54 protein-coding genes and 1 riboswitch (2 of these 55 running past the window's edge) are annotated in these 55540 nt (G+C 72.4%); of the genes, 34 read left to right on the top strand and 20 right to left on the bottom strand.

Going from position 1 to position 55540, the window contains the following annotated elements; genetic code table 11:
• Window positions 1–1201: the 3' portion of an alpha-2,8-polysialyltransferase family protein gene (locus ACFYUV_RS18510; RefSeq protein WP_387669832.1), read on the top strand. 47 nt of this gene lie to the left of the window's left edge; the window shows 1201 of its 1248 coding nt (coding positions 48–1248); its start codon lies beyond the left edge, outside the window; its stop codon occupies window positions 1199–1201.
• On the opposite strand, the gene ACFYUV_RS18515 is transcribed toward ACFYUV_RS18510, so the two are convergent.
• Together ACFYUV_RS18515 and ACFYUV_RS18520 are read right to left on the bottom strand one after the other, a co-directional pair.
• Complete coding sequence (locus ACFYUV_RS18515) at window positions 1185–2363, bottom strand: DUF6716 putative glycosyltransferase (RefSeq protein WP_358293008.1); 1179 nt, start codon at window positions 2361–2363, stop codon at window positions 1185–1187. The genes ACFYUV_RS18510 and ACFYUV_RS18515 overlap by 17 nt on opposite strands.
• Window positions 2360–3304 (bottom strand): hypothetical protein, encoded by a 945-nt coding sequence (locus ACFYUV_RS18520; protein WP_358293011.1) that lies wholly within the window; start codon window positions 3302–3304, stop codon window positions 2360–2362. The genes ACFYUV_RS18515 and ACFYUV_RS18520 overlap by 4 nt, the downstream gene beginning before the upstream one ends.
• Window positions 3305–3401: 97 nt before the next feature.
• On the opposite strand from ACFYUV_RS18520, the gene ACFYUV_RS18525 reads away from it, so the two are divergent.
• From ACFYUV_RS18525 to ACFYUV_RS18535, 3 genes are all read left to right on the top strand, one after another.
• Window positions 3402–4223, top strand: a complete 822-nt coding sequence (locus ACFYUV_RS18525) for an aldo/keto reductase (protein ID WP_387669834.1) — start codon at window positions 3402–3404, stop codon at window positions 4221–4223.
• Window positions 4224–4242: 19 nt separating this feature from the next.
• Window positions 4243–5196, top strand: a complete 954-nt coding sequence (locus ACFYUV_RS18530; protein ID WP_387669836.1) for a Gfo/Idh/MocA family protein — start codon at window positions 4243–4245, stop codon at window positions 5194–5196.
• A gap of 117 nt (window positions 5197–5313) precedes the next feature.
• A riboswitch (cyclic di-AMP (ydaO/yuaA leader) is annotated at window positions 5314–5451 on the top strand.
• A 13-nt stretch (window positions 5452–5464) separates the two neighbouring features.
• A complete protein-coding gene (locus tag ACFYUV_RS18535) occupies window positions 5465–6160 on the top strand; it encodes a CHAP domain-containing protein (RefSeq protein WP_387669838.1) in 696 nt (231 codons plus the stop codon).
• A gap of 54 nt (window positions 6161–6214) precedes the next feature.
• Here ACFYUV_RS18535 and ACFYUV_RS18540 read toward each other — a convergent pair whose 3' ends face one another.
• On the bottom strand, window positions 6215–7033 hold the full coding sequence (locus tag ACFYUV_RS18540) for a class I SAM-dependent methyltransferase (RefSeq protein WP_387669840.1): 819 nt from the start codon (window positions 7031–7033) through the stop codon (window positions 6215–6217).
• A gap of 156 nt (window positions 7034–7189) precedes the next feature.
• Between ACFYUV_RS18540 and ACFYUV_RS18545 the strand changes: the two genes are divergently transcribed.
• The 9 genes from ACFYUV_RS18545 to ACFYUV_RS18585 all read left to right on the top strand — a co-directional run bounded on the left by ACFYUV_RS18545 (window position 7190) and on the right by ACFYUV_RS18585 (window position 16845).
• A complete protein-coding gene (locus tag ACFYUV_RS18545; RefSeq protein WP_387669841.1) occupies window positions 7190–7627 on the top strand; it encodes a YciI family protein in 438 nt (145 codons plus the stop codon).
• A 45-nt stretch (window positions 7628–7672) separates the two neighbouring features.
• Window positions 7673–9013, top strand: coding sequence for an RNA polymerase sigma factor (locus ACFYUV_RS18550; protein WP_387669842.1), 1341 nt, complete (start codon window positions 7673–7675; stop codon window positions 9011–9013).
• A gap of 372 nt (window positions 9014–9385) precedes the next feature.
• Complete coding sequence (locus ACFYUV_RS18555; protein ID WP_358293029.1) at window positions 9386–10726, top strand: extracellular solute-binding protein; 1341 nt, start codon at window positions 9386–9388, stop codon at window positions 10724–10726.
• Between the two features lie 56 nt (window positions 10727–10782).
• On the top strand, window positions 10783–11739 hold the full coding sequence (locus tag ACFYUV_RS18560) for a carbohydrate ABC transporter permease (RefSeq protein ID WP_387669843.1): 957 nt from the start codon (window positions 10783–10785) through the stop codon (window positions 11737–11739).
• Window positions 11736–12566, top strand: coding sequence for a carbohydrate ABC transporter permease (locus tag ACFYUV_RS18565; RefSeq protein ID WP_358293033.1), 831 nt, complete (start codon window positions 11736–11738; stop codon window positions 12564–12566). The genes ACFYUV_RS18560 and ACFYUV_RS18565 overlap by 4 nt, the downstream gene beginning before the upstream one ends.
• Window positions 12563–13972 (top strand): GH1 family beta-glucosidase, encoded by a 1410-nt coding sequence (locus ACFYUV_RS18570; RefSeq protein ID WP_387669845.1) that lies wholly within the window; start codon window positions 12563–12565, stop codon window positions 13970–13972. Before ACFYUV_RS18565 ends, ACFYUV_RS18570 begins: the two co-directional genes overlap by 4 nt.
• Complete coding sequence (locus ACFYUV_RS18575; protein WP_352351719.1) at window positions 13953–14951, top strand: LacI family DNA-binding transcriptional regulator; 999 nt, start codon at window positions 13953–13955, stop codon at window positions 14949–14951. The genes ACFYUV_RS18570 and ACFYUV_RS18575 overlap by 20 nt, the downstream gene beginning before the upstream one ends.
• Window positions 14952–15006: 55 nt before the next feature.
• On the top strand, window positions 15007–15834 hold the full coding sequence (locus ACFYUV_RS18580; protein WP_387669847.1) for an aldose 1-epimerase family protein: 828 nt from the start codon (window positions 15007–15009) through the stop codon (window positions 15832–15834).
• An 18-nt stretch (window positions 15835–15852) separates the two neighbouring features.
• Window positions 15853–16845, top strand: coding sequence for a phosphotransferase family protein (locus tag ACFYUV_RS18585; RefSeq protein ID WP_387669848.1), 993 nt, complete (start codon window positions 15853–15855; stop codon window positions 16843–16845).
• Here the strand turns inward: ACFYUV_RS18585 and ACFYUV_RS18590 are convergent.
• Window positions 16792–19035 carry a M64 family metallopeptidase gene (locus ACFYUV_RS18590; RefSeq protein ID WP_387669850.1) on the bottom strand — a complete coding sequence of 748 codons (2244 nt, stop codon included), beginning with the start codon at window positions 19033–19035 and terminating at the stop codon, window positions 16792–16794. The genes ACFYUV_RS18585 and ACFYUV_RS18590 overlap by 54 nt on opposite strands.
• A gap of 77 nt (window positions 19036–19112) precedes the next feature.
• On the opposite strand from ACFYUV_RS18590, the gene ACFYUV_RS18595 reads away from it, so the two are divergent.
• From ACFYUV_RS18595 to ACFYUV_RS18610, 4 genes are all read left to right on the top strand, one after another.
• Window positions 19113–20060 carry a LysR substrate-binding domain-containing protein gene (locus tag ACFYUV_RS18595; RefSeq protein WP_387645042.1) on the top strand — a complete coding sequence of 316 codons (948 nt, stop codon included), beginning with the start codon at window positions 19113–19115 and terminating at the stop codon, window positions 20058–20060.
• A 95-nt stretch (window positions 20061–20155) separates the two neighbouring features.
• Entirely contained in the window at window positions 20156–21352 is a 1197-nt protein-coding gene (locus ACFYUV_RS18600) for an FAD-dependent oxidoreductase (protein ID WP_387669852.1), read from the top strand.
• 68 nt (window positions 21353–21420) lie between these two features.
• On the top strand, window positions 21421–22758 hold the full coding sequence (locus ACFYUV_RS18605) for a class II 3-deoxy-7-phosphoheptulonate synthase (protein ID WP_352351730.1): 1338 nt from the start codon (window positions 21421–21423) through the stop codon (window positions 22756–22758).
• Window positions 22759–22878: 120 nt separating this feature from the next.
• Window positions 22879–23646 (top strand): SAM-dependent methyltransferase, encoded by a 768-nt coding sequence (locus ACFYUV_RS18610; RefSeq protein WP_387669854.1) that lies wholly within the window; start codon window positions 22879–22881, stop codon window positions 23644–23646.
• A 73-nt stretch (window positions 23647–23719) separates the two neighbouring features.
• Here ACFYUV_RS18610 and ACFYUV_RS18615 read toward each other — a convergent pair whose 3' ends face one another.
• Complete coding sequence (locus ACFYUV_RS18615; protein WP_387669856.1) at window positions 23720–24571, bottom strand: LysR family transcriptional regulator; 852 nt, start codon at window positions 24569–24571, stop codon at window positions 23720–23722.
• A 26-nt stretch (window positions 24572–24597) separates the two neighbouring features.
• On the opposite strand from ACFYUV_RS18615, the gene ACFYUV_RS18620 reads away from it, so the two are divergent.
• Window positions 24598–26040, top strand: a complete 1443-nt coding sequence (locus tag ACFYUV_RS18620; RefSeq protein ID WP_387669857.1) for an MFS transporter — start codon at window positions 24598–24600, stop codon at window positions 26038–26040.
• Here ACFYUV_RS18620 and ACFYUV_RS18625 read toward each other — a convergent pair.
• Entirely contained in the window at window positions 26006–26380 is a 375-nt protein-coding gene (locus ACFYUV_RS18625; protein WP_352351738.1) for a thioredoxin family protein, read from the bottom strand. The genes ACFYUV_RS18620 and ACFYUV_RS18625 overlap by 35 nt on opposite strands.
• Window positions 26381–26540: 160 nt before the next feature.
• Window positions 26541–28238: an ExeM/NucH family extracellular endonuclease gene (locus ACFYUV_RS18630; RefSeq protein ID WP_387669859.1), complete on the bottom strand. Its 1698-nt coding sequence runs from the start codon at window positions 28236–28238 to the stop codon at window positions 26541–26543.
• 106 nt (window positions 28239–28344) lie between these two features.
• On the opposite strand from ACFYUV_RS18630, the gene ACFYUV_RS18635 reads away from it, so the two are divergent.
• The 3 genes from ACFYUV_RS18635 (at window position 28345) to ACFYUV_RS18645 (ending at window position 31459) form a co-directional block, all read left to right on the top strand.
• Window positions 28345–29715, top strand: coding sequence for a pentapeptide repeat-containing protein (locus ACFYUV_RS18635; RefSeq protein WP_358293061.1), 1371 nt, complete (start codon window positions 28345–28347; stop codon window positions 29713–29715).
• Between the two features lie 91 nt (window positions 29716–29806).
• Window positions 29807–30949 carry a hypothetical protein gene (locus tag ACFYUV_RS18640; protein ID WP_387669860.1) on the top strand — a complete coding sequence of 381 codons (1143 nt, stop codon included), beginning with the start codon at window positions 29807–29809 and terminating at the stop codon, window positions 30947–30949.
• A gap of 75 nt (window positions 30950–31024) precedes the next feature.
• Complete coding sequence (locus ACFYUV_RS18645; RefSeq protein WP_387669861.1) at window positions 31025–31459, top strand: calmodulin-binding protein; 435 nt, start codon at window positions 31025–31027, stop codon at window positions 31457–31459.
• An 8-nt stretch (window positions 31460–31467) separates the two neighbouring features.
• On the opposite strand, the gene ACFYUV_RS18650 is transcribed toward ACFYUV_RS18645, so the two are convergent.
• Genes ACFYUV_RS18650 through ACFYUV_RS18660 form a run of 3 tightly spaced genes read right to left on the bottom strand, consistent with a single transcriptional unit; the run spans window position 31468 to window position 32568 of the window.
• A complete protein-coding gene (locus ACFYUV_RS18650; protein WP_387669862.1) occupies window positions 31468–31899 on the bottom strand; it encodes an SRPBCC domain-containing protein in 432 nt (143 codons plus the stop codon).
• The gene (locus ACFYUV_RS18655; RefSeq protein ID WP_358293072.1) at window positions 31892–32218 is read right to left on the bottom strand and encodes a metalloregulator ArsR/SmtB family transcription factor; all 327 of its coding nucleotides are present in this window, start codon (window positions 32216–32218) and stop codon (window positions 31892–31894) included. Before ACFYUV_RS18655 ends, ACFYUV_RS18650 begins: the two co-directional genes overlap by 8 nt.
• Window positions 32215–32568 (bottom strand): VOC family protein, encoded by a 354-nt coding sequence (locus tag ACFYUV_RS18660; RefSeq protein WP_387669864.1) that lies wholly within the window; start codon window positions 32566–32568, stop codon window positions 32215–32217. Before ACFYUV_RS18660 ends, ACFYUV_RS18655 begins: the two co-directional genes overlap by 4 nt.
• 104 nt (window positions 32569–32672) lie before the next feature.
• Here ACFYUV_RS18660 and ACFYUV_RS18665 point away from each other — a divergent pair, with 104 nt between their 5' ends.
• Window positions 32673–33356: a permease prefix domain 1-containing protein gene (locus ACFYUV_RS18665; RefSeq protein ID WP_387669866.1), complete on the top strand. Its 684-nt coding sequence runs from the start codon at window positions 32673–32675 to the stop codon at window positions 33354–33356.
• Here ACFYUV_RS18665 and ACFYUV_RS18670 read toward each other — a convergent pair.
• Window positions 33348–33707, bottom strand: coding sequence for a helix-turn-helix transcriptional regulator (locus ACFYUV_RS18670; RefSeq protein ID WP_387669867.1), 360 nt, complete (start codon window positions 33705–33707; stop codon window positions 33348–33350). The two genes, ACFYUV_RS18665 and ACFYUV_RS18670, sit on opposite strands and share 9 nt — an antisense overlap.
• 89 nt (window positions 33708–33796) lie before the next feature.
• Between ACFYUV_RS18670 and ACFYUV_RS18675 the strand changes: the two genes are divergently transcribed.
• The 8 genes from ACFYUV_RS18675 to ACFYUV_RS18710 all read left to right on the top strand — a co-directional run bounded on the left by ACFYUV_RS18675 (window position 33797) and on the right by ACFYUV_RS18710 (window position 41797).
• A complete protein-coding gene (locus ACFYUV_RS18675; RefSeq protein WP_387669868.1) occupies window positions 33797–34966 on the top strand; it encodes a cytochrome ubiquinol oxidase subunit I in 1170 nt (389 codons plus the stop codon).
• 10 nt (window positions 34967–34976) lie between these two features.
• Entirely contained in the window at window positions 34977–35741 is a 765-nt protein-coding gene (locus ACFYUV_RS18680; RefSeq protein WP_364333798.1) for a cytochrome d ubiquinol oxidase subunit II, read from the top strand.
• Window positions 35742–35748: 7 nt separating this feature from the next.
• Window positions 35749–37476, top strand: coding sequence for a thiol reductant ABC exporter subunit CydD (cydD, locus tag ACFYUV_RS18685; protein ID WP_387669869.1), 1728 nt, complete (start codon window positions 35749–35751; stop codon window positions 37474–37476).
• Window positions 37473–39152, top strand: coding sequence for a thiol reductant ABC exporter subunit CydC (cydC, locus tag ACFYUV_RS18690; protein WP_387669871.1), 1680 nt, complete (start codon window positions 37473–37475; stop codon window positions 39150–39152). Before cydD ends, cydC begins: the two co-directional genes overlap by 4 nt.
• 81 nt (window positions 39153–39233) lie before the next feature.
• The gene (locus ACFYUV_RS18695) at window positions 39234–39854 is read left to right on the top strand and encodes a hypothetical protein (RefSeq protein ID WP_387669872.1); all 621 of its coding nucleotides are present in this window, start codon (window positions 39234–39236) and stop codon (window positions 39852–39854) included.
• Window positions 39851–40174: a transcriptional regulator gene (locus ACFYUV_RS18700; RefSeq protein WP_352328377.1), complete on the top strand. Its 324-nt coding sequence runs from the start codon at window positions 39851–39853 to the stop codon at window positions 40172–40174. The genes ACFYUV_RS18695 and ACFYUV_RS18700 overlap by 4 nt, the downstream gene beginning before the upstream one ends.
• Entirely contained in the window at window positions 40171–41064 is an 894-nt protein-coding gene (locus ACFYUV_RS18705) for an ABC transporter ATP-binding protein (protein ID WP_387669873.1), read from the top strand. The genes ACFYUV_RS18700 and ACFYUV_RS18705 overlap by 4 nt, the downstream gene beginning before the upstream one ends.
• Window positions 41057–41797, top strand: a complete 741-nt coding sequence (locus ACFYUV_RS18710; protein WP_364333811.1) for an ABC transporter permease — start codon at window positions 41057–41059, stop codon at window positions 41795–41797. Before ACFYUV_RS18705 ends, ACFYUV_RS18710 begins: the two co-directional genes overlap by 8 nt.
• A gap of 70 nt (window positions 41798–41867) precedes the next feature.
• On the opposite strand, the gene ACFYUV_RS18715 is transcribed toward ACFYUV_RS18710, so the two are convergent.
• The 8 genes from ACFYUV_RS18715 to ACFYUV_RS18750 all read right to left on the bottom strand — a co-directional run bounded on the left by ACFYUV_RS18715 (window position 41868) and on the right by ACFYUV_RS18750 (window position 49737).
• Window positions 41868–43103: a S1C family serine protease gene (locus ACFYUV_RS18715; protein WP_387669874.1), complete on the bottom strand. Its 1236-nt coding sequence runs from the start codon at window positions 43101–43103 to the stop codon at window positions 41868–41870.
• A 486-nt stretch (window positions 43104–43589) separates the two neighbouring features.
• Window positions 43590–43856 (bottom strand): hypothetical protein, encoded by a 267-nt coding sequence (locus tag ACFYUV_RS18720; RefSeq protein WP_387669875.1) that lies wholly within the window; start codon window positions 43854–43856, stop codon window positions 43590–43592.
• Between the two features lie 93 nt (window positions 43857–43949).
• Window positions 43950–44438 (bottom strand): DUF5946 family protein, encoded by a 489-nt coding sequence (locus ACFYUV_RS18725; RefSeq protein WP_387669876.1) that lies wholly within the window; start codon window positions 44436–44438, stop codon window positions 43950–43952.
• 69 nt (window positions 44439–44507) lie between these two features.
• Window positions 44508–46043: an AMP-binding protein gene (locus ACFYUV_RS18730; protein WP_387669878.1), complete on the bottom strand. Its 1536-nt coding sequence runs from the start codon at window positions 46041–46043 to the stop codon at window positions 44508–44510.
• 129 nt (window positions 46044–46172) lie between these two features.
• Entirely contained in the window at window positions 46173–47000 is an 828-nt protein-coding gene (locus tag ACFYUV_RS18735; protein WP_387669880.1) for a MetQ/NlpA family ABC transporter substrate-binding protein, read from the bottom strand.
• A gap of 10 nt (window positions 47001–47010) precedes the next feature.
• Entirely contained in the window at window positions 47011–47667 is a 657-nt protein-coding gene (locus ACFYUV_RS18740; RefSeq protein ID WP_352329100.1) for a methionine ABC transporter permease, read from the bottom strand.
• Complete coding sequence (locus tag ACFYUV_RS18745; RefSeq protein WP_387669882.1) at window positions 47664–48626, bottom strand: methionine ABC transporter ATP-binding protein; 963 nt, start codon at window positions 48624–48626, stop codon at window positions 47664–47666. The genes ACFYUV_RS18740 and ACFYUV_RS18745 overlap by 4 nt, the downstream gene beginning before the upstream one ends.
• Before the next feature lie 298 nt (window positions 48627–48924).
• A complete protein-coding gene (locus tag ACFYUV_RS18750) occupies window positions 48925–49737 on the bottom strand; it encodes an SAM-dependent methyltransferase (protein ID WP_387669884.1) in 813 nt (270 codons plus the stop codon).
• A 39-nt stretch (window positions 49738–49776) separates the two neighbouring features.
• On the opposite strand from ACFYUV_RS18750, the gene ACFYUV_RS18755 reads away from it, so the two are divergent.
• Window positions 49777–50196 carry a MarR family winged helix-turn-helix transcriptional regulator gene (locus ACFYUV_RS18755; protein ID WP_387669886.1) on the top strand — a complete coding sequence of 140 codons (420 nt, stop codon included), beginning with the start codon at window positions 49777–49779 and terminating at the stop codon, window positions 50194–50196.
• Window positions 50197–50325: 129 nt separating this feature from the next.
• Here ACFYUV_RS18755 and lon read toward each other — a convergent pair whose 3' ends face one another.
• Window positions 50326–52686, bottom strand: a complete 2361-nt coding sequence (gene lon / locus ACFYUV_RS18760) for an endopeptidase La (protein WP_358293121.1) — start codon at window positions 52684–52686, stop codon at window positions 50326–50328.
• Between the two features lie 176 nt (window positions 52687–52862).
• On the opposite strand from lon, the gene ACFYUV_RS18765 reads away from it, so the two are divergent.
• From ACFYUV_RS18765 to ACFYUV_RS18775, 3 genes are all read left to right on the top strand, one after another.
• Window positions 52863–54323: a sensor histidine kinase gene (locus tag ACFYUV_RS18765; RefSeq protein ID WP_387669887.1), complete on the top strand. Its 1461-nt coding sequence runs from the start codon at window positions 52863–52865 to the stop codon at window positions 54321–54323.
• Window positions 54320–54976, top strand: coding sequence for a response regulator transcription factor (locus tag ACFYUV_RS18770; RefSeq protein ID WP_358293127.1), 657 nt, complete (start codon window positions 54320–54322; stop codon window positions 54974–54976). The genes ACFYUV_RS18765 and ACFYUV_RS18770 overlap by 4 nt, the downstream gene beginning before the upstream one ends.
• A 272-nt stretch (window positions 54977–55248) precedes the next feature.
• On the top strand, window positions 55249–55540 hold the 5' portion of the coding sequence (locus ACFYUV_RS18775) for a CHAT domain-containing protein (RefSeq protein ID WP_387670377.1). The gene runs 14 nt beyond the window's last position; only the first 292 of its 306 coding nucleotides appear in the window; the start codon lies at window positions 55249–55251; its stop codon lies beyond the right edge, outside the window.

The raw sequence follows: 55540 nt of genomic DNA on the forward strand, positions 1-55540 counted from the left end.
CGCGGCCATCGACGACGGCCGCTTCGGCGCCGGCCGGCGCGTGCTGATCGTGTCGAACAACGCGGCGATCCCCGAGGTGTCGGTGCCGCTCGACGGCACGCCCGGCTTCGCCGCCCTGCGCTCGCGCTTCGACGAGGTGCACTCCTGGAACGAGCTGATCGCCCCGCTGCACCCCTCCGACTGGCGGGCGCGGATCATCGAGGTGCCGATGTTCGAGCGGCTGATCCGCTCCCACCTGGCGCTGGAGGACGTCGAGGAGCTGGTGCTGGAGTCGATCGCGGTGCCGCCCGCGCGCACGATCGCCGGCCTGGTGCGCGACTGCCCGATCACCGTCTACTCCGACGGCCTGATGAGCTACGGGCCGACCCGTGACCCGCTGCCCGCGGAGATCTCCCGCCGCATCGAGCGGCTGCTCCACCTGGACCTGGTGCCCGGCCTGACCCCGCTGCTGCTCAGCGAGTACGGCGTGCCGCCCGTGGTGCTGCCCGAGGAGCGCTTCCTCGCGGTCGTGGACGAGGTGGCCGCCACCGCCCCGGACCTGCGCGCCGGGCAGGCGGTCGTCCTCGGCCAGTACCTGTCGGCGCTGGAGATCGTCACGCCGGAGGAGGAGGCCGGGCTGCACGCCTCGATGCTGCGCGCGCTGGCCGCCCGCGGCTGCACCGACGTGGTGTTCAAGCCGCACCCGGCCGCCGGACGCCGGCACGCGCAACTGCTGCGCGCGGCGGCCGGGCCGCTGGGGGTGCGGCTGACGGTGGCCGGGGAGAGCGTGCCGGCCGAGGTGTGCTTCGCGACGCAGCGGCCCGAGCTGGTCGTGGGCTGCTTCTCCACCGGCCTGGTGACCGCCCGGCGCTACTTCGGCCTGCCGGTCGCCTCCTTCGGCACCGGCCTGGTGCTGGACCGGCTGACGCCGTACGAGAACAGCAACCGGGTGCCGGCCACGATCGTGGACGCGCTGCTGCCCCGGCTGAACGCCGACGGCGTGATCGACGAGCCGCCGCGCACGGACCTGCCCGCGCTGGTGCGCGCGGTCGGCTACTGCATGCAGGCCGACGCCTATCCCGAGCTGCGCCCGTCGGGCCCGGGGTTCGACGGGGCGTTCGACGGGCGCTACTTCAAGCGCAAGCGCCTGGAGACGCTGGGGCTGGCCGAGCCGCCCTCGGCGCTGTCCAGGCTGCGCAGGAAGATCAGGTCAGCGATCTGAGGTAGCGGCGCACCCGCCGCTTGGCCCGGTAGCCCGCCCGCAGCATCGTGGGCGGCACCTCCACCCGCAACCTGGCCCGGCGGCGGGCCGCGGCGTGCTCGGGGCCGTCCAGCAGCGAGCGGGCGGGCGGGCGGGCCCCGTCCGCGGCCAGGCCGGTCAGCAGGGCCGCCCAGTCGTCGCGGCCGGCCGGGTGGAAGTAGTTGGCCTCGCACCAGCGCGGCTCGGCCGTGCGGAAGTCGCCCAGGGCCAGGTCGTCGAGCGTGCCGAGCAGGCCGCTGCCCTCGAACACCAGGTTGATCATCTCGGCGCTGACGCCGAAGTCGCTCAGCACCAGCGACGGCACGCCCATGGCGACGGCCTCCAGCGCGGCCGTCGAGCTGACCGTGACGAACCCGGCCGCCCGCGACAGCTGCTCGTGCATCGACCCGGCCGCGAACGTCAGCCTGCCCGGCTCGCCCATCTCGCGCCACAGCCGCTGGTAGTGGTGGCGTTCGTTGTGGGTCTGGCGTTCGTGCTCCAGGGCGCGCAGCTTGACCACGACCTCCAGGCCGGGGCGGCGGGCGGCCAGCTCGGCCAGCGCCGTCAGCACCCGTTCGCGCTCCTCCCGCGCCCGCGGCACCTTGGCCTGGGTGGCGAACACGACGCGGTCGCCGCCGCCGGACACCGCGCCGGGCCGCAGGAACGGCAGCCTGGCCAGTCCGACCGCCCCTCCCCCGCCGAGCCGGCCGGCGATCTCGGAGAACTCGGCCACCTCCCGCTCGCTGTGCACCACGAACAGGTCGCAGCCGCTGCGGAACAGCCACGCCTTCTCCGTGGCCGGCACCGAGATGCCGGGCAGCCCGCTGACGAACACCGGCCGTGCCCGGCCCGCCGGCCGCAGCCCGGCCAGCACGTCGGCCACCAGGACGTCCACCACCGGGCCCGTGCAGCCCACCAGGATCGCGTCGGGGCGGGTGCGCTCGGCCAGGCGGCGCAGCGAGCGCGCCGACAACACCGGGGGCGCCGCGCGCCCGCCCACCGCCGCCGCGATCTGCTCCGGCGAGGGCGCGATCGGGGTGCGCACCACCACCAGCTCGCTCTCGCAGCCCGCGGGCAGGTCGTCGAGCAGGCAGGCCGCCCACTTCAGATACGAGTCGGAGTCGGCTATCGCCAGCACCCTCACCTGGAAGCTCCTGTCAAATGCGATCGCAGGCCGGGGGCCGCCCTGCTCGTCCACCAGTCGTCGGGAACGTCCACCGGCTCGACCTCGACGCCGCGCGGGCCGAGCAGCACCCGCAGCGAGGTGATCGCGGTCGAGGGCAGGCTGAGCACCCGCTGCCCGGCGTCGAGGCCGCGCAGCGTCAGCTCGGCCGGCACGCCCGCGTCGTGCACGGTGATGCCGGGACGTTCGCCGATCAGCGCCAGGTCGACGGGGTCCTCGCGGCGGTGCGGGTAGTAGGCCAGCGGCTCGCGTCCGGCCAGGTCGGTCAGCCAGCGCAGGTAGTGGTCGCGGTGGACCAGCCCGTTGCGGACCAGGGACGTGCCGAGGACGACCGTGCGCTCGGCGGGCCCCTGGGCGCTCGGCGGCTGGGCGCGCAGCCAGGCGAAGTCGTGGCGGACGAGGTCCACGCCCGCCCCCCGGACGGCGGCGGCCAGCTCGTCGGGGACGGGCAGGGCGGTGAAGACCGACACCCGGCTCATCCGCAGCCGCAGCGCGGCGGCCAGGCCGAGCAGGGCGCGCGCCCGCGAGGGGGTCGCCCGGGCCCGCAGCAGCGGCCGGAACGGCCCGGCGGCCAGCAGTTCGAGCAGCCTGAGCGTGGCCAGGCCGTCGTCCACGACGACGATGCGGCCGGGGTCGGAGGTCAGCCAGCGCATCTGGACCTTGCCGGAGAACGCGTCGCCCACGGCCTGGACGCGGCGCGGCATGCGCTCGCGCGGCTCGTCCAGCACCAGGCCGGCGGGCAGGTCGAGGCGGCGCAGCTCCTTGCGGGTGGCGCGCAGCGGACGCAGGCCGGCGCGCGGCACGACCACGGTGTCCGGGCCGAGCAGCCCGGCATGGTGGGCCTCGACGGCGCACAGCATCTGGAGCGGAGACTCCACCCAGGCCGACGCCTGTCTGACCACTCTGTTTCCCCCAGCCGGTGGATGGCCTTGCACGACCCGCCTCAAGGTAGCCCGGCCTGCTTAAGCCGCAAGAAACGACACGTGAACAATGGAGGGTATGAACTCGCTGATGCTCAACACCGACGGTGTGCAGATACCACAGCTCGGCTTCGGCGTCTGGCAGGTCTCTGCCGACGACGCCGAGCACGCGGTGACGGCCGCGCTGCGCGCCGGATACCGGCACGTCGACACCGCCGCCGCCTACGAGAACGAGGAGGGCGTCGGCCGGGCCGTGCGCGCCGCCGGGGTGCCACGGGAGAAGGTGTTCGTCACCACCAAGCTGTGGAACGGCGACCACGGGCGCGCCGAGCAGGCCTTCGACGAGAGCCTGGCCCGCCTGGGCCTCGACTACGTAGATCTTTTCCTGATCCACTGGCCGGTCCCGGAGCAGGACAGGTACGTGCAGGCCTGGCGGGGGCTGGAGAAGATCTACCGGGACGGCCGGGCCAAGGCCATCGGGGTCTCCAACTTCACGGTCGCCACCCTGACCCGGCTGATGGAGGAGACCGACATCACGCCGTCGATCAACCAGATCGAGCTCCACCCGTACTTCCAGCAGCGCGAGATGCGGGCCTTCCACGAGGCCAACGGCATCCTGACCGAGGCGTGGAGCCCGCTCGGGCAGGGCAAGGGGCTGCTGGCCGACCCGGCGCTGCGCGTGCTGTCGGAGAAGTACGGCAAGACGCCCGCCCAGATCGTGCTCCGCTGGCACCTGCAGCTCGGCAACGTGGTGATCCCCAAGTCGGTCACGCCGTCGCGGATCGAGGAGAACATCGACGTGTTCGACTTCATCCTCGACACCGAGGACATGGCGGCCATCGGCGCGATGAACGCGGGGCGGCGGATCGGGCCCGACCCCGACTCGTTCAACCTGACCTGAGCGCTCTACGATCTCGGTCGTGCGAGATTTCACCTGGGGAATAGCGGCGACCGGCGGCATCGCGCGTACCGTGGGGGCGGCCATCGTGGCCGAGCCCGGCATGCGGGTGGCCGCCGTCGGCTCGCGGAGCCCGCTCAGGGCGCGGGCGCTGGCCGACGAGCTGGGCGCGGAGTCGGCCTACGGCTCCTACGAGGCCCTGTGCGCCGATCCGGCCGTCGACGCGATCTACGTCGCCACGCCGCACGCCCAGCACCTGGAGGTGGCCGAGGCGGCCATCGCGGCGGGCAAGTCGGTGCTGTGCGAGAAGCCGCTGGCGGCCGACGTGGCCGACGCCGGGCGCATGGTGGCGCTGGCCCGCGCGGCCGGGGTCTTCCTCATGGAGGCCATGTGGATGCGCTTCAACCCGCTCATCCAGCGGGTGGCGGCCGATCCGCGCTTCGGTGAGATCCGGTCGGTGCGGGCCTCGTTCGGCTTCGCGCTGCCCTACGACCCCGCCCATCGGCTGTGGGCGCCGGAGCTGGGCGGCGGGGCGCTGCTCGACCTGGGGATCTACCCGTTCGGGCTGGCCCAGCTGCTGCTCGGCATGCCCGCGGAGCTGCGGATGGCCGGCTCGCTGGCGCCCAGCGGGGTCGACGCCGAGGCCGGCGGGCTGCTGCTGTACCCCGACGGTCGGCGGGCCCTGGTGGACGTGTCGCTGCTGGCGCATCACGCCAACGACGCGAGCGTGGTGGGCACGTCGATGCGGGCCGACATCCTGGCGCCGTTCTGGGCGCCGCGGCGGGTGCTGCTGTCGGGGCCGTCGATGGAGACGGAGGAGCTGGTGCTCGACCCGGCCGACAACGGTTACGCGGGCGAGCTGCGCGAGGTGCGCGCGGCCACGATCGAGGGCCGCACGGAGAGCGAGATCATGCCGCTTGACGAATCCCTTGCCATGATGGGGCTTCTGGCCGAAGCACGGGCCCAACTCTCCTAGCTGGACCTTTAGCCACTTGCCTGGCTCTTGCCCGATGTATTACCTTGTGGGGCATCTCGCGGCAGATGTCCGGTTTATCCGGCTTTGTCCAACCATCGCAAGACATTTCACAGGATCGTCCTGTGACCGCTGAATCCGCCTCCGGGCGGAACCGGGGACCCACGTCCTTTGGGGTGAATCGGCACTTCGGTGCCGTAGGGCAGCTTCCACGTCCGAACCCGTCAGCTAACCCGGTAAGCGGCATGGAAGCAAGGAGTCAATGCCCTCGATGGCCACGCACCGTCCCATCCGTGCCCCGAAGATCACCTACGCCCACGCCGCGCTCGGCGCGGCCATCCTCGCCTCCGCCATCGGCGCTCACGCCACCACCGCCGCCGCCGACAGCGCCGGCCCGGCCGCCGCGGCCGGCCACTCGGCCGCCGCGCCGCAGGCCGCCGCCCAGACCCGCAAGGCGGAGGAGACCCAGGTCAACGTCACCGCCCAGCAGGTCCTGGCGATGGCCAAGGCCCAGGTCGGCACCTCCGAGAACGCCTATGGCGGCGGCACCAAGTTCCAGAAGTGGTACGCCGACTCCAAGCGCGCCGCCGAGACCATCGCCCGCGACGGCGGCACCCGCGCCATGTACCTGAACGCCCCCTGGTGCTCGATCTTCGTCTCCTGGGTCGGCGAGCAGACCGGCGCCCGCCCGCAGGTCGGCTGGGACGCCTGGACCGTGGCCCACGCCAAGTGGTTCGCCGCCAACGACCGCTGGGGCGCCGAGGCCAGGCCCGGCGCGGTGGTCTTCTTCTCCTGGGGCGGCAGCAAGAGCCTGGACGCCATCCAGCACGTCGGCTTCGTCGTCAAGGACAACGGCGATGGCACGATCTCCACGATCGAGGGCAACACCGGCAACGGCAAGGTCGAGGAGCGCGTCCGTCCGAAGTCGCAGGTCGTCGGCTACGGATACCCGCAGTACGCGAGCTGACCTCCGCCCGCTCCGAGCGCGCGTCCCGCACGAGGGACGCGCGCTCGCCGCGTCTCAGGGCCGGACCGCCGCCAGCGAGTAGAGGATCGGCAGGTGCGAGTCCCCGAACGGGAACCGGTACCGGCCGTCCGCGCCCTCCGGCAGCAGGCCGCGCGGGTCGAGGTCGGTCTCGACGTGCTCGCCCAGCTCGGCCACCGTGAACCCGGCCCGCGCCGCCGCCGTGACGATCTCGCCCACCGAGTACGGGTACTCGACCGCCTCGTGGGTCCCGGTCACCACCGCGGCGTCGGCGTACGTGCCGGTCACCGTCTCCCGGTGGGCCTGGCCGCCGCCGTAGGGCCAGTCGGCCACCAGCGGGTCGAGCGAGGCCACCGTCTGGTAGGCCGGATGCAGGTCGACCAGCACCAGCCGGCCGCCGGGCCGCAGCGCCATGGCCGCGCCGCGCATCCAGGCGTCCAGGTCGCCGATCCAGCACAACACGCCGTACGTGGCCACCGCCACGTCGAAGCCGCCGGCCAGCTCCGCCGGCAGCCGCTGCGTGTCCGCCTCCACGAACGTGGCCGCCAGCCCTGCCCTGGCCGCCAGCTCGCGGGCGCGCGCGACCGCCACCGGGGAGAAGTCGACGCCGGTCACCCGCGCTCCGAGACGTGCCCAGCTCAGCGTGTCCAGGCCGAAGTGGCACTGCAGGTGGAGCAGGTCCCGGCCGGCGACGTCGCCGGCCAGGCGGCGTTCGAGCGGGTAGAGGGTCTGCCGGCCGGCGAGGAAGGCGTCGACGTCGTAGAACCGGTCGGCCGAGGTGGAGCCGTGGACGCGGGCGCGCTCGTCCCACAGGGCCCGGTTGGGCACGGGGGCGTCTGGTGCGGGTTGGGGCATGGGGCGAGGATGGCACATCGGCCACCCCGCCGCACGACCGGTACGGTGCCCTGGAAGCGGACGGTCCGCGCCCGCGTGTCGATCCGGCCGGCGCCCGTTCGACGCTTCGGCGAGGCCGGCTCCGCCCCGGGGGCCGCGGACGGAAGGGACGGCAGGATGAAATTCATGATCGTCGGCAAGGCCAACGAGGAGACCGAGGCCGGGGCGCTGCCCAGCCAGGAGCTCGTCGACAACATGCACGCCTACAACGAGGCGCTGGCCAAGGCCGGGGTGCTGCTGGCCGCCGAAGGGCTCTACCCGAGCTCGCAGGGCGCGCAGATCGCCTACAGCGGCGGCCGGGCCACAGTGATCGACGGCCCGTTCGCCGAGGCCAAGGAGCTGATCGCGGGGTTCTGGCTGATCCAGGTGAAGTCCAGGGAGGAGGCTCTGGAATGGGCGATGCGCGTGCCCGTCCCCGAGGGCTATGACGGGATCGGCCTGGACGTGTGGCGGGTGTACGACGCCTCCGACGCGCCCGACGCGGCCTCGTCCGACCCGGCGGAGGTCGAGCGGGAGAGGGCCATGCGCCGGCGTCTGGGCGGGCGGGAGAGCTGACCTCGGCTTGCGGACCCCGGACGGTGCTGGTGTCATGAGCCGGTGATGGCTTCCGACACCCACCGGGCGATCGAGGCGGTCTGGCGGATCGAGGCGCCCCGGCTCATCGCCGGTCTGGCCGGGCTGGTCCGCGACGTCGGCCTGGCCGAGGAACTGGCCCAGGACGCGCTGGTCGCGGCCCTGGAGCAGTGGCCGGAATCGGGCGTGCCACGCAACCCGGGCGCCTGGCTGATGACGGTGTCCAAGCGCCGCGCCGTCGACCTGATCCGCAGGAACGAGCGGATGTCCCGCAACCTGGCCGAGCTGGGCCACCGGCTGGAGACCGCCGCTGAGCCGCCCGAGCCCGACGAGATCGAGGACGACCTGCTGCGGCTGGTCTTCACCGCCTGCCATCCGGCGCTGTCGATGGAGGCGCGGGTGGCCCTGACGCTGCGGGTGCTCGGCGGCCTGAGCACCGACGAGATCGCCCGCGCGTTCCTGGTGCCCGAAGCGACCGCCGCCCAGCGGATCGTGCGGGCCAAGCGCACCCTGGCCGACCGGAAGGTCCCGTTCGAGGTGCCGCAGGGCGCCGAGCTGGCCGGACGCCTGTCGTCCGTGCTGGAGGTCATCTACCTGATCTTCAACGAGGGGTACTCGGCGACCGCGGGCGACGACTGGATGCGGCCCGGCCTGTGCGAGGACGCGCTGCGGCTGGGCCGGGTGCTGGCCGGGCTGATGCCCGCCGAACCCGAGGTGCACGGGCTGGTCGCGCTCATGGAGATCCAGGCGTCCAGGGCGGCGGCCCGGGTGGGGCCGTCCGGGGAGCCGGTGCTGCTGCTGGAGCAGGACCGCACCCGGTGGGACCGGCTGCTCATCGGCCGCGGACTGGCGGCCCTGACCCGAGCCGAGAGCCTGGCCGAGGAACGGGCCCGGAGCCTGGCCGAGGAACGGGCCCGGAGCCTGGCCGAGGAACGGGCCCGGAGCCTGGCCGAGGAGCGTGTGGAGAGCCTGGCCGAGGAGCGGGCGGGCGTGGTGGGGCCGTACACGTTGCAGGCCGCGATCGCGGCCTGCCACGCCCGCGCGTTCGACCCCGGCGACACCGACTGGGTGCGCATCGCGAGCCTGTACGAGTCGCTGGCCCGGCTGGCCCGCTCCCCCGTCGTCGAGCTCAACCGCGCGGTGGCGCTGTCGATGGCCTACGGCCCGGCGGTGGGCCTCGACCTGCTCGACCAGATCATGGACGAGCCGGCGCTCAAGGGTTACCACCTGCTGCCGAGCGTCCGCGGCGACCTGCTGTTCCGGCTGGGCCGGCGCGGCGAGGCGCGGGCCGAGTTCGAACGGGCGGCCTCGATGACCCGCAACTCCCGCGAGCGCGCCCTGCTCCGCGAACGCGCCGCCGCCTGCTGAGCCCCGCCTCCCCAGAAGCCGGGCGCGGGCCGAGCGGCGGGTAACGTTGGACCGTTCCAGAAGATCGTCACGCTGCGTGACAGCAACACCTGACCGGGAGCAAGCCTGGAGGGTCCGGGCGACATGCCCTTGATGCGGCACGAAAGATGTCTCTTGAGGTGGGAGCGCTCCCAAACAGCCCTTCACACCCTTCATCCCCTTAAATCCTGATTCTGGGTGGCAAAACGCACGATTGGTAACGGTTCCGTTTCGGCGGATTGACGGACACAGCCGGTAAGTGCACCCTTTGTGGGAGCGCTCCCAAACACTCCCACCGCGGCGGAGCGCGTGCCGCGGTGCACCTCCCATCAGTCACCCGAGAAGGGGTCCCCCATGATGATCAGCAAGCGTCGCGGTCTGGCCGCGGCCTCAGCCCTGGCCGCGGCGGCGCTGACCGTCGCGTCGTGCGGCAGCGGCGACACGCCGGCCGCCGGCAACAGCCCCGCCTCCTCCGCGGCGGCGGCCGAGCCCGTCACCATCCGGGTGCAGACCTTCGGCGGCGGCTCCAACTTCGGCTACAAGAACGCCATCGAGAAGTGGAACGCCGAGCACAAGGACATCCAGATCAAGGAAGAGCACCTGACCGACCAGTTCGAGCAGCAGTACTGGCCCCAGATGATCCAGTGGCTGCAGTCCGGCAACGGCGCGGGCGACGTCGTCGGCATCGACGAGGGCGGCATGGGCCTGGCCAAGGCGCACCCCGAGTGGTGGGCCGACCTGAAGGAGTACGGCCTTGAGGGCCGCAAGGCCGACTACCCCGCCTGGAAGTGGGAGAACGGCGTGACGGCCGACGGCAAGATCTTCGGCCTCGGCACCGACATCGGCGGCATGAGCCTGTGCTACCGCACGGACCTGTTCAAGAAGGCCGGGCTGCCCACGGACCGCGAGAAGGTCGCCGCCCTGTGGCCGACGTGGGACGACTTCATGAAGGTCGGCCAGCAGTTCCAGGCGAAGGTGAAGGACACCAAGTTCACCGACGGCACCAACACGCTCTACAACGTGGTGCTGTACCAGGAGGCGGCCAAGAACGGCAACGTCGCCTACTTCGACAAGGACAACAACCTCATCGTCGACAAGAACCCGGCGGTGAAGGCGGGCTTCGACTTCGCCTCCAAGCTCAGCCAGTCCGGCCTGACGGCCAAGCTGCGCAACTTCACCGACGAGTGGGCGGCGGGCACCCAGAAGGGCGCCTTCGCCACGGTCGGCTGCCCGTCCTGGATGCTCGGCGTGGTCTCGGGCAACGCCGGCGACGGCATGAAGGGCAAATGGGACGTCGCCTCGGTGCCCGGCGGCGGCGGCAACTGGGGCGGCTCGTGGGTGGCCGTGCCCAAGCAGTCCAAGCACCCGAAGGAGGCCGCGCAGGTCGCCGACTACCTGACCAGCGCGCAGACCGAGGCGAGCATCTTCACCGACTTCGGCAACATGCCGAGCAACAGCAAGGCCCAGGCCGACGCCGCCGTGCAGGGCGCGAAGAACGAGTTCTTCAGCGACGCCCCGATCGGTGAGATCTTCGCCAAGTCCGCGGAGAGCCTGCAGCCGGTCTTCCTCGGGGTGAAGCACGCGCAGGTCAAGAACGCGGTCGAGTCGGTCATCCAGGGCATGGACGACGGTTCGGTGGCCTACGACAAGGCCTGGCAGCAGCTGGTCGACGACGCGGTGAAGGCCGCGGGCTGATCTTCCCCCGCCCGGCCCGCCGCTAGCGGGCCGGGCTTGCCGCTGAAAGGTCTGTTATGAGCCTCGACACCCTTCCGCGGGCGGCGCGGAACCACCATCGCCGCGACCGCCCGCCCGGCCGCCTCTGGCGTTCTCGACTCGACGTCAAGGCCATGCCGTACGCCCTGGTGTCCCCGTACTTCCTGCTGTTCGCCGCCTTCGGGCTGTTCCCGCTGGCCTTCACGCTCTACTACTCGCTCTACGACTACGACCTGGCCGGCGACACCAAGTGGGCCGGGCTGGGCAACTACGCCGCGCTGCTGGCCGACGAGGACTTCTGGAACGCCGTCACCAACACCGTCGGCATCTTCCTGCTGGCCACGATCCCGCAGATGCTGATGGCCCTGTTCCTGGCCAACGCGCTGAACAAGAAGCTGCGCTGGCGCCTGCCGATCCGCATGAGCGTGCTGCTGCCGCTGGTCACCTCGGTGGTCGCGGTCGCGGTGGTGTTCACCCAGCTGTTCGCGCGTGACTGGGGCCTGGTCAACTGGGTCCTGGGCTGGTTCGGCGGAGACAAGATCAACTGGCGGGCCGAGCGCTTCCCGTCCTGGCTGGCCATCGCCGCGATGGTCGACTGGCGCTGGACGGGCTACAACGCCGTCATCTTCCTGGCCGGCATGCAGACGATCCCCAAGGACCTGTACGAGGCCGCCGCCATCGACGGCGCGTCCCGGCGGCGCCAGTTCTGGCAGATCACGCTGCCGATGCTGCGCCCGACCATGATCTTCGTGGTGCTCAACTCCACGATCGGCGGCCTGACGCTGTTCTCCGAGCCGACCACCTTCTACAACGGCAACGTGGACGGCGGCTCGCAGGGCCAGTTCCAGACGGTGGCGATGTTCGTCGTCAAGCAGGGCTTCCGCGAGTTCGACTACGGCTACGCCGCGGCGGCCGCCTGGCTGCTGTTCCTGCTGATCCTCATCGGCGCGGCCGTCAACTTCCTGTTCGTCCGGCGGATCGGAGGCGCCAAGTGACCGGCTGGAAACCGACCGTCATGACGCGGGTCATGCTCGGGGTGGCCATCTTCCTGTCGGCGTTCCCGCTGTACTGGATGCTCGTCATCGCCTCGCGCACGAACTCCGACGCCGTCTCGGTGCCGCCGAAGTTCCTGCCCGGCGGCAACCTCGGCGAGAACATCGTCGCGGTGCTGGAGAACGAGGACGCGCACTTCCTGCTCGGCCTGACCAACTCCTTCTTCAGCGCGGCGATCGTCACCGTGTCCGTGGTGATCATCTCGACCCTGGCCGGGTTCGCCTTCGCCAGCCTGCAGTTCAAGGGCCGCAACATCCTGCTGCTGCTCGTGCTGCTGACGATGGCGGTGCCGCTGCAGCAGATGGGCGTGGTCCCGCTCTACCGCATGATGGTGAGCCTGGAGTGGACCGGCACCCTGAAGGCCATCATCCTGCCGTACCTGCTCAACGGGTTCGGCGTGTTCCTGATGACCCAGTACACGCGCCAGGCCGTGCCGAACGAACTGGTCGAGGCGGCCAGGGTGGACGGCGCGGCGACGCTGCGGATCTGGTGGAACGTCGTGCTGCCGGCCGTGCGTCCGGGCATGGCGGTGCTCGGCATCAACACCTTCATGCTCATGTGGAACGACTACATGTGGCCGCTGATCGTGCTGACGCCGGACAACCCGACCGTGCAGATCGCCATCAACTCGCTCAACGCGCGCTACTCGACCAGCTACTCGCTGATCTTCGCGGGTACCGCGCTGTCCATCATTCCGCTCATCGCGGTATTCGTCGCATTCGGCCGCCAGATCGTCGGCGGACTCATGGAAGGTGCGGTCAAGGCGTGACGACACAAGAGGAACAGATTCGTCCCGGGCTGCGCTTCCCTCCCGGTTTCGCGTTCGGCGCGGCCACCTCGGCGTACCAGATCGAGGGCGCGGTCACCGAGGACGGACGCGGCCCGTCCATCTGGGACACCTTCACCAAGACCCCGGGGCGGGTGCTCAACGGGCACCACGGGGACGTGGCCATGGACCATTACCACCGCTACCGCCAGGACGTCGCCATCATGGCGGACCTCGGCCTGACGGCCTACCGCTTCTCGGTGTCGTGGCCGCGGATCCAGCCGACCGGCTCCGGCGCGGTCAACCAGAAGGGCCTGGACTTCTACAGGCGGCTCACGGACGAGCTCCGGAACAACGGCATCGACCCGTGGCTGACCCTCTACCACTGGGACCTGCCGCAGGAGCTGGAGGACAAGGGCGGCTGGCCCAACCGCGACACGGCCTACCGCTTCGCCGAGTACGCCGCGATCGTGCACGAGGCGCTGAAGGACCACGTCCACACCTTCAGCACGGTCAACGAGCCGTGGTGCGCCGCGTTCCTCGGCTACGCCTCGGGCGAGCACGCCCCTGGCCGGCGTGAGCCGCGCAACGCGATCAGGGGCGCGCATCACCTCAACCTGGCCCACGGCCTGGCCGTCCAGGCGATGGACGCGCGCCGCGCCGGCGGCTGCGTCAACCTGTACGCGATCTCCCCCGAGACCGGCAGCGAGGCCGACCTGGACGCGGCCCGCCGCATCGACGGCCTGCAGAACCGGTTCTTCCTGGACGCGCTGCTGACCGGCCGCTACCCCGAGGACGTCCTGAACGACATCCCGATCGACGACGACCTCGTGCGGCCGGGCGACATGAAGACCATCAACGCGCCGATCGACGTGCTGCTGGTCAACTACTACAGCCGCTTCACGGTCTCCGGCGCGCCCGGCGGCAGGGCGTCGGCGGCGGCGGCCCCCACGGACACGGCCTCGCCGTGGGTGGGCAGCGAGCACGTCTCGTTCGTCAACGGCGGCCGGCCGGTCACCGCGATGGGCTGGGAGATCGACGAGGACGGCCTGGTGGAGGTGCTCACCCGGGTGGCGCGGGACTACCCGCCGATCCCGATGGTGGTCTCCGAGAACGGCGCCGCCTTCGACGACGTGCTGGCCGACGGCCGCATCCACGACGCGCAGCGGCAGGCGTACGTGGAGGCGCACCTCGGCGCGTGCCGGCAGGCGATCGACGCCGGCGTGCCCCTGCAGGGCTATTTCGCCTGGTCGCTGATGGACAACTTCGAATGGGCCTGGGGCTACGGCAAGCGTTTCGGCCTGGTCCACGTCGACTTCGACACCCAGGAGCGGCTGCTGAAGGACAGCGCGCACTGGTACTCGGAGATCATCCGGCAGAATAGGCGACATGAACCGACCGACTCTTGAGGCAGTCGCGGCTCGGGCCGGTGTGGGCCGGGGCACGGTGTCGAGAGTCATCAACGGCTCGCCGAACGTCAGCGCCAAGGCCCGCGAGGCCGTCGAGCTGGCCATCCGCGAGCTGGGCTACGTGCCCAACAGGGCGGCGCGTGCCCTCGTCACGCGCCGCACGGACACGGTCGCCCTGGTGGTGTCGGAGTCCCAGTTCCGGGTCTTCGACGAGCCGTACTTCGCCGGCACCATCCGCGGCATCGGCTCGGCGCTGGCCGAGACCGGGCTGCAGCTGATACTGGCGATGGCGCGCTCCCCCGAGGAGCACGAACGGCTGGAGACCTACCTGACGGGGCAGCACGTCGACGGCGTGCTGCTGCTGTCGCTGCACGGCGCCGACCCGCTGCCGGGCAGGCTGGAGGAGATGGGCGTGCCGACCGTGCTCGGCGGCAGGCCCGTCGGCCTCGACCCCTACAGCTTCGTGGACATGGACAACCGGGCGGGGGCCAGGCAGGCGGTCAAACACCTGCTGGGCCTCGGCCGGGGCGCGATCGCCACGATCGCCGGCCCCCAGGACATGGGCGTGGGCGTCGACCGTCTGGCCGGCTACCGCGACGCGCTGCTGCCCTCGGGGCTGCCGGAGATCGTGGCCTTCGGCGACTTCTCCGAGGAGAGCGGCGCCACCGCCATGCAGGAGCTGCTGGAGAGCCATCCCGATCTCGACGCCGTCTTCGCCGCCTCCGACCCGATGGCCCTGGGCGCGATGCGCGTGCTCAAGGCCGCGGGCAAGGCGATCCCGGGCGACGTCGCCGTGATCGGCTTCGACGACTCCAAGGCCGCGCTGCACGCCGATCCGCCGCTGACCACCGTCCACCAGCCCACGGAGGCCATGGGCCGCCAGATGGCCCAGCTCCTCGTGGCCCGCATCAACGGCGAGGAGCTGCGCCAGCCCGTGGTGATCCTCGACACGCACCTGGTTCGCCGAGAGTCCGCCTGACCAGGCGTTATCCTGGCCCGGCTCGCTCGCACGCCCGACGAAAGGATCTTCTCCCGTGCCCCAGCTCGAAGGCGGCGGCTACACCGCGCAGATCAGCCCGCGCGGCGCCGCGCTCAGAACGCTCCGGCACGGCGGGCGCGACCTGGTGACGACCTGGCCCGAGCAGGGCCCGGTCCCCTACTTCGCGGGCACCGTCCTGGCCCCCTGGCCCAACCGGGTGGGCGGCGCCCGCTACACCTTCCAGGGCCGCTCGCACCGGCTTGAGGTGACCGAGCCCGACCGCGGTCACGCGCTGCACGGCCTGGTCGCCGTCGTCGACTGGAAGGTGGCCGAGGCCGGGGCCGATCGGGCGCGCCTGACGTACGAGCTGGCCGAGGCGCCCGGTTACCCGTTCACGCTGGCGCTGTCGGCCGAGCACCGGCTCGACGCGGGCGGCCTGACCACGACGGTCACGGCCCGCAACACCGGCGAGGCCGACGCCCCCTACGGCTGCGGGCCCCACCCGTGGCTGCTGGGCGAGGAGCTGGAGCTGCCCGCCGCCCGCTACCTGACGACCGACGACCGGCTGCTGCCGGCCGGCCTGGCCGACGTCGCGGGCACCCCGTACGACTTCAGGAAGCCGCGCCCGGTCGGCGACACCGTGATCGACCACGCCTTCACCGGGCTCGACCGCGGCGAGGCGCGGGTCGGCGGGGTGCGGCTCGCCTGGGACCCGGCCGTGCTGCCCTGGGCACAGGTCTGCACGAGCCGGCAGCTCGGCTACGAGGGCGTCGCGGTCGAGCCGATGACCTGCCCGCCCGACGCCTTCAACTCCGGCACCGACCTGGTCGTGCTGCGGCCGGGCGACGAACACGTGGCGAGCTGGACGATCAGCGTCGCCTGAACCCGGAAGGGGCCTCGCGTGGACAGCAGGACCAAGCGCCGCTTATCGCCCGCCGAGCTCGACGCGCTGGCCAGACGGGCCGTGGGGGCGGGCGTCTTCACGGCCGTCGAGCTGACCGACGGCTACGCCAACGCCGTGTGGCGGCTGACCCTGGAGGACGGCCGCGAGGTGGTGCTCAAGCTCTCCCCCTCGCCCGACCTCGACCAGCTCAGCTACGAGCGCAACCTGCTGCGCATGGAGGCCGCCGCCTACGAGCTGGCCGCCGCGGCGGGCGTGCCCATGGCCGAGCTGCTGGTGGCCGGCTTCGACGACCCGGTGCTCGGCGGCGACTACCTGATGCTGACCGCGCTCGACGGCGTCTCCTGGAACGACGTCAAGCCCGAGGGCGAGCAGGCGCTGCGCCGGGAGCTCGGCCGCCACCTGGCCGCCTTCAACGCGGTGACCGGCGAGGTGTTCGGCTACCCGCACGCCGGGATCGTCGGCTCGACCTGGCGGGAGGCGTTCCTGGCCATGGCGGGCGCGCTGCTGGCCGACACCGAGCGCTACCCGGCGCCGCTGCCCCGCCCGGCCGCCGAGATCATGGCGCTCTTCGAGCGGGCCGCGCCGGTGCTGGACGAGGTGACCACGCCGTGCCTGGTGCACTTCGACGTGTGGGCCGGGAACGTGTTCCTCGACCTGACCGGCGAGCCGCGCATCCAGGCGATCATCGACCACGAGCGGGCGTTCTGGGGCGACCCGATCGCCGAGTTCGTCACCCCGACGATCTTCGACGAGCTGCGCGAGGACGACCCGCTGCTGGCCGGCTACCGCGAGGTGACGCCGCTGGAGCTGACCTCCTCGGCCCGCGTCCGGCTGGATCTGTACCGCGCCTACCTCTACCTGATCCTGCTGGTGGAGAACGGACCCCGGCAGTACCCGGAGTCCGAGTACGCCAGGGTCCGCGATCTGGCCGTCAGCTCACTGACGGACGTCCTGGACCGCCTCGTACGGCTTCCCCTTGACGCCCGCTGACAGCTTGCCGCACTGACCACCGCCCGCGCCGTTCACCTGGTTCGGCACGCCGAGGTCGGCGGGCCCGGGGGTGTTGCCGGTGCAGGCGAGCGCGCCCTTGACCGTGGCGCCCGACAGGATCGGCGCGGTGTTGCCGGTGAGCACGGCCGCGCCGCGCAGCTCGGCGCCCACGACCGTGAGCCGGCCCGCGCCGGTGACGCTGAGCGCGCCGTCCACGCGCGTCCTGATCAGGTGCACGGCGGCGGGCCCGGCGGCGGTGAGCGTGCCGCTGATCCGGCCGCCATCCGTCACCAGCGAGGCGCCGGCCTTGACCGTGACCGGGCCGGTGACCTGGGCGTCCTTCAGGCAGGTGACGCCGTCGGCCACGGTGAGCGGGCCCCGGTGCGCGCCGGTGACGGTGCGGTCGCAGGCGGGCGGCGGGGCGATGGTGGTGACGGTGAAGCTCTTGGCCTGCCCGTAGTTGCCGGCGGCGTCGATCGAGCGGTACTCGACGGTGTGCCGGCCGCGCGGCAGCTTGCCGTAGACCAGGGAGTCGATGACGGTGCCCTGCTCGGTGAACGTCCAGGGCAGCTCGGAGGAGGTGGGCCAGCCGAAGTAGTTGAACCAGCCGTCGCCGTCCACCCGGGACTCCGAGACCACGTAGCCGTCGCGGTCGTCGTCGCCGGTGAGCTTCATCGTGAACGGGCCGTTGTAGACGTAGGTGTCGCCGGAGCGGGCGAGGGGCTCGGACAGCTCGTACCCGGTGGTGGGCTCGGTGGCGTCGACCTGCCAGGTCAGCGTGGTGGCGCCGAGGGTGGCGGTGAGGGTGTGGGCGCCGGGCGCCAGGTCGGCCGCGCCCAGGTCGAACTCGGTGCCGGTGCCCGCCGGCCGGCCGTCCAGCGCCCAGGCGACGGCGGGGACGGACGCCGCCGGGTGGGTGGTCTCGACGTACACGACGGCCTCGCGCCCGGCCGGGCGGTCCGTCGGCGTGGACGACACGACGGCGGCCTGGACGCCGTCGGGCGGCGTGGTGAGCGTGGTGTCCACGGTCCAGGTGCGGGTCCGGCTCATGGCGGTCCGGATCGCCGGGTCCCGGACGAACTCCGTGGGGTCGGCGACCGTGGCCGTGACCGTGTGCGTGCCCGCGGCCAGGCCCAGCGTGCGCAGGTCGAGGACGTCGGCGTCGCCGGGCAGGCTCTTGCCGTCCACGGCCCAGGTGGTGGTCAGCGAGTGCCCCACCGGGCGCATCGGCTCGACCCAGAGCACCCGGTCGGCCCCGACGGGCGCGGCGGTGGGCGTGGAGTCCTGGATCAGCGTGGTCTTGGCGGTGATGCGCTGGGTCATGACCTCGCGGCTGACCTGGTCGAAGTAGTAGCCGAGGGTCTTCATCATGGAGTGCCTGCTCGGCCGCCACACGCCGCTGGTGTAGTACAGGCCACCCTCGTAGCGGGCGATCGGGCCGCCGGACTCGCTGTCCTCGCCCAGCCACCGCCACCACTTCCGGCGCTGGTCGAGCATCTGCTGCTCGGTCAGCAGGCTGTGGTGCGCGCTGGAGGGCTCGGAGCCGCCGTAGGTCCCGCCGGGGACGCCGCGCTGGTAGTAGTCGTACTCGTCCTGCAGGCCGCCCAGGGAGTGGCCGAGCTCGTGCGGGCTGATCAGGGCGGACATGGAGTTGCTGCCCGAGGCGGTGGCGTAGCTGCCGCCCGCGCCGCCGTAGGTGCCGCTGTTGGCCAGGGCGAGGATCTGCCGGTTGCCCGACGTCGTCCCGGTGACCAGGTTCGCGAACCGGGTGGCGGCGGAGTTGTCCATGGTGATCAGTCGCTGCACGCTGCCGGGGTTGCAGCCGCCCCAGAAGCCCATGCTCAGCGGGGTGGTGCGGCGGGGCGCGTCCAGGCCGGGGTCGCAGCTCACGCCGGACTCGCCCGAGACGATGTCGATCCGGTAGACGTTGATGTAGTCGCGGTAGGTCTTGAACGGCTCGATCGACCACATCACGTTGAGGTGCCGGTCCACGTCGGCCCGGAACTTCGCCTGCTCGGCCTCGGTGTAGCCGTCGCCCATGACGATCAGGTTGAACCGCTTGGCCGGGGCGCCGGTGACCTGGACCGGCACGACCGTGGCCGCGCCGGGCCCGTCGGCGGCCGCCGACGCATGGGCGGATGGGACATAGAGGACGGCGGCGGCCAGTACCAGGGCCGCGAATCTACGCATGTCATGCACTATCGGCCCGATGGATCCGGCAGTCTCATCCCATAAGGGCATAACTCCGGAGTGATAGCTTCTGCGGGATGCAGCTCGAACTGAGACATCTCAGGACGCTGCGCGCCATCGCCGACCACGGCAGTGTGACCAGGGCCGCGGCGGCGCTCGGCGTCTCCCAGCCCGCGCTCACCGCCCAGCTCGGCCGGATCGAGCGCCTGCTCGGCGGGGCGGTCTTCACCCGCGACCACCGCGGCGTGGCGGCCACCGCGTTCGGGGAGTTCGTGCTGGCCAGGGCGCGGGTGGTGCTCGCCGGGGTGGACGACCTGCTGGCGGCGGGGCCGTACGAGCTGGCCGGGCAGGCGATCCGGGTGGGCGGCTTCGAGAACCCCGTCGTGGTGCCCCTCGTCGCGAACCTGGCGGGCGCGCTGCCGGAGGCCCGGATCACGCTGCAGACCGAGCACTACGTCCGGGTGCTGGTGGACATGGTGGCCAACGGCCGGCTCGACGTGGCGCTGGTGGCCGACTACCCCGACCACGAGCTGCGGCTCGGCCCGGCCATGGGGATGGGCGTGGTGGCGGTCGAGCCGGTGTTCGTGGCGCTGCCCGCCGCCCATCCGCTGGCGGGGCGCGCCGAGGTGGAGCTGGCCGAGCTGGCGGGCGAGCCGTGGGTGCTGCCGCCGCCCGACGGGATGGGCTGGCCGGAGCACCTGCTGGAGGCGTGCCGGCGGGCCGGGTTCACGCCGCGCGGGCGGTACCAGCTCGTGGAGGCCGGGGTGCGGCGGGAGCTGATCGCGGCCGGGCACGCGGTGTCGGCCTGCCAGGCGCTCTACGACCCGGGCGAGCGGGTGTCGGTGCTGCCGCTGCGCGGGAACCCGCTGTGGATGCGTCAGGTGCTCATCTGGCGGTCGTCGTTCGCCGCGCACGCGCCGGCGCTGCTGGAGAGCGCCCGCGCCGCGCACGCCGCCGTGGCGGCCCGCAGCCCGGTCTACACCGCCTGGACCGCCCGCTACGGCCGCCCGCCCCTGCCCTCCTGACCCCACCCCCTCCCACCGCCCCTCCGGCACGCCGGAGGGGCGGTGGGGCTTGCTCATTTCCGGGGACGTGACACAATCTCATTGGGTGATGAATTATGACTTGTGTGATAGCCGGAGGCGGTCCCGCCGGGGCCGTGCTCGGACTGCTGCTGGCCAGGGCCGGCGTCGAGGTCACGCTGCTGGAGAAGCACGCCGACTTCCTGCGTGACTTCCGCGGCGACACGATCCACCCCTCCACCCTGCGCGTGCTGGCCGAGCTCGGCCTGGCGGAGGACTTCCTGAAGCTGCCCCACCGCAAGGCCCACGAGCTGCGGCTGGTGACCGACACCGGCGACATCAGGCTCGCCAGCCTGCGCGGCCTGCCGGGCGGCTACGACTACATCGCGTTCGTGCCCCAGTGGGACTTCCTCAAGCTGGTCACCACGGCCGCGAACGCGTACCCGAACTTCCGGCTGCTGATGAACGCCGAGGCCCACGACCTGATCCGCGAGGGCGGGGCCGTGCGCGGGGTGCGCTACCGCGACCCGTCCGGCGAGCACGAGCTGCGGGCCACGCTGACCGTGGCGGCCGACGGGCGGCACTCGGCGCTGCGCGCCCGCGCCGGCCTGGTCCCCCAGGACCTGCACGCGCCGATGGACGTGGTCTGGTTCAGGCTGCCCCGGCACGACGACGACCCCGACGACACGTTCCTGCGCATCTCCAGCGGCCACATGATGGTCGCCATCAACCGGGAGACCTACTGGCAGCTCGCCTACCTGATCCCCAAGGGCGGCTTCGGGCGGCTGACCGGGCAGGGCATCGACGCCCTCAGGCGGCCGGTGGCCACGCTGCTGCCGTACCTGGCCGACCGGGTCGGGCAGATCGAGGGCTTCGACGACGTCAGCGTGCTCACGGTTGCGCTCAACCGGCTGCGCCGCTGGCACCGCCCGGGGTTCCTGTGCATCGGGGACGCCGCGCACGCCATGTCGCCGGTGTTCGGGGTGGGCATCAACCTGGCCGTCCAGGACGCGGTGGCCGCCGCCAACCTGCTGGCCGCGCCGCTCGCCGCGGGCCTGCCGATCCCGGAGTCCGTCCTGCACCGGCTGCAGCGGCGGCGCATGCTGCCCACGCGGGTCACCCAGGCGGCCCAGCGCCTGGTGCAGAACCAGGTGATCACGCCGGCGCTGGGGCGGCGGTTCGACGCGTCCAGGATGCCGCGTGACCTCACCAGAATTCCGCTGTTCAACCGGCTGCCGCGGCGTTTCATCGGCCTCGGGGTGCTGCCTGAGCATGTGAAGTCTCCCGAAAGCTGATAAATGCATTCTCACAACGTGGACAAGAGGGTCGGTGGGGCCGGGTCAGTGGAATACCCTCGTATCTCGTGAGCAGCAATCTCGTGGATCTCGATTCCTGGCGAGCCCTCCCCGCGGCCCAGCAGCCCGACTGGCCCGATCGCGGTGAGCTCGACAAGGTCGTCGCCGAGCTCGGCGGCCTGCCCCCGCTCGTCTTCGCCGGCGAGTGCGACCAGCTCAAGAGGCAGCTGGCGGCCGTCTCGCGCGGAGAGGCGTTCGTCCTGCAGGGCGGCGACTGCGCCGAGACCTTCTCCGGCGCGACCGCCGACAACGTGCGCAACAAGCTCAAGACGTTGCTGCAGATGGCGATCGTGCTGACCTACGCGGCGAAGGTGCCGGTCGTGAAGATCGGCCGGGTGGCGGGCCAGTTCGCCAAGCCGCGGTCGAAGGGCACCGAGATCCGCGACGGCGTTGAGCTGCCGGCCTACCGGGGCGACATGGTCAACGGGTTCGAGTTCACCCCCGAGTCGCGCGAGCCCGACCCGTGGCGGCTGCTCAAGGCGTACCACTCCTCGGCGGTGACGCTCAACCTGGCGCGCGCCTTCACCAAGGGCGGCTACGCCGACCTGCGCCAGGTGCACGCCTGGAACCAGGACTTCGTGGCCGAGTCGCCCGCCGGGCGCCGCTACGAGCAGCTGGCCCGCGAGATCGACCAGGCGCTGGCCTTCATGCGGGCCTGCGGGGCCGAGCCCGAGGAGTTCCACACGGTCGAGTTCTACTCCTCCCACGAGGCGCTCATCCTCGACTACGACCGGGCGCTCACCCGCATCGACTCGCGCACCGGCCTGCCCTACGACGTCTCGGCGCACATGGTCTGGATCGGCGAGCGCACCCGTCAGCTCGACGGCGCGCACGTCGACTTCTTCGCCGGCATCCGCAACCCGATCGGCGTCAAGCTCGGGCCGACGACCTCGCCGGAGGAGGCGCTCGCGCTGATCGAGAAGCTCAACCCGGACAACGAGCCCGGCCGGCTCACGTTCATCACCCGGATGGGCGCGTCCAAGATCCGCGAGCACCTGCCCACCCTGGTCAAGGAGGTCACGGCCGCCGGCGCCCAGGTGGCCTGGATCTGCGACCCGATGCACGGCAACACCTTCGAGGCGCCCAGCGGGCACAAGACGCGGCACTTCGACGACGTGCTCGACGAGGTGGCCGGGTTCTTCGAGGTCCACCGCGCGCTCGGCACCCACCCGGGCGGCATCCACATCGAGTTCACCGGCGACGACGTCACCGAGTGCGTGGGCGGCGGCCACGAGATCGTCGAGGGCGACCTCGGCACCCGCTACGAGACGGCCTGCGACCCGCGGCTCAACCGCGGCCAGTCCCTCGACCTCGCCTTCCGCGTGGCCGAGCTCTACCGGGGCTGAGCTGGTTCCGCGTGGCGCGTGTTCGTGACGCGCGCCGCGCGGACAACCGAACCGAATTCCAGTGCGAGCGGGGTCGGCGAGGCTATGATCACCCGAAGGACCGAAATTTCGGGAGAAATCGTGGACAGTGCCCCCGAGGGGGTCGACCCCAACGTCCCCAACGTCGCGCGGATGTACGACTACTACCTCGACGGCAAGGACAACTTCGCGGCCGACCGCGCCGCGGCGGAGCAGATCCTCAAGGTGTTCCCCAACACCAAGGAGGCCGCCCGCAGCAACCGGGCGTTCCTGCAGCGGGCCGTGCGGCATCTGGTGGACTCGGGCGTACGGCAGATCGTCGACCTGGGCGCTGGGCTGCCGACCCAGGGCAACACGCACGAGATCGCGCCCGAGGCCCGCGTGGTCTACGTCGACTACGACTCGGTGGTGTGCGTCCACGGCCGGGCGCTGCTGGCCCGTACGGACAACGTCGACATCCTGCAGGCCGACATCCGCGACGTGGACACCCTGCTGGACAAGCTGGGCGCGCTGGTCGACTTCGACCAGCCGGTGGCCTTCCTCATGCTGGCGATCCTGCACTTCATCCCCGACGAGCAGGCCCACCCCATCGTGGCCCGGCTGCGCGAGGTCAGCGCCCCCGGCAGCCACCTGGTGATCAGCCACGCCATCGACGCCAAGCCGGACACCACCCCGCAGGCGCTGGAGGTTTACAACCAGGCCACGGCCGCGCTGAGCCTGCGGACCGACAAGGAGATCCTGACCTTCTTCGAGGGCTACGAGCTGGCCGACCCCGGCCTGGTCTTCCCCCAGGACTGGCGTCCCACCGAGCCGCCCGCCCTGACGAACGGCACCGACGTCGGCTACGTCGGCGTCGGCCGCAAGCCCTGACGCACGGCCGGATCGCGGCCCCCGGTCCGGGCCGCGGTGAGGGCCGCAGTGAAAGGCGCGGTGAGGGGCCCGGTCAGGGCAGGGCCGCCAGGAGCTGCCGCACCCGGGCCGTCGGCGGCCCGGCCGGCACGGCGAGGTACGTGCGCACCTCGGGCTCGTCCAGGCCGGCGTAGGCCACGCCGCGGATCGGCGGCAGCTCGTCGAAGACCGGGTAGAACAGCGTCCACGACGGCGGGCCCGAGGCCAGGTCGATGAGCGTGTCGTGCAGGCCGGTGAAGGCCGGGCCGCGCGGCGGGTCCACGGCCGCCCGCGCCAGGGCCCCGGTGACCAGGTCGTGGAAGGGCGGGTTGCGCTCGCGGGGGGCGAGCCGTACGGGCAGGTCGCCCAGCTGGGCGAGGCTGAGCGTGCCGGAGCCGGCCAGCGGATGGGCCGCGGGCAGCGCCACGACCAGCGGCTCGGTCCAGGCGGGGAAGAACTCCAGGCCGGGCGCGGCGTCCACCAGCCGCACCAGCGCGGCGTCCAGGTCGCCGGAGCGCACCGCCGCCAGCCGCTCGGCCAGCCCCTGCTTGGTGAGCCGGACCCGCAGGCCGGGGTCGAGCCGGTCGAGCATGGGGTACAGGCGGGTGCCGGGCGCGGCGGACACGCCGAGCCGCAGGGTGGCCTCGGCCAGATGGCCGGTGACCGCCCGGCGGGCCCGTTCGGCCGCGGCGAGCACCTCGCGGGCCTCGGGCAGCAGTCGCTCCCCCGCCTCCGTCAGCCGCACGTGCCGGGTCGACCGGTCGAACAGGCGGGCGCCCAGCTCGCGTTCCAGCCTGCTCACCTGCTGGCTGACCGCGGGCTGCACGATGTGCAGCCGCTCGGCGGCCCGGCCGAAACCGCCCTCGTCGGCGACGGCGACGAAGTAGGCGAGCTGCCGCAGCTCCACTGTGTCTCCATTCATCATGATCTGTGATGACTGTCCAGGAGAACGTCTCCTGGTTCGCCCGCTCTTCCCGCGATGGACTGGCCGGCATGAACGGGAGTGGATCGATCGGGATCAGGCTGGGCGCGCTGTTCGGCCCGGCCGTGTTCGGCGTCACGGCGGCCGGGGTCGCCCTGCCGGACGTCGCCGCCGCACTGGGGGCGCGTCCTGGCGCGGTGGTGTGGGTGCTTACCGCGCACGCGCTGGCGTTGGGCATCGGGACGGCGCTGTTCGGGCGCCTGTCGGACGCGTGGGGGGTGCGCCGCACGCTGCTGCTCGGCTCCGCGGTGCTGGCGTTGGGCGCGCTGGCCTGCCTGGTGGCGCCGTCGCTGGGCGCGCTCGTGGCCGCGCGGGCGGTGCTGGCGGCCGGGTCGGGCGCGCTGTCGGCGGTCGCGCTGAACCTGGCGGCGACGGCCGAACCGGAGCGCCGTCAGGCGGTGCTGGCCTGGTTCGGCAGCGCGATGGCGGTGTTCTCGGCGGGCGCGACGCTGGCCGGCGGGCTGGTCACCCAGGCGTTGTCGTGGCGGCTCACGCTCGCGCTGCCCGCGCTGGCGCTGGTGGCGGTGCCGTTCTGCCTGCCGGTGGCGCGGCGCGCGGGGTCGGGCGGTCGGGTGGACGTCGTGGGCGCGGGGCTGCTGGCGGCGGGCGTGTCGGCGTTCCTCGTGCTCGTCCAGTCGGCCAACCTGGGGCTGACCTGGCCGGTCGCGGCGCTGGCCGGGGTGGTGGCGGTGCTCGCGGGGGCCGCGCTGGTCCGGCGCACCCGTACGGTCGCGGGCGGGTTCGTCCCGCGTGACCTGCCGGCCGACCGCGTCTTCCGCGGGGCCGCCCTGATCGGCGTCGGCGTGTACGGCGGCCTGTTCGCCACCATGTGGGCCGCCCCGCAGCTCCTGGCCGGGGTGCACGGGTGGAGCGTGCCGGCGATCGGCGCCTGGCTGCTGCCGGGCGCGCTGGTGGGCGTGGTGCTGGCCAGGATCGCGGGCACCCGGTCGTGGCTGCTGCCCGCGGTGGCCGCGGCGTTCGCGCTCTGCCTGGTCGCGGCGGGGCTCGCCGGAGCGCTCACCGGCGGGCAGGACGGGCACGGCGGGCCGGCGGGGTGGGCCGCCGTGCTGCTGGTGGTGGCCGCCTCGCTCGGGTTCCCGGCGTTCTCGCTGGCCCAGGTGGTGATCACGGCCCGGATGTCGGCGGGCTTCCCGGTGGAGCGGCGCGGCGGCGCGATGGGCCTGCTGAACCTGACGTTCTTCGTCGGCGGCGGGATCGGGCTCGGCGTGGCGGGCGCGTTGTCACGCCTGGCCGGGCTGCCCGGCACGCTCGTGGTGATCGCGCTGTTCCCGCTGGCCGCCGCCATGGCGCGGGCCGGGCGACGCGAGGGCCCCGCCGTGCCGGCGGGGCCCGCCGGGGTCAGTTCTGCTCGGCGTTCTTCAGCTCCTCGCTGAGCTCGGCCCGGATCGCGTCCATGTCGAGGGCGCGGACCTGGCGGATGAGGTCCTCCAGGGCCGGGGCCGGGATCGCGCCGGCCTGGGCGAAGACCACGATGCCGTCGCGGATGGCCATCAGCGTGGGGATCGAGGTGATGTCGAAGCCCTGGGCGAGCGCCTGCTCGGCGTCGGTGTCGATCTTGCCGAAGGTGATGTCGTCGTGCTTGTCGGAGGCCGCCTCGAAGATCGGCCCGAACTTCTTGCACGGCGGGCACCACGTCGCCCAGAAGTCGAGCAGCACGATGCCCTTGTCGGCGATGTCGTTGAAGTTCTTCTCTGTTACTTCGATGGTCGCCACAAGTGGCTCCTCGCTCTTCGGTGAAATTGCAACCGTGTCAACCACGTACCCCCCACCAGCATTCCATGCTCTGAGGGCCCGCAACCCCGCTGCGGCGGGCGTTCCGGAACGCCGGAAGGCGCGGCCCGCGGGCCGCGCCTTCCGCACGGATCAGCACGGGTCAGTGGCCGCCGGGCAGGGTCAGGCCGATCACCAGGGGGTCGTGGTCGGAGGAGCGGTAGGCGTCCGGCTGGTAGAGGCCGGGCGGGTTGAACTCGGTGTTGTAGTCGCGGATGCGCGGCTCGTCGGAGTTGATGTGCCAGATCGTGGTGCTGGTCACCCGCTTGAGCAGCTGCTTGCCGGCGAAGGCGTGGTCGAGCTCGCCCGCCAGGCCGTCGAACAGGTAGCTGTAGCGCTGCGCCTGCGGCACGAACCGCTTGGTGAGGCTGGTCAGGCCGCCGGCCTCCAGCGTGTCGATCGGGTCCTCCTCGCCGTAGGCGTTGAGGTCGCCGAGCACGAGCGGGTTGGGCAGGTCCTGGTCGCCGATGATGCCGAGCAGCGCCTGCGCCTGCTTGACGCGGGTGGGGTTCCAGCAGCTCTGGCCGTCGCCCTGGTCGGCGTCGGGGCCGCCGGCCGGGCAGCTGCCCTTGGACTTGAGGTGGTTGACGATCATGGTGAACGGCTGGCCGCCGCCCTTCCTGCGGAAGGTCTGGATCAGCGGCGGACGGCTGAAGACCGGGTCCTGGGAGGCCTTGGTCTCGCCGACCGGGGTGAGCTTGCCCGGCTTGTAGATCAGGCCGACCTGGATGAGGTCCGTGCCGGGGTAGGGGTGGCTGAGGGCCGCGTACGTGCCGGCGCCGACCTCGGCGTTGACGGCGTCCACGAGCGCCTGCAGCGCGGTCTGGCCGTTGTTCTCGACCTCCATGAGGGCGACCGCGTCGGCGTCCAGGCCCTTCAGCGCGGCCACCAGCTTGGCGAGCTGCCGCTGCTGCTCGCCGGCGTTGCTCGCGCCGCGCGAGCCGATGGTGGTGAACCAGTTGAGGGTGTTGAACGAGGCCACCTTCACGTTGCCCACCACCGGGAAGGGGCGCGGCGTGCGCGGGTTGGCGTCCAGGTAGGCGATCGGCTGGGTGGGCTGGAGGCGGTACTCGCCGAAGCCGTACCCGAGCACGCCGGTGACGCCGGCGGCCACGGCGCCCGCCCGCGTGACGGGCGGCAGCGTCGCCGGGTTCTCCCGGTTGGAGCCGTCGTCGATGAGCAGCGAGCGGCGCGTGTCGGCGGCGGGGTCCACGCCGGGCCGGTCGGTGGGCTGGTAGAGCCGGCCGTGCGCCGACACCGTGACCTCGCCGAAGCGGCCCAGGTTGTAGTTGTCGTCCACGGTGAGCGGCTGCGGGAAGGTGAGCAGCATGTTCTCGACGGCCTCCAGGCCGTCCGCGGCCGGGGGCAGCGTGTACGGCTGCGCCGCCACGCTCCCGGTGCCGCAGACGTCCACGGCGGTGACCGGGGACAGCTCGGTCCAGCCGTTGAACTCGGTGGCCTTGCCGGTGACCAGGACGCGGTCGCCGGTCTTGACGTCCTTGAACGACTCGCGGGCGAAGACGAACAGGCCCTCGGAGGTCCTGGGGTCGGCGTCCGGCCGCGGGTCCTGGAGGAAGAAGCCGCTGAGCTGGTCGGTCCGCTGGAAGTCGCCGGTCACGATGCCTTCGACCCGTACGGTCTGGCCGGTCAGGGGGCCGGTGTCGCCGCTGCCCTGCACCTCGGCGACGCGGCGGTCGGCCGGGGTGTCACAGGGCGCCGCCGCCGTGTCGGCGAGGGCCGGCGTGGCGGTCAGGGCGCCCGCCACGAGGGCAGCGAGTGCTGCTCGGGATAAAACGCGCATGACCGGCACTTTAGAGGGATTATTGACCGCATATTTCCACACAAAAGTGGATAGAACATTAAATCATCGAACCTTGACATCGGCGGCACGCGGGTATGACCAGTGCATGGACTGGGTCACCTGCGCGTTTTCTGCTGCCTGCCCCGGAATCGCCCAACAGCCGTCCGGCCTGTGCCTGGCGCATCTGCCGGCCGAGGACCTGCCCGCCGTCCTCGCCCGGTTGTCCCCCGGCAGGCTGCTCGACCTCCGCGGCACCACCGTCAACGGCGACCTGCTCTCGCGGGTCCTGGAGGCGACGAGTTGCAGACCGGGCCGCGCCCGGCTCGACCGGGCCAGGTTCACCGGCGACGTCAGATTGTCGGGCGTGACCTTCGCCGGGGACGTGTCGCTCGACGGAGCCAGGTTCGAGCGGCTCGCCTCCTTCTTCGGGGCCCGATTCGAGGGCAACGTGTCGCTGGCGGCGGCCAGGTTCACGCGCGAGCTGTCCTTCCACGGCGTACGCGTCCGGGGGCACGTCTCGCTCGACCGGGCCGTGATGTCCCGCGACGCGCTGTTCGGCCAGGCCGTCTTCGAGCACGGGCTCTCCTGCGAGGGCGCCCGGTTCGACGGGTACGCCACCTTCGACGACGCCCGCCTGGGCACCGGCGCCACGTTCCGCGGGGCCAGGTTCGGCCGGACGCTCTCCTTCCGCAAGGTGCGCGGGCAGGCGGGGTTCGACTACGCCCACTTCGCCGGGGACGCCTACCTGTCGGCCTCCGGCAGGCTCTCGGCCGCGCGCGCCCGCGCCGACGGCCTGCTCGACGTGACGGTCGCACGCTGCGGGGTGGACCTGCGGCGGGCCGAGGTCTTCGGGGCCGCCACCGTGCGGCTGACCGACTCCAGCGCCGACCTGGAGGGCGCCGTGCTGCACGGGCCCGCCTCGGTGACCGGCAAGGGCCTGTCGATGCTGAGCTCGCTGCGCCAGGTGGACGCCGCCAGCCTCACGCTGACCGGCCTCGACCTGTCGGGCTGCGGCTTCGCCGGGCTCACGCACCCGGCCGGGGTGCGGGTCAGGAACTGCACGTTCGCGCTCACGCCGCGCGGCGTGCGGGTCAGCCTGCGCCGTCCGATGCTGCGCTGGATCTCGCGGCGCAGCGCGCTGGCCGACGAGCACGCCCTGCGCGGCTGGGACGCCTCCGGCGGCTCGCCCACCACCCCCGACCTGCTGGCCGCCCTCTACGCCGAGCTGCGCGGCCGGATCGAGGACCGCGACACCTCGGCCGACTTCGCGTTCGCCGCCATGGAGATGCGCCGCCAGGCCGGTGAGCACTGGTGGCTGTCGCTGTCGTGGCTGCTGTGGGGGTACGGCATGCGGCTCGGACGCGCGGTGGCCTGGTGCACGCTGCTCGCGGCGCTGACGGCGGCGGCGGTGTTGTGGAGCTCCACCTCGCACGCGGCCCGCCAGGCGGTCCACCACAACCCGGTCCTCCACCAGTAGCCGGGCCGAGCCGTCCACCACCGGTCAGCCACCGGCAGGCGGGCCGAAATGCGGTGGCAGGCGGCGGACCGGGCTCGCTAGGGTCGCGCCGGTGAGTACCGATCCGCTGCCGCTGCTGTGGTTGACGGGCCCCACGGGCGCCGGGAAGTCCTCGGCCGGGTGGGAGATCTTCGACCATCTGGGCCGCGGCGGCGTCAAGGCGGCGTTCCTCGACGCCGACCAGATCGCCCTGTGCCATCCGGCGCCGGAGGGCGGCACGCATCGCCTGCGGGCGCGCAACCTGGCGGCCCTGTGGCCCGGGTTCCGGCGCGCGGGGATGCGCTGCCTGGTGCTGGCCGGGTTCGTGGACACGCCCGAGGAGGTCGGCGAGTACACCGCGCTGCTGCCCGGCGCGGCGTTCACCGTGTGCCGGTTGCGGGTGCCGCACGCGGAGCTGCGGGAGCGGTTCCTGGGGCGGGGCTGGCGTCCGGACCTGGTGGAGGCGGCCGTGGCCGAGGCCGTCGAGCAGGACCGCAGCCGGTACGCCGACCTGTGCGTGGACACCGGCGGCCGGACGGTGGCCGAGACGGCCCGGCTGGTGCTCGACCGGCTGGGCGGCTGGCCGCCGCCCGTCGCGGACATCCGCCCAGCCTCGGCCTTTCCGGACACGCAGGGCCACTGTGCCGGTTCCGGCGTGCCGGTTCCCCTGGTGTGGTTCTCGGGGGCGACGGCGGCCGGGAAGTCGACGGTCGGCTACGAGGTCTTCAGCCGCGTCCACCGGTCGGGCGTACGGGCCGCCTACGTCGATCTGCGGCAGATCTCCGCGCTGCGCCCGTCCACCGAGGAGGAGGGCCGCCGGCTCAGGGCACGCGGCCTGGCCGCGTTGTGGGACGGGTACCGGGCGGCCGGGGCCGGCTGCCTGGTCGTCTCCGGCGGGGCCGACTCCGACGAGGCCGTCCGCGCCTGCACCCGCCTGCTTCCCGGCCTGACCCCGACCGTGTTCCGGCTGCACGCCTCCCCCGCCACGCTGCTGGAACGCGTGCTGCTGCGCGGCCGGGGAGGCGGCCCGGCGACGCCCGGCGACGAGCTGCGGGGGCTCGGCCCGGACGCCCTGCGGGCCGTGGCCGGGCGGGCGGCGCGGGAGGCCGCCGCCCTCGACCGGGCGGGGGCGGGCGACGTGCGCCTGGACACCGACGGCCGGCCGCCGCAGGAGGTGGCCGCGCAGGTCATGGCCCATCTCCGGCTTCCGTTCTAGTGACTTTGCGCATTCAGTCGATTACTTTGAGTGACGAGTCGCAGAGTGCGGCCGACAGTTTCGGAGGTGTCCCCCGTGCCCCGCATCGTCACCAAGATCAGCGCTGTGCTGGCGTCCGTCGTCCTGCTCGCCGCGGCGGGAGCCGTCCCGGCCCAGGCGGCCGGAGAGGCGTACTTCGAGTTCACCGACACCGACGGCCGGTCAGGGTTCGTCATGCAGCTCACCGACCCCGACTCCATCCGGCACGCCCGCGACCTGCTGGCTGGGGCCACCGACGAGCGGCCGCACGTGCACGGCCGCATCGTCAAGCGGCCCGTCGCCTACAACGCCCGGTGGAGCTACCACCTGCAGCCCGAGACGATCGGCTTCTTCGACGTGGCCATCGAGGTCTGCGACGCGAGCATGACGTACGTGGAGGAGTACCTCGACGAGGTGGGCGGCGCGTTCCTGCCGGGCGGCCACTGGTGCCCGTGGAGCTCGCGCCTGACCCGCGAGCTCCCGGCCATGTAGGGCCCGGCTCAGAGGGCGGCGGCCAGGTCGCCGATGACGGCGAAGTGCCGGGGCCAGCCGCCGCCCATGATCCGGCGGGAGAGCTGCTGGGTGGGGTCGTCGGGGTCGAAGCCCTCGTGGTCGAGGAACAGCCGGGTGCCCCGGCCCTCCGGCACCAGCCGCCAGGTGACCGTCCAGTCGGCCTGCTTGCGGTCGCTCCAGCTGATCCGCAGCAGCTTCTCCGCCTCGAACTCCAGCACCCGGCAGTGGACCGTGCCGTCGAACCCCACCGCCTTCCTGGGCTGGGTGGTGAAGGTGAACCGGTGGCCCACCTCCAGCCGGAAGTCGTTGGGCATCAGCCAGCGGGCCATCAGCTCGGGATCGGTCAGCGCCCGCCACACCTTGGCCGGCGGGTGCTTGAGGAACTCGTCCAGCCTGATCGCGGTCCGGTCCTCAGCCATCCTCTTCCTCCATCTCGTCGAGCAGCGCGGACAGGCCGGTCAGCTTCTCGCGCCAGAACCTCTCGTACGGGGTGAGCCAGTCGCGGATCTCCATGAGCGGCTCGGCCTCCAGCTGGTAGTGCCGTTCGCGCCCCTTGCGGGCCTCGGCCACGAGCCCGGCGTCCTTGAGCACCTTGAGATGCTCCGAGACGCTGGGCCGGCTCATGTCGAAGCGCTCGGCCAGCCGTCCGGCGGGCTGGGGGCCCTCCTGGAGCAGCAGGCGCAGCAGTTCGCGCCGGGCCGGGCTGGCCAGCGCGGTGAAGACGTGGTCGGCGGTCATGCCTGGCTGACCACGAACCCGTTGCCGAAGGGGTCCTGGAAGAGAAGCTGGCGTCCCCACGCCTGCTCGCTCGGCCCCTCGAAGGCGACGTCGTGCGCGGCGAGCCGGGCGGCGAGGGCGTCGAGGTCGGGCGCGGCCACCACGAGCCCGCCGACGGGGGCCATGTCGGGGAACCAGGAGGCCAGCAGGAGCGTGGTCGCCGCACCCTTGGGCGCGACGGTGAGCCAGCGGCCCATGGGGAACGGGTTGTCGGTGCGCACCTCGAAGTCGAGCACGCCGGTGTAGAAGTCGAGCGCCCGCGCCTGGTCGGCGACGGGCACGGTGACGGTGAGGATCCCGGAAATCAGCATGTCGGACACTATACGTAGGATTTTTCCGACATATCAAGTCGCGGCGCGAAATATCGGGGACTTCCCTGATAGGCCATCGGCGGCTCACTCCGTAAACTGGGATCATGCGGATCGACGACTACGTGGCCGACCTCGATCGCGCGCTCTCCGGCCCGTCCGGCGCGAAGCGCGACCTGGTCGTCGAGGCCCGCGACAGCCTGTCCGACACCGCCGACGCCCTGGAGGCCGACGGCCTCGACCGCGCCGAGGCCGAGCGGCTGGCGGTCGCCGAGTTCGGCCCGGTCACCGAGATCGCCCCGGGCTACCAGAGCGAGCTGACCGCCGTGGCCGGGCGGCGGCTGGGGCTGCTGCTGTTCATCAGCGTCCCGCTGACCGCGCTCATGTGGTCGATGGTGTGGCGCACGTACCCCGCCGACCCGGCGCTGTGGGTGGGCCGTCCGGCCTGGTACCACCTGATCTCGAAGCTGCTCGACATCTGCCAGCTCGCCACCGGCCTGTACGGCGGCCTCGCCCTGCTGGCGCTGGGCCGGGGCGCGCGCTGGATCCGCCGTCCGCACCTGGTGACCAGGTCGCTGGGCATCGTCGTGTGGGGCATGCTGCCGCTCGGGGGCGCCATGAGCCTCGTGCTGTCCTACAGCCCGCCCGGGCCGGGCACGATGACCGGCTACCTGCCCGCGTTCCTGGCGAACCTGGTCACGACCGCGTTCTGGGGCCTGCAGATCTACGGCGCCACGCGCTGCCTGCGGGTCAGCCGCACCCGCCGGCCCGCCGCCGCCCCGTCAGCCTGAGGCCGGCGCGTCGGCCCGTACGTCGGCCCGCGTGTCGGCCTGGAGCACGCCGCCGATCACGCTGGTGAACTCCCGCCAGGCCGACCGCTCCCCTTCTAGCTGCTTCCTGCCCGGGTCGGTCAGCCGGTACGTGCGCCGCTTGCGCCCGCCCACCGTGGCCCACTCGCTGGCCAGGTAGCCGACCCGCTCCAGCCGCCGCAGCGCCGGATAGACGGTGCCGGTGGGCACGCTCAGCGCACCCCCGCTGCGCTCCTGGAGCGCCTCGATGATCGCGTAGCCGTGCAGCGGCTCCCGCTCCAGCACCGAGAGCAGCAACGCGTCCATGTGCCCGCGCAGCGCGTCTGGATTCATGCTCCTGATCCTAGACAACCGTTCGCCATGTAGCCAGTCTACATGTAGGCTGCCTATATGTAGGTAGACACAACAACGGAGTCGATCGAATGGACGTACTCGAACTCGCCCGCACGCAGTTCGCCGTGACGGGAAGCCTGCACTTCCTGTTCGTCGTGCTCACGCTCGGGCTGGCGCCGGTCGTGGCGCTCATGCACACCCGCCACGTGCTCTCCGGCAGCGCGCTGCACGGCGGCATGACGCGGTTCTGGGGGCAGATCTACGTCATCAACTACGCCCTGGGCATCGTCACCGGCCTGGTGATGGAGTTCCAGTTCGGGCTGTCGTGGAGCGGGCTGTCCCACTACGCCGGAGACGTGTTCGGCGCGCCGCTGGCCATGGAGACACTGGTGGCCTTCTTCCTGGAGTCCACGTTCCTGGGTCTGTGGATCTTCGGGTGGGGGCGGCTGCCCAAGTGGCTGCACCTGGCCTGCATCTGGCTGGTGACGCTGACCGCGTACGCCAGCGCGTTCTTCATCATGGTCGCCAACTCCTTCCTGCAGAACCCGGCCGGCTCGGTGGTCAGGAACGGCCGGCTGGAGCTGGTCGACTTCGGCGCCCTGCTCACCAACAAGACGCTGGTCTTCTCCTTCCCCCACGTCATCGGCGCGGGGCTGCTGACCGGCGGCCTGGTGCTGGCCGGGGCCAGCGCGTACCAGCTGCGGCGGCGCACCCGCGAGACGCTGTTCTTCACCAAGTCGCTGCGCACGGGGGTCGGCGTGGCGGCAGTCGGCGCCTTCCTGGCCCTGGGCTTCGGGTACGCGCAGTTCGGCGGCGTCCAGGAGGGCAAGTTCGACGGCGACGCGGGCGCCGGGGTGCCGCTCGGGCTCATGATCGAGATCGGCCAGCTCCTGGCGTTCGTGCTGCTGTTCGTGCTCCTGCCGCTCATCTACTGGCTGCCGCGCTGGCGGTGGACGCACCTCGTGCTGATCGTGATGACCCCGGTGCCGTTCGCGCTGGCGATCCTGGGCTGGATGGCCAGGGAGATCGGCCGCCAGCCGTGGATGGTCTGGCACAAGCTCACCGTGGCCGACGCCCTGACGCCCGGCCTGACCTCGGGCATGGTCACGGCCTCGCTGATCGGGTTCGCCGGCGTGCTGGGGCTGCTGGCGGTCGTCGACTACGTCCTCATCGCCCGGGTCGTCCGGCGCGGCCCGCGCGACCTCGACCTCGGGGCCGTCCCGGCCGGCGCCGAGCCCGCCCCGGCGCTGAGCTACTAGGAGTGCTGACATGGAAGTGATCTGGTTCCTGTTCTTCGCGGTGCTGCTGGCCGGGTACTTCGCCCTGGAGGGCTTCGACCTCGGCGTCGGCCTGCTGCTGCCGGTGCTGGGCAGGACGCGCGGCAACCGCGACCGGATGGTGGCCGCGATGGCGCCGTTCGTGCTGGCCAACGAGGTGTGGCTGGTGGCGGTGGCCGGGACGCTGTTCGGGGTGTACCCGCGCCTGGAGGGCGAGGTGCTGTTCGGGCTCTACCCGCTGGTGGTGGCCATGCTGCTGAGCTGGATCGTGCGCGACGCCGGGCTGTGGTTCCGGCGGCGGCTGGACGGCGCGAGGTGGCGCGGCTTCTGGGACGCGATGATCGCGTTCGGGTCGCTGGGGTTGTCCTTCGGGTGGGGCATGGCGCTGCACGCCGCCGCGACCGGGTTCGCCTCCTCGCCGGTGAATCCGGTCGGGGTGCTGCTGGGCGTGCTGGTGACGCTGCTGTTCGCCTTCCACGGGTGGACGTTCCTGGCCTGGCGGGAGCCGGGCGCGTTCGGGGCCGTGCGGTCGGGGCGGGCGCTGCTGCTGTCCGGGCTGGTGGCCGCGCTGCCCGCGATCGGCCTGCTGGCGGGGGCCATGCCGTACTTGCTGGAGCACAGCGCGCCGGCGGCTACGTTGAATGTGCTCAGTGTCATGGCGTTGCCGTTCGCGCCGATCATGCTGGGCGCGCAAGTATGGGTATGGCGGACTTTCCGGCCAGGTAAGGGCGCCGTCCCGCTCCCCTCGTTCTTCTGAAGGCCACGTGCATAAGGATCTTCTGCGGCTCATGCGGGCCGAGCGCTCGGTGCGCCGCCACCTGACCGTCACCATGGTCGCGGCGGTGCTCGCCGGGCTGCTCGTGCTCGCGCAGGCCGAGCTGCTGGCCGGCGTGCTGTCGGGCCGGTTCACCGCCGCCGCGCTGGGGGCGCTCGCCGCCGTCGTGGGCGTCCGGGCGCTGCTGGCCTGGACGCAGGGCGTCTTCGCCGGGCGCACCGCGACGGGCGTGAAGTCCGCGCTGCGCCACCGGCTGCTGGCCCGCCTGGGCGAGCTGGGGCCGTCCAGGCTGACCGGTCACCGGTCGGGCGAGCTGGTCACGCTGACCGGCCGCGGCCTGGACGGCCTCGACGCCTACCTGACCGGCTACCTGCCCTCGATCGCGGTGGCGGCCGTGGTGCCGGTGGCCGTGCTGGTCCGGCTGTTCGCCGCCGACCTGGGCAGCGCGGTGATCGTCCTGGTGACGCTGCCGCTGATCCCCGTCTTCGGCGCGCTGGTCGGCATGACGACCAAGGCCGTCACCGAGCGGCAGTTCCACGCCCTGTCGCGGCTCGGCGGGCACTTCCTCGACGTGGTGCGCGGGCTGCCCACGCTGCGCGCCTTCGGGCGGGCCCGCTACCAGGCCACGGTCATCCGGCAGGTCGCCGACGCCCACCGCAGCGCGACCATGCGCACCTTGCGGGTGGCGTTCCTGTCGTCGCTGGTGCTGGAGCTGTGCGCGTCGCTGTCGCTGGCGCTGGTGGCGGTGCCGATCGGGCTGCGGCTGCTCGGCGGCTCGCTGGACCTGACGACGGCGCTGCTGGTGCTGCTGCTGGCGCCGGAGGCGTACCTGCCGCTGCGGGCCATGGGGACCCGGTTCCACGCCTCCATGGAGGGGGTGGCCGCCGCCGACGCGGCCTTCGCCGTCCTGGACGAGGCCGCCGGCGACCCGCCCGGCCCGGCCCGCCCGTACGACGGGCATGGCGCGCCGGAGATCCGCCTGGAGAACGTGACCGTCCGCTACCCCGGCAGGGACGAGCCCGCCCTGGAGAACGTGACGCTCACCATCGCGCCCGGCCAGCGGGTGGCGCTGGTCGGCGAGAGCGGCGGCGGCAAGAGCACCCTGCTCCACCTGGTCCTGGGCTTCCTGCGCCCGTCCGAGGGACGCGTCCTGGTCGACGGCGCCGACCTGCGCGAGCTGGACCTGGACAGCTGGCGGGCGGCCCTGACGTACGTGCCGCAGCGGCCCCACCTGTTCGCCACCTCCGTGGCCGACAACATCCGGCTGGGCGCGCCCGGCGCCACCCTGGAGGAGGTCCGGCGGGCGGCCGCCGCCGCGCACGCCGACTTCGTGGACGGCCTGCCCCAGGGTTTCGACACCGTGGTCGGCGAGCGCGGCGCGAACCTGTCGGCCGGCCAGCGGCAGCGCGTGGCGCTGGCCCGCGGCTTCTGCCGCCCGGACGCCACGGCGCTGCTGCTCGACGAGCCCACCGCCCGCCTCGACGGCCGCAGCGAGGCCGCCGTCGTGGCCGCCACCGCGCAGCTGGCGCGGGGGCGCACCGCCGTCATCGTCGCCCACCGGCCCGCGATGATCGACCTCGCCGACCGGATCGTGCGGGTGCACGAGGGCCGCGTCGTCGCCGACACCACCCGCGACCGGCCGCCGGCCCACCCGGACGGCGACGGTCAACGGGAGCCGCAGAGCGCGGTCTCCCTTCCCGAGGGGAGCGCGCGATGAACCGGCGCATGGGCACCCGGCTGGCCTGGGCCGTGCTGGCCGGGGCGGCCGCCGACCTGGCCGGGCTGGGGCTGATCGCGGCCGCCGCCTGGCTGATCACCAGGGCCGCGCAGCAGCCGTCCCTGGCCGCGCTGAGCGTGGCCATCGTGGCGACCAGGGCGTTCGCCACCGGCAAGGGCGTCTTCCGCTACGCCGAACGGCTCACCGGCCACGACGTGGCCCTGCGCGCCCAGGCCGGCACCCGCGAGCGGCTCTACCAGGCGCTCGTCCCGCCCCAGCGGCCCCGCCACGGCGGCGCCGACCTGCTCAGCCGCATGGTGGACGACACCGAGGCCGTCCAGGACCTGCTGGTCCGCGCGCTGCTCCCGGCCGCCGCGGCGCTGCTGACCGGGCTGGCCGCGGTCGCCATCGGGCTGTTCGTGCTGCCGCTGACCGCGCTGGTGCTGGTGGCCGGGCTCGTGGTGGCGGGCGTGCTGCTGCCCGCCGCGACCGCCGCCGCCGCGCGCCGCTGGTCGGCCCGGATCGCGCCGGCCAGGGCCGCGCTGGCGGCCCGCGTGGCCGACCTCGTGCACGGCTCGGCCGACCTGGCCGCCTACGGCGCGGGCGAGCGGGCCCTGTCCGGCGCGCTGGCCGCCGACGAGGCGCTGGCCGCGCTGGAGCGCCGGCAGTCGCGCGTGCACGCCGCCGCCCTGGCGGTCGGGACGCTGGCCCAGGGCCTGACGGTGGCGGCCATCGTGCTGCTCGCCCAGGGGGCGGGCGCCGGCTCCGTCGCGACGGCGGTGCTCGCGCTGACCGCGCTGGTGTCGTTCGAGCCGGTGCTGCCGCTGGCGGCGGCGGGCGAGCGGATGGCCGGGATCACCGCAGCGATCCGGCGGCTGCGCGAGGTCCGCGCCGCCGCGCCGGCCGTCACCGAGCCCGCCGCGCCCGCGCCCGTGCCGTCGGCTCCCCTGACGGTCGAGGTCGACGACCTCGTCGTCCGCCATCCCGACGCCGCGCGGCCCGCCCTCGACGGCGTCTCCCTGCGCCTGACCCCGGGCCGCCGGGTGGCGATCGTGGGCCCGAGCGGGGCGGGCAAGAGCACGCTGCTGGCCGCGCTGATGCGCCTGGTCGAGCCCGAGTCGGGAAGCGTGCGCGTCAACGGGACCGACCTGCGCGACCTGTCCGGCGACGACGTCCGCACCCTGATGACCGGCCTCACCCAGGACCCGTACATCTTCCGCACCACCCTGCGCGACAACCTGCGCCTGGCCGGGCCGGACGCCGGCGACGAGCGGCTGACGGCGGCCGTCCGGGAGGCCAGGCTCGGCCCGTGGGTCGAGCGCACCGGCTGGGACGCCGAGCTCGGCGAGGACGGCAGGACCGTCTCCGGCGGCCAGCTCCAGCGCCTGGCCCTGGCCAGGGCGCTGCTGTACGACCCGCCCGTGCTGCTGCTGGACGAGCCCGCCGAGGCGCTCGACGAGGAGACCGCCGACCGCCTGATGGCCGACCTGCTGGACGTCATCCGCGACCGCACCACCGTGCTGGTGACCCACCGGCTCAAGGGCCTGGAGTCGGTGGACGAGGTCGTGGTGCTCGACGAGGGCCGCGTCGTCCAGCGCGGGCGGCACGACGAGCTGGTGGCGGTGCCCGGGTACTACCGCGACCTGTGGGAGTCCGAGGCGCTGACCCGGCGGTAGCCGTTCCTCTTGCCCTCGCTTTGAGTTTGCGTCGCCATCAGGTTTATGATGCAAACCTGTTTGCGGGTAAGAGGAGTTGGCATGGTTGACGACGATCGGGCGCGTACTCCCGAGGAGACGCTGCGGCTGATCGAGCAGCAGCGCTCCGCCACGGTCCGGCGCCTGCACGGCGACCCGGTGCTGCTCTACGTGCCCTGGGGCGTGGCCTGGCTGCTCGGCTTCACGGCGCTGTTCCTGCACTACGGCCTCGACGGCGTCCCCTACGCGCCGATCTCCCGCCCGCAGGCGCTCATGGTGCTGTTCGCGGGCATGTCGCTGGCCGGGGCGATCGCGATCTTCGGCATGGTGAAGATGGGGGCGCAGGTCCGCGGCGAGACCTCGGCCAAGGGCATGATGTACGGCTACGCCTGGGCGGCCGGCCTGGTCTCCATGACGGTGCTCGCCATCCGCCTCAGCCCCCAGCTCCCGGCCACCGAGAGCGGCCTGCTGTGGGGCGGCGGGTTCATGATGCTCGTCGCGCTGCTCTACATGGCCGGCGGCGCGATCTGGACGTACTGGCCGATGTTCTTCGTCGGCGTGTGGGCGGCGGTGGTCAACGGCGTGGGCGTCATGCTCGGCGCCGGCTGGCACGCGCTGTTGACGGCCGTGCTGACCGGCGGCGGCTACATCGCGGCCGGCGTCGTGCTGCGGCGGCGGATGTGAGCCCCGACGGGGCCGTCCCCGAGCTCGACCCGGTGATCCACGCACAGGCCAGGCTGCGGGTGGTCGCCACGCTCAACACCCTCGGCGGGCGCGACGAGATCGCCTTCCCCTCGCTGAAGGACCTGCTCGGGATGACGGCCGGCAATCTCTCGGTGCACCTGACCAAGCTGGAGGACGCCGGTTACGTCCGCATCACCAAGACCCACAAGGGCCGCACCCCCGTCACCTACGTCGCGCTCACCCAGCGCGGACGGCTGGCCTTCGAGGACTACACCAAGGCGATCCGCGCCTTGCTCGACAACGCTGGAGGAACCCCATGACGGCCCTCGCCAGAACGGTGGAGGTCACCCGCCGCTACGGGGACGTGCTCGCGCTCGACCGCGTCTCGCTCGACATCCGGGCAGGAGAGCTGGTCGGCCTGCTCGGCCCGAACGGCGCGGGCAAGTCCACCCTGATCAACCTGTTCGTCGGGCTGCGCCGCCCGACCTCCGGCACGGTCGAGCTGTTCGGCGGCTCCCCTCAGGATCCCGTCATCCGCCGGGGCATCGGCGTGACCCCGCAGGAGACCGGCCTGCCCGAGTCGCTGCGGGTCGGCGAGATCGCCGACTTCGTGCGCGCCCACTTCCCCGACGCGCTCGGCAGGGACGAACTGCTCGACCGCTTCGGCCTGAGCGACCTGGTCAAGCGGCAGGTGGGCGGGCTGTCCGGCGGCCAGAAGCGGCGCCTGGCCGTGGCCCTGGCCTTCGCCGGCCGGCCGCGCCTGGTGTTCCTGGACGAGCCGACCACCGGTCTCGACGTCGAGGCCAGGCGCACCCTCTGGGACGGCATCCAGGCCTTCCACGCCGAAGGCGGCACGGTCGTCCTGACCAGCCACTACCTGGAGGAGATCGAGGCGCTGGCCCAGCGCGTGGTCGTCGTCGGGCAGGGACGCGTCCTGGCCGACGACACCGTGCGGGCCGTGCGCGACATGGTGGGGGTGCGGCGCGTCTCGCTCGACGCCGGGGACCTGCCCGAGCTGCCCGGCGTGCTCAGCACCGAACGCCAGGACGGCCGCGTCAGCCTGCTGACCACCGATCCCGACCGGCTGGTGGTCGAGCTGGTGCGCAGCGGCATCCCGTTCTCGGGGCTGGAGGTCAGGCCGACCACGCTGGAGGAGGCCTTCCTCACCATCACCTCGACCTCGCCCCCCAAGGAGAGCGCGCATGTCTAGCCTGATCGTCGCCCACACCCGGCTGCAGCTCGTCGAGCAGTTCAGGGTGCCCATCGGGATCCTGGCCAGCTCCATGTTCCCGGCCATCTCGATGCTGGCGTTCGTGGTGCCGTTCGCGGGCGGCGACCCGGCGGCGGCGACGTCGGCGACGGGGGCGCTGATGTTCTTCGGCGCCATGTCCTCGGCGGTGATCGGGCTCAGCGCGTCGGTCTCGCAGGATCGCGAGCAGCCGTGGGACCCCTACACGCGCACGCTGCCCGCCGGGCCGTTCCCGCGCCTGGCCGGGCGGATGGTCTCGACGGTGGTCCTCATGCTGCTGTCGGTGGTGCCGGTGCTGGTGGTCGCGGCCCTGCTGACCGAGGCGGTCATCACGCCGGTCCGGCTGGCCCTGGGACTGGCCGCGCTGGTCGGCGGAGGGGTGCCGTTCATGCTGATCGGCCTGTTCCTCGGCCTGACGCTGCCGTCGAAGGCGGCGCTCGCGGTGGCGCAGATCGTCTTCTTCCCCGTGGCGATCGTGGGCGGGCTGATCCTGCCGCCGCAGATCCTGCCGGACATCGTGGAGGCCGTCTCGCCGTACGTTCCGTCCAGGGGCGCGGCCGAGCTGATCTGGGCGGCCATCTCGGGGGCCCGCCCTGACGGCATCGCGCTGATCATGCTGGGCGTCTGGACGGTGATCGCGGCGGCCGCCGCGACGTGGGCGTACCGCCGCGACGAGGGCCGGCGTTTCGCCTGATGGGGGGGTGTGCCGCCGAGTCCGCAGCGATCTCAACGGCACACCCGTCTCCGGGAGGGGGTCCTTGTGTTTACTTCTTCTCTTGGAGGGTCACGGTGGCCTCCGCGGACCGACCGTCCCTCATATATGTGATCTTGACCTGTTGGCCCGGTTTGAAACCTCTGACCTGTCCAACAACGGTATCGCCTGAGTCAACAGGTGTGTCCCCAATCTTGGTGATGAGGTCGCCCTCCTGCAGCCCGGCCCTGGCCGCCGGGCTTTCCGCGGTCACCTGCCGGATCAGCGCGCCGGGCACGTCGCCGGTGGCGTCGGTGACGCTCACGCCGAGGAAGGCGTGGCTGACCTTGCCGCTCTTGATGAGCTGCTCGGCGACCTGCTTGGCGGTGTTGACCGGGATCGCGAAGCCGACGCCGCCGCCGGCCGCGTCGGAGGCGATGGCGGTGTTGATGCCGACGAGCGCGCCCGCCGCGTTCACCAGCGCGCCGCCGGAGTTGCCGGGGTTGATCGCGGCGTCGGTCTGGATGACGTCGCCGATGGTGGTGCCCTCCACCGGGGCCTGCTGCTGCTCGCCGCCGAACCCGGGGGGAAGCTGCTGACGCTGCTCGCCGCCCAGCTTGAGCGTACGGTTCAGGGCGCTGACGATGCCCCTGCTGACCGACCCGTCCAGGCCGAGGGGGCTGCCGATGGCCAGCACGTCGTCGCCGACCTTGAGCTGGTCGCTGTCGCCCAGCGTGGCCTTGGTCAGGCCCGAGACGTCCTCGGCCTTGATGACCGCGAGGTCGGTGGCCGGGTCGGTGCCCACGACCTTGGCCTTGGCCGTCTTCCCGTCGCTGAACTTGACCGTCATCTGACCCCCGCCCTGCGAGGCGCCGACGACCACGTGGTTGTTGGTGAGGATGAGGCCGTCCTCGGACAGCACGACCCCCGACCCCTCGCCCGTCTGCCCCTGGATCATGACCACCGACGGCTGCACCCGCTCGGCCACCTCAGCGGTGGAGAGCTGGTTGGAGGCGGCCCTGAGCACCGGGCTCGGCGCGCTGACCACCTGCTGCGGCTCGGGCTGGAACGCGGTCGCGACGGCGGCCCCCACGACACCGCCGCCGATGGCCATCGCGGCCAGCGCGAGCCCGGCGACGGCCTTCTGCCCGGCGTTGAGCCGCGCCTTGACGGGGGTGGACGGCGGAGGAGGAGGCGGCTGCTCCATGACGATCGTGTCCCGCCGGGGGAAGCCCCCGGCGGCCGGCGGGGTGGCGCCGAACTGGCTCCACCCACCGGTGCCCTGCTCGCGAGGCTCGTTCGCGTTCATCTGTCATCTCCCTCAAGTCCCTATGGCTCAAGGGTGCCAAGAGGGACGTAAGAGCTGGTTAAGGCGCTGATCGGAACTCTGTGAGACGACTCACTCACACCTTATCTGCGCTGCTCACCGCCCGGACTTCGGCTCACAAAAGCAGAAAAGAATCTACAAACCACGTTCGTACGGGGTGCGGCGCAGCCGGGGGTGGGTTCACCGGCGGCGGTCACGGTTCGCCAGCCTCACCGCCGCGACCACGATCCCTCCCACGACCAGCGCCATGACGACGAGGACGACCAGCATCGCGAGGATCACGGTGGGTCCGAAATGCATGAACGACTCCTGGTCGGGCGGGCCGTAGGCGGTGACTCATGGGCGCAGCGGCGGGATGGCGCCGAGTGCCGCTCGTGAGCCCGCCGAGCCCGCGACGCCGCGATCTGCCTCCTGGCGCATGCCCCCATTCTGCGGCGTGATGCGCTCTTCGTACACCGGCAGGGGCGGTCAGCGGCGGGCGCGGACGGCCGCTTCGATGCGCAGGGCGAAGCCGCCCAGGGCGATCACCAGGTAGACGAGCAGCCACGCGGTGGGCTCGTCCTGCCACGGCGTGACGATGGTGAGCACCGACAGCGCCAAGCCCAGAAGGATGGCCACGTTGCCGACCACGCGCACCGCCGTGGCGGGGTCACCGTCCCCCCCGGTGGACGCCACGAGGACGGGGATCTGGACGGGGACTTGGTCGTCGGCGGGCTCGCCTGCTGAAGAGGTCACGGGTCGAGAGGCTGCCATTCCGAGATCAAAATCCGATAGCTGCCGGGTCCCCGATCCGTTAACGAGGGGCCACGGCATCCGCCCCGGGCGGGGTCAGGTCTGGAGGGAGCGCCAGGACTCCACCGTGGCTGCGGCGATCGTCTCGATGCGCCGGCCGTAGGCGGGATGGCCGTCGGACACGAAGCTGCCGTCGCGGACCGGGAGGTCGCTGAACGTGGCGCGGAAGTGCCGGGGCGGCCCGCCCGGCGGGAGCGGCGCGTACGCCGACAACGGTTCCAGGTCGTGGACCGGCCGCGTCCCGTGCCTGTTCCTGGCCACCTGGCGGGCTCCCACGCGCAGCAGCGCGTCCAGGCCCCGGTCCAGGCAGAGCTGCAACTGGCGGAACTGGCCGTCGAGGTACTTCGGGTGCGCCCCGGACGGATGCTGCAGGAAGTACGCGCAGACCACCACCGCGTGCCACCTGTACATGCCGGGATCGCCCTGCTCCTCTGCCAGGACGGCGTGGTAGTAGTCCACGCAGGCGCCCAGCGGTCCGGCGACCGCGCCGCACTCGCACCGGGCCACGATCGGACGGTCCGTCATGCCCCGCACCCTAGGCGGCCGGAAGCGGCGCTGTCGAGGCACCGACCTCGACCCGGGCGGCCGGGGCGGTCAGGTGCGGGCGGGCCAGTATTCGTCCCTCAGGAGGCGTTTGTAGAGTTTGCCGGTCGGGTGGCGCGGGAGCTCGTCCCGGAAGTCGACCGACTTCGGGCACTTGTAGTGGGCCAGATGTTCCCGGCAGTACGCGATCAGCTCCGCCTCCAGTGCCGGACCCGCCTCCGCCGCCGTCATCGCCTGGACCACGGCCTTGACCTGCTCCCCCATCTCCTCGTCCGGTACGCCGAACACGGCCACGTCGGCCACCTTGGGATGCACGGCCAGCACGTTCTCGGCCTCCTGTGGGTAGATGTTCACCCCACCCGAGATGATCATGTACGAGCGGCGGTCCGTGAGGTACAGGAAACCGTCGGCGTCCAGGTAGCCGATGTCGCCGAGGGTGGTCCAGCCCCGGCCCTTCGGGTCCTGCGCCGAGCGGGTCTTGTCGGGGTCGCCGTGGTACTCGAAGCGGGCGCCGTTCTCGAAGTAGACCGTGCCGTGCTCGCCCGGCGGCAGGTCCTCGCCCTCCTCGTCGCAGATGTGCACGACGCCGAGCAGCGAGCGGCCGACCGTGCCCTTGTGCTCCAGCCAGTCCTGGGAGCCGACGTAGAGGAAGCCGTTGCCCTCGGTGCCCGCGTAGTACTCGTGGATCACCGGCCCCCACCAGGAGATCATCTGCTCCTTGACCGGCACGGGACACGGCGCGGCGGCGTGGATGGCGCAGACCAGCGACGACAGGTCGTACTTCTTCCGGGTCTCCTCCGGCAGCTTCAGCATCTTGATGAACATCGTCGGGACGAGCTGCGAGTGCGTCACCCCGTACCGCTCGACCAGCCGCAGGTACTCCTCGGGGTCGAAGCGCTCCATCACCACCACCGTGGCGCCGAGCCGCTGAAAGGACAGGCAGTAGCGCAGCGGCGCGGCGTGGTACAGCGGCGCGGGCGAGAGGTAGACGCTGTCGGCCGACGGCGCGAACAGCGCCTGGATGAGCCGGACCAGCGTGTTCGACTCGGCCAGCGGGGCCAGCGAGGCGGCCACCTTGACGCCCTTCGGACGCCCGGTCGTGCCGGAGGAGTAGAGCATGTCGGCGCCCTGGCACTCGTCGGCGATCGGGGTGACCGGGCAGCCGGCCACCGTCTCCTCGTAGGAGGCGAAGCCCTCGGCGCGGCCGTCGAGCATGAGCCGCAGTTCCACGCGCGGTGTGGCGTCGGTGATCGAGGTGGCCACCTCCGCCAGGTTCGCGCTGGAGATGAAGACCCGGGCGCCGCAGTTGTCCACGATGTAGGCGAGTTCGTCGGTCTGCAGGCGGGAGCTGATCGGCGTGTAGTACAGGCCCGCGCGGTGCGCGGCCCAGGCGACGGCCAGGAAGAGCGGGTGGTTGGCGAGCATGAAGGCGACGTGGTCGCCGGGCCTGAGCCCGGCCGCGCGGAAGGCGTGGGCCAGGCGGTTGGACTCCTCTTCGAGCTCGCGGTAGGTGAGGATTTGCCCGGAGCCCGCCATGATCACAGCGGGCTTGTCGGGGGTGACGGCTGCGATGGCTCCCGGGTACATATTAGAACAGTATTCGGTCCGTCGGCGGCGGCGCTAGGGCGCGCCGAAGCCGCGGCTCCCCGGTGGGGAAGCCGCGGCTTCGGCGTCGGCCGACGCCGGGATCACTCGGCGCGGATCACTCGGCGCGGATCACTCGGCGGGGATCACCGAGCCCTCGTACTTCTGCTTGATGAAGTCCTTGACCTTCGGGTCCTGGAGCAGCTTGCCGAGGGTGACGATGTTGGCGTCCTTCTCGTGGCCGGCCTGGACGACGAGCCCGTTGACGTACGGGTTGCCCTCGGTCTTCTCCAGCACCAGCGCCTGGCTCGCGGGCTTGAGCCCGGCCTCGATGGCGTAGTTGCCGTTGATCACCGCGGCGTCCACGTCGTCGAGCGAGCGCGGGAGCTGGGCCGCCTCAAGGGGCTTGAACTGCAGCTTCTTGGGGTTGTCCGTGACGTCGCGCTCGGTGGCCGCGGTGCCCGCGCCGTCCTTGAGCTTGACCAGGCCGTTGTCGGCGAGCAGCTTGAGCGAGCGGCCGAGGTTCGTGGCGTCGTTGGGAACGGCCACGGTGGCCCCGTCCGCCAGCGCCGACAGCGCGGTGATCTTCTTGGAGTACAGGCCGAGCGGCTCCAGGTGCACCGGGGTGACGAAGCTCAGCTTGGTGCCCTTGGAGGCGTTGAAGTCGTCCAGGTAGGGCTTGTGCTGGAAGAAGTTGGCGTTCAGCTGGCCCTCGTCGAGCTGCACGTTCGGCTGGACGTAGTCGGTGAACTCGACGATCTCCAGCTTCAGCCCGGCCGCCGGGGCCAGGTTGTCCTTGACGAACTTCAGGATCTCGCCGTGCGGAACGGGGCTCGCGCCCACCTTCAGCACCGTGTCGGCCGACTCGGCGGCGGGGGTGATGGTCGCGGACTGCGACGTACCGCATGCGGCGAGCAACAGGGACAGCGCAGCAGCACCCAATATCGAGCGAATCTTCATGATTTTTCCCTTACTTATGTGAAATGCGCCGAGCGACCCAGTCGCCCAGACTCTGCAGAATTTGCACGATGACGATGAGCAGGACGACGGTCACGATCATCACGAGCGTCTCGAACCGCTGGTAGCCGTAGCGCACGGCCAGGTCGCCGAGCCCGCCGCCGCCGACGGTGCCCGCCATGGCCGAGTACCCGATGAGCGCGACGATCGTGACGGTCAGCCCCGACACCAGGCCCGGCAGCGCCTCGGGCAGCAGGACCTTGCGCACGATGGCGGTCCGGCTCGCCCCCATGGCCTGCGCGGCCTGCACGACGTCGGTGCCGACCTCGCGCAACGCCGTCTCGACCAGCCGGGCGAAGAACGGCACGGCCCCCACGGTCAGCGGCACCACCACGGCCGCGGTGCCGATCGTGGTCCCGATGACGAGCCGGGTGAACGGGATGATCGCGATCATCAGCACGATGAACGGCAGCGACCGCCCGATGTTGACGACGATCCCCAGCACGGACTTCAACGCCGGCAGCGGGCGCAGCCCGTCCCGGTCGAAGGCCACCAGCGCCACGCCGAGCGGCAGCCCGAACAGCACGGTGAACAGCGTGGCCCAGCCCACCATCTGGGCGGTCTCCCACGTGGCCGGCCACAGCAGCGGCGCGATCTCTTCCCAGGTCATGCGGCCTCCCCCGCGACTTCGACGAGCAACCCCGACTCCCGCAGGAACGACAGCGCCGAGGACGTCTCCGCGCCGGTCAGCGCCACGCGCAGGCGGCCGACCGAACCGCCGGCCAGCTCCTCGATCGAGCCGCCGAGGATGTTGACGTCCACGTCGAACTTGCGCGCCATCTCCGAGACCAGCGGACGGCCCGGGTCACCGGTGAAGGTGAGCGTGACGGAACCGGCCGGAGCCGGCTCGGGCAGCGGGAAGATCTCCCTGGTCAGGCGGGATCCGGGGGTCCTGATGAGGTCGGCGATCGCCCCCGACTCCTCGACGCGGCCCCCGGCCATGATCGCGACCGAGTCGCAGACGCTCTTGACGACGTTCATCTCGTGGGTGATGAGCAGGATCGTCAGGCCCAGCTCGGCGTTGAGCCGCTTGAGCAGGGCGAGGATCGACTGGGTGGTGGCCGGGTCCAGCGCGGAGGTGGCCTCGTCCGACAGCAGCACCGACGGGTTGCCCGCCAGCGCCCTGGCGATGCCGACGCGCTGCTTCTGACCGCCGGAGAGCTGGTGAGGGCGGTCGCCGCCGCGTCCCTGGAGGCCGACGAGGTCGAGCAGCTCGGCCACGCGCCGCTGCCGTTCGGCCCTGGGCACGCCCATGACCTCCAGCGGGAAGGCGACGTTGCCGGCCACCGTGCGCGAGGACAGCAGCGCGAAGTGCTGGTGGATCATGCCGATGCGCTGCCTGGCGCGGTTGAGCTCGCGGCCGGGCAGTGCGGTCAGGTCCTGCCCGGCGACGGTGACCGTGCCCGCGGTGGGGCGTTCGAGCAGGTTGACGCAGCGCAGCAGCGTGCTCTTGCCGGCGCCGCTCTGGCCGAGCACGCCGTAGATCTCGCCCTCGCGCACATGCAGGTCGACGCCGTCGAGCGCGACGGTCTGGCCGTACTGCTTGCGCAGGCCGGAAGCCTGGATCACGAAATTTCCCCACGAGTGAGAGCGGCCGGGTGGCGGGCCGCTTCCTTACACGAACATCACCGTCGGAGCGGTGGGATCTAGTGGCTGCCCGGAGGGAACGGCAGGTGGCTCAGCCTGCGCAGCACGAAGCAGAAAGTGTGGATCATGGTGACCTTCGAGGAGAACGGGCGGGGATCTGGTCTCTAACGGGCCGGCATTCGCCCCATACGCATGCGACAACACATGGCGTCCCGGTGGGCGCGGTGGTCGTTCGCGTATGCCTCGTTCACGCCGGTGCTAACGCCGCCTTTACATACTCCTATTCCGGGGAATTGTGGTGATCTGCGTCACTCAGCACCGCGGTGAGGAAACCGCCGCGCGGGGCGGGGCGGCCGTACCGGGCGGCGAGGGCCGCGGCTTCTACCGTACGCGTCCGCCAGCCGCGGGCCGTCAGCCGGGCGACGGCGTCCGCGCCCGGGCCGCCCTTCCAGAGGGTGGCGATCCGCCGCAGCTCGGGCATCGTGCGCACCCGCTCGGCGAGCACGGCGGCCGCGGCCGGATCGTGCTCGAAGGCGAGCCTGCTGCCCGCGGCCGACAGCGCGCGCACGCCGTCGAGCAGCCGCCCGGCCTCGGCCGGGCTCAGGTAGATCAGCAGGCCCTCGATCAGCCAGGCCGTCGGCCGCGCCGGGTCGAACCCGGCCGCGCGCAGGCTGCCCGGCCAGTCCTCGCGCAGGTCCACCGGCACCGGGACGCGCTCGCACCGCGCCGTCGCGGCCAGCCCGCGCAGCACGCCCTCCTTGAACGCCAGCAGCTCGGGCAGGTCGAGCTCGAACAACCGCACGCCCGGCGGCCAGTCGAGCCGGAAGGCGCGGGCGTCGAGCCCGGCGGCCAGCAGGACGACCTGGTCGCAGCCGGAACCGCTCAGATGGTCGTCGAAGAACCTGGTCCTGAACACCAGGTGGGCGCTGAAGAGATCACCCGCTCCGCTCCCCCGCCCCGCGTCCAGCGACCCGGAGTCCGCGGCCGCCACGAAGGCGCCCGCGTACGGGTCCTCGAACAGCCGGTCGGGCCGTTCACTCTCGCGCGCCCGTAACCGGGCCGCGCCCACCGCCGTCCTCGCCACCCCATTCATATCGCTGACGATACATCTCCAGCGATACAATCGGCCATCATGAACGTGGCACGACTGCGCAGGCTCGGACGACGGCTGGTGGAGCTGTCGAAGACGGCGGCCGGCGAGACCAAGGGCCCGCCCCTCACCCCCGGCGAGGAGGCCGTCTTCGAGGACGTGCTGCGCCACCCGGGCGGCACCGTCGGCGAGATCCAGGCCAGGACGGGCTTCGTCCAGAGCCACGTGTCGGCCTCGGTGGCCCGGATGCGCGAGCGCGGCCTCGTCCGGACCGAACCCGACCCCGGCGACGGGCGGCGCACCCTGGTCACGCTGACGGAACCGGCGCTGGCCGCGGTCCACCGCCGGGCGGCCAGGCCGGTGGAGGAGGCGGTGCGCGCGGCGGTCGGCGACGACCCCGAACGCGCGGCCCGGGTCATGACGCTGCTGGCGGAACTGGAGTCGCTGCTGCTCACCGACTGACCCGATTCACCGGCTCGTTCCCGGCCCCTCGCGCGCCGTTCGTTCAGGCCCCCGTACATGGAGCCGCCCCGCCGCATCCAGGGAGCCGGAGGCGGCGGGGCGGCGCCGGGGCAGCCACCGGGCGCGGCGTCAGGCCGCGACCGTGGTGGCGACCTCGGCCGGGGTCAGCGCGATGTCGAGGACCTCGCGCACGTCGCTGACCGCGTGGATGGTCAGCTCGTTGCGCACCTCCTCGGGCACGTCGTCCAGGTCGGGCTCGTTGCGGGCCGGGATGAGCACCGTGGTGATGCCCGCCCGATGGGCGGCCAGCAGCTTCTGCTTGACGCCGCCGATCGGCAGGACGCGCCCGGTCAGCGAGATCTCACCGGTCATGGCGACGTCGGCGCGGACCTGGCGGCCCGACAGGAGCGAGGCCAGCGCGGTCGTCAGCGTCACGCCCGCCGAGGGACCGTCCTTGGGGACGGCGCCCGCGGGGAAGTGCACGTGGACCGAGCGGTCCTTCAGCGCGGTGACCGGCAGCTCCAGCTCCGCGCCGTGCGAGCGCAGGTAGGACAGCGCGATCCGGGCCGACTCCTTCATCACGTCGCCGAGCTGGCCGGTCAGGGTCAGGCCGGTCTCTCCGGTCTCCGGGTCGGCCAGCGACGCCTCCACGTAGAGGACGTCGCCGCCGGCCCCGGTCACCGCCAGGCCCGTGGCCACGCCCGGCACGGAGGTGCGCTGGGTGGACTCGGGCAGCGACGACTCCGGCACGAACCGCGGCCTGCCGATGTAGCCGACCAGGTCGTCGGGGCCGACCGTGACGGGCAGCTCGTCCTTGGCCGCCACCTTGCGCAGGATCCTGGCGACCGCCCGCTCCAGCGAGCGCACGCCGGCCTCGCGGGTGTACTCGCCGGCCAGCCGCCGCAGCGCGCCGTCGTCGACCTTGACCTCCTCGGAGGTCAGCCCCGCGAGCTCCAGCTGCCTGGGCAGCAGGTGGTCGCGGGCGATGGCGACCTTCTCGTCCTCGGTGTAGCCGTCGAGGGTGACGACCTCCATGCGGTCGAGCAGCGGGCCGGGGATGGCCTCCAGCACGTTGGCCGTGGCCAGGAACAGCACGTCGGACAGGTCGAGCTCGACCTCGAGGTAGTGGTCGCGGAAGGTGTGGTTCTGGGCCGGGTCGAGGACCTCCAGCAGCGCCGCCGTGGGGTCGCCGCGGTAGTCGGCGCCGACCTTGTCGACCTCGTCGAGCAGGACGACCGGGTTCATCGAGCCGGCCTCGCGGATGGCCCGGACGACGCGGCCGGGCAGGGCGCCGACGTAGGTGCGCCGGTGCCCGCGGATCTCGGCCTCGTCGCGTACGCCGCCGAGCGCGACCCGGACGAACTTGCGGCCCATCGCGCGCGCCACCGACTCGCCCAGGGACGTCTTGCCGACCCCGGGAGGACCGGCGAGCGCCAGGACGGCGCCGCTGCGCCGGCCGCTCACCACGCCGAGGCCCTTGTCCTGGCGGCGCTTGCGCACGGCGAGGTGCTCGATGATGCGGTCCTTGACGTCGTCGAGGCCCGTGTGGTCGGCGTCGAGCACGGCCCGCGCGCCCGCGATGTCGTAGTTGTCCTCGGTACGCTCGTTCCACGGGATGTCGAGCACCGTGTCGAGCCAGGTGCGGATCCAGCCGCCCTCCGGGGACTGGTCGGAGGTGCGCTCCAGCTTGTCGACCTCCTTGAGTGCGGCCTCGCGCACCTTCTCCGGCAGGTCGGCGGCCTCGACGCGGGCCCGGTAGTCCTCCTCCTCGCTCTCGGCGGTGTCGCCGTTGAGCTCCTTCAGCTCCTTGCGGACGGCGGCGAGCTGCTGGCGCAGCAGGAACTCACGCTGCTGCTTCTCCATGCCCTCCTGGACGTCCTTGCGGATCGTCTCGGCGACGTCGAGCTCGGCGAGGTGCTCGCGGGACCACTCGATGAGCCTGGCCAGGCGGTCGGCCGGGTCGGCGGCCTCCAGCAGCTCGACCTTCTGGGCGGTGGTCAGCCACGGGGTGTAGCCGGAGCTGTCGGCCAGCACCGAGGGGTCGTCGATCTGGTTGACCTGGTCGACGACCTGCCAGGCGCCGCGCTTCTGCAGGATGGTGGTGGCCAGGGCCTTGTACTCCTTGGCCAGCTCCTGGGCGCGCTCGCCGGCCGGAACCGTGTCGATCGTGTCGGCCTCGACCCACAGTGCGGCGCCGGGGCCGGTGGTGCCGGTGCCCACGCGCACGCGGTTGACGCCGCGGACCACGGCGGCGGGCTCACCGCCGGGCAACCTTCCGACCTGCTCGATCACGGCCTGGACGCCGACGGCGCCGTAACGGCCGTCGATCCGGGGAACGAGGAGGACCCGCGGCTTGTTACCACCGGACGCGCGGGCCGCGTCGATCGCAGCACGCACCTCGGAGTCGGACAGGTCCAGCGGAACCACCATGCCCGGCAGGACGACCTCGTCGTCGAGCGGCAGGACCGGGAGGATCAAGCTCTCACTCATGCGAACTCCAAAGGGTTGAGTTATACCGACTCAATTCATTGGAGCGCGCTGTTGTTCCCAACCTTGCCGATGTTCGCTCACGGCGATCGTAATGTTGTAAGTGATACCTGAGGGTGACGTCAGGATCAGACCTTGGTCTGACGTCCGGCCGCCCGCCTTTCCGTATTCTTGACCAGGTGAATCACCGTGCCCGGCGCCCCGCGCCCCTCGCCTCCAGGGGCGACGCGCGCACCGGCCCTCCGGAGTCGTCCGGAGGAGCGGCCGGGCGGTTCGCCGTGGCGCTGTGGCGGGCCTCGCTGGCCGTGCTGCGGCCCTTCACGCTCGCGTTGCTGACGGGCAGCGCCGATCCCCCGTCCCGGCCGCGTTCCCGGTGGCGGCGGATGCCGGTGCCCCGATGGCTGGCGGCGCTGGTCCCGGTGAAGACGTACAGCCTGTTGCAGATCGCCGAGCTCCTGCTGGGCGTGGAGCTGTTCGGCGTGACGCTGTCCACGACCCAGGAGTGGAACGAGCGGGCCGCCGCCACGCCCGGCGATCCCGCGCCGCTCTGGGGCGGCGCCGTCGTCCTCGCGGCCCTGGCCGCCGGCCTGCCCGTGGTGCTGCGCAACCGGTGGCCGCTGGCGGCCTGGCGGGCGGCCGCCGTGCTGACCCCCGTCGCCGTCTGCGCCAGCCTCACGATCGGGCAGGACGAGGGCTACGCGCCCTACCCGGTCGCGGTGGGGGTGGCATACCTGCTGGCGCTCTATTCCGTGGCCGTGCGCTGCGATCGGCGGATCACGGTGGGGGCCGGGATCCTCACCGTCCTGTTGTGCCTGGCCGTCGACGTCGACTCGACGCCGGTGGTGGCCGGCGTGGCCGTGGTCGTGCTGCTGTTCGGCTACAACGTGCGCGCCCGGCGCAACGCCACGGCCCTGCTCATCGAGGAGGAGCGGCGCACCCGGCAGGCCGAGGGCGCGCAGGCGGTGCTGGAGGAGCGCGCCCGCATCGCCCGCGAGCTGCACGACGTGGTGGCCCACCACATGTCGGTGATCGCCATCCAGGCCGAGGCCGTGCCGCTCAGGGCCGCGGGCGACGCGTCCCAGCTGGAGGCGGGGCTGGCCGAGATCCGCGCGTTGTCCCTGGAGGCCATCAACGAGCTGCGCCAGGTCCTCGGCGTGCTGCGCGCCCCCGAGGGCCGCACCGACACCGCGCCGCAGCCCGGCCTCGACCGGCTGGAGGAGCTGGTGGCCAACGCCCGCAACGCGGGGCTGACCGTGGCGGTCGACCGGCGGCGCCCGATCGGGCGGCTGTCGCCCGCGGTGGGGTTGTCGGCGTACCGGATCGTGCAGGAGTCGCTCAGCAACGCCATGCGGCACGCGCCGGGGTCGAGCGTCACCGTGGAGATCACCGCCGACGCCGGCACGCTGCGCCTGCGCGTCGCCAACGGCCCCGGCCGCTCCCCCGCGGCGGCGCCCGGCGCGGGCCAGGGGCTGGTGGGCATGCGGGAACGCGCGGCGCTGCTCGGCGGCACGCTCGACGCCGGGCCCACGCGCGGCGGCGGTTACCAGGTGAGCGCCGCGTTGCCGACGGAACCGCCGGTCGAGTCGTCAAGCGGGCCGGCCGCAGGGCTGCCGGTCGAGGAGAGGGAGGGCGCCGCGTGATCCGCGTGCTGATCGCCGACGACCAGGGGATGGTCCGCACGGGGTTCACCGTGTTCCTGAGCGGCCAGCCGGACATCGAGGTCGTGGGCGAGGCGGCCGACGGCCGTGAGGCGGTGACGCGGGCCGTCGCGCTGAGCCCCGACGTGGTGCTGATGGACGTGCGCATGCCGGTCATGAACGGGCTGGAGGCGACCCGGGAGGTGCTGGCGGCGTGCCCGGCGTCGAAGGTGCTCATCCTGACCACGTTCGACCTCGACGACTACGTCTACGAGGCGCTGCGGGCGGGGGCCAGCGGGTTCCTGCTCAAGGACGCCTCGGCGGCCCAGCTCGCCGAGGCCGTTCGCGTGGTCGCCGCCGGCGACGCGCTCATCGCGCCGGCCATCACCAAGCGGCTGATCCACGAGTTCGCCCGGCTGGGCGGGCCCCGTCCGCCGTCGGGGAGGCGTCCGGAGGAGCTGACCGAACGCGAGACGGAGGTGCTCATCCTGGTCGCCCAGGCGATGTCCAACCAGGAGATCGCCCAGAAGCTGTTCGTGGCCGAGCAGACGGTCAAGACACATGTGGGCCGCGTGCTGACCAAACTCGGGCTGCGCGACCGCGCCCAGGCCATCGTCTTCGCCTACGAAACCGGCCTCGTCCGCCCCGGCGAGTAACCCGTCCCCGAACAGACACCCAGCGCTGGAACACGGACGGACATGAGGCCGGGGCGGTACCAAGCGCCACAGCACGACACCACAAGAGCCCAACGTACGAGTACGGCGCCGCCAAGGGCACGGCGAGCCGGCAAGCCCCCGGGACGCCCCACCGGCCGGAACGGGAGGACGGCGGTACGCCGACGACCAGGTCAGCCGGCACAGGGAAACGGCGGCACGAGGGATGCCTACGGGAACGGCGAAGCCGAGAGGCACAGCGAGCCGCACTGCCCCTGGACCAGGCCGAACTGGCTTACCTGTCGGCCTGCTCGACCGCCTTCAGCGGGATCTTCCACGCCAACGAGTCCATCCATCTCGCGTCCGTGTTTCAGATGGTCGGCTTCCGCCATGTCGTCGGCAGTCTGTGGCCACTCGACGACGCGACGGCCGCGGCGGTCGCCCGCGAGTTCTACCGCGGCCTGCCCGGACCGGACGCGGACGACGCCGCCCGCGTGCTGCACCGCGTCATGCGCGACCTACGCCGTACCCACCCGGACAGACCTGATCTATGGGCGGCACTCGTCC

It is taken from the genome of Nonomuraea sp. NPDC003560, assembly GCF_042878785.1.
GTDB lineage: Bacteria > Actinomycetota > Actinomycetes > Streptosporangiales > Streptosporangiaceae > Nonomuraea.

Bases quoted from the DNA above. Each gene is read 5' to 3' on its own strand.
- ACFYUV_RS18525 (WP_387669834.1), top strand. From the start codon at position 3,402: ATGAACTCGCTGATGCTCAACACCGACGGTGTGCAGATACCACAGCTC.
- ACFYUV_RS18535 (WP_387669838.1), top strand. From the start codon at position 5,465: ATGGCCACGCACCGTCCCATCCGTGCCCCGAAGATCACCTACGCCCAC.
- ACFYUV_RS18540 (WP_387669840.1), bottom strand. From the start codon at position 7,033: ATGCCCCAACCCGCACCAGACGCCCCCGTGCCCAACCGGGCCCTGTGG.
- ACFYUV_RS18545 (WP_387669841.1), top strand. From the start codon at position 7,190: ATGAAATTCATGATCGTCGGCAAGGCCAACGAGGAGACCGAGGCCGGG.
- ACFYUV_RS18550 (WP_387669842.1), top strand. From the start codon at position 7,673: ATGGCTTCCGACACCCACCGGGCGATCGAGGCGGTCTGGCGGATCGAG.
- ACFYUV_RS18555 (WP_358293029.1), top strand. From the start codon at position 9,386: ATGATGATCAGCAAGCGTCGCGGTCTGGCCGCGGCCTCAGCCCTGGCC.
- ACFYUV_RS18560 (WP_387669843.1), top strand. From the start codon at position 10,783: ATGAGCCTCGACACCCTTCCGCGGGCGGCGCGGAACCACCATCGCCGC.
- ACFYUV_RS18575 (WP_352351719.1), top strand. From the start codon at position 13,953: ATGAACCGACCGACTCTTGAGGCAGTCGCGGCTCGGGCCGGTGTGGGC.
- ACFYUV_RS18590 (WP_387669850.1), bottom strand. From the start codon at position 19,035: ATGCGTAGATTCGCGGCCCTGGTACTGGCCGCCGCCGTCCTCTATGTC.
- ACFYUV_RS18595 (WP_387645042.1), top strand. From the start codon at position 19,113: ATGCAGCTCGAACTGAGACATCTCAGGACGCTGCGCGCCATCGCCGAC.
- ACFYUV_RS18600 (WP_387669852.1), top strand. From the start codon at position 20,156: ATGACTTGTGTGATAGCCGGAGGCGGTCCCGCCGGGGCCGTGCTCGGA.
- ACFYUV_RS18620 (WP_387669857.1), top strand. From the start codon at position 24,598: ATGACTGTCCAGGAGAACGTCTCCTGGTTCGCCCGCTCTTCCCGCGAT.
- ACFYUV_RS18630 (WP_387669859.1), bottom strand. From the start codon at position 28,238: ATGCGCGTTTTATCCCGAGCAGCACTCGCTGCCCTCGTGGCGGGCGCC.
- ACFYUV_RS18635 (WP_358293061.1), top strand. From the start codon at position 28,345: ATGGACTGGGTCACCTGCGCGTTTTCTGCTGCCTGCCCCGGAATCGCC.
- ACFYUV_RS18650 (WP_387669862.1), bottom strand. From the start codon at position 31,899: ATGGCTGAGGACCGGACCGCGATCAGGCTGGACGAGTTCCTCAAGCAC.
- ACFYUV_RS18655 (WP_358293072.1), bottom strand. From the start codon at position 32,218: ATGACCGCCGACCACGTCTTCACCGCGCTGGCCAGCCCGGCCCGGCGC.
- ACFYUV_RS18660 (WP_387669864.1), bottom strand. From the start codon at position 32,568: ATGCTGATTTCCGGGATCCTCACCGTCACCGTGCCCGTCGCCGACCAG.
- ACFYUV_RS18665 (WP_387669866.1), top strand. From the start codon at position 32,673: ATGCGGATCGACGACTACGTGGCCGACCTCGATCGCGCGCTCTCCGGC.
- ACFYUV_RS18670 (WP_387669867.1), bottom strand. From the start codon at position 33,707: ATGAATCCAGACGCGCTGCGCGGGCACATGGACGCGTTGCTGCTCTCG.
- ACFYUV_RS18675 (WP_387669868.1), top strand. From the start codon at position 33,797: ATGGACGTACTCGAACTCGCCCGCACGCAGTTCGCCGTGACGGGAAGC.
- ACFYUV_RS18680 (WP_364333798.1), top strand. From the start codon at position 34,977: ATGGAAGTGATCTGGTTCCTGTTCTTCGCGGTGCTGCTGGCCGGGTAC.
- cydC (WP_387669871.1), top strand. From the start codon at position 37,473: ATGAACCGGCGCATGGGCACCCGGCTGGCCTGGGCCGTGCTGGCCGGG.
- ACFYUV_RS18695 (WP_387669872.1), top strand. From the start codon at position 39,234: ATGGTTGACGACGATCGGGCGCGTACTCCCGAGGAGACGCTGCGGCTG.
- ACFYUV_RS18705 (WP_387669873.1), top strand. From the start codon at position 40,171: ATGACGGCCCTCGCCAGAACGGTGGAGGTCACCCGCCGCTACGGGGAC.
- ACFYUV_RS18710 (WP_364333811.1), top strand. From the start codon at position 41,057: ATGTCTAGCCTGATCGTCGCCCACACCCGGCTGCAGCTCGTCGAGCAG.
- ACFYUV_RS18715 (WP_387669874.1), bottom strand. From the start codon at position 43,103: ATGAACGCGAACGAGCCTCGCGAGCAGGGCACCGGTGGGTGGAGCCAG.
- ACFYUV_RS18725 (WP_387669876.1), bottom strand. From the start codon at position 44,438: ATGACGGACCGTCCGATCGTGGCCCGGTGCGAGTGCGGCGCGGTCGCC.
- ACFYUV_RS18730 (WP_387669878.1), bottom strand. From the start codon at position 46,043: ATGTACCCGGGAGCCATCGCAGCCGTCACCCCCGACAAGCCCGCTGTG.
- ACFYUV_RS18735 (WP_387669880.1), bottom strand. From the start codon at position 47,000: ATGAAGATTCGCTCGATATTGGGTGCTGCTGCGCTGTCCCTGTTGCTC.
- ACFYUV_RS18740 (WP_352329100.1), bottom strand. From the start codon at position 47,667: ATGACCTGGGAAGAGATCGCGCCGCTGCTGTGGCCGGCCACGTGGGAG.
- ACFYUV_RS18750 (WP_387669884.1), bottom strand. From the start codon at position 49,737: ATGAATGGGGTGGCGAGGACGGCGGTGGGCGCGGCCCGGTTACGGGCG.
- ACFYUV_RS18755 (WP_387669886.1), top strand. From the start codon at position 49,777: ATGAACGTGGCACGACTGCGCAGGCTCGGACGACGGCTGGTGGAGCTG.
- lon (WP_358293121.1), bottom strand. From the start codon at position 52,686: ATGAGTGAGAGCTTGATCCTCCCGGTCCTGCCGCTCGACGACGAGGTC.